Origin of the sequence: Bradyrhizobium huanghuaihaiense, from assembly GCF_007830635.1 — a bacterium.
In the GTDB taxonomy this organism is placed as follows: domain Bacteria; phylum Pseudomonadota; class Alphaproteobacteria; order Rhizobiales; family Xanthobacteraceae; genus Bradyrhizobium; species Bradyrhizobium huanghuaihaiense.
This window is the reverse complement of the sequence record NZ_VLLA01000006.1, coordinates 275072-331068: the sequence shown is the minus strand read 5'-3', so window position 1 is coordinate 331068 and position 55997 is coordinate 275072. Positions and strand designations below refer to the sequence as shown.

Annotated in this window: 56 protein-coding genes (2 of these 56 running past the window's edge); 41 read left to right on the top strand and 15 right to left on the bottom strand. The window is 64.9% G+C overall.

Annotation, left to right across the window (positions count from 1 at the left end; genetic code table 11):
- The 12 genes from flgK to IQ16_RS16065 all read left to right on the top strand — a co-directional run.
- Positions 1–468: the 3' portion of a flagellar hook-associated protein FlgK gene (gene flgK, locus IQ16_RS16120; protein ID WP_018641243.1), read on the top strand. 1008 nt of this gene lie to the left of the window's left edge; 468 of the gene's 1476 nt are visible here — the last part of the coding sequence; its start codon lies beyond the left edge, outside the window; it ends in the stop codon at positions 466–468.
- Between the two features lie 3 nt (positions 469–471).
- Entirely contained in the window at positions 472–1518 is a 1047-nt protein-coding gene (locus IQ16_RS16115) for a flagellar hook-associated family protein (protein ID WP_145831593.1), read from the top strand.
- A 69-nt stretch (positions 1519–1587) separates the two neighbouring features.
- Positions 1588–1932, top strand: a complete 345-nt coding sequence (gene flaF / locus IQ16_RS16110) for a flagellar biosynthesis regulator FlaF (protein WP_018641241.1) — start codon at positions 1588–1590, stop codon at positions 1930–1932.
- Positions 1932–2342, top strand: coding sequence for a flagellar biosynthesis repressor FlbT (gene flbT, locus IQ16_RS16105; RefSeq protein ID WP_018641240.1), 411 nt, complete (start codon positions 1932–1934; stop codon positions 2340–2342). The genes flaF and flbT overlap by 1 nt, the downstream gene beginning before the upstream one ends.
- Positions 2343–2356: 14 nt before the next feature.
- Positions 2357–2770 (top strand): flagellar hook assembly protein FlgD, encoded by a 414-nt coding sequence (gene flgD / locus IQ16_RS16100; protein ID WP_018641239.1) that lies wholly within the window; start codon positions 2357–2359, stop codon positions 2768–2770.
- Positions 2767–3033: a flagellar biosynthesis protein FliQ gene (gene fliQ, locus IQ16_RS16095; protein WP_018641238.1), complete on the top strand. Its 267-nt coding sequence runs from the start codon at positions 2767–2769 to the stop codon at positions 3031–3033. Before flgD ends, fliQ begins: the two co-directional genes overlap by 4 nt.
- A 73-nt stretch (positions 3034–3106) precedes the next feature.
- Positions 3107–5188 (top strand): flagellar biosynthesis protein FlhA, encoded by a 2082-nt coding sequence (gene flhA / locus IQ16_RS16090; protein WP_018641237.1) that lies wholly within the window; start codon positions 3107–3109, stop codon positions 5186–5188.
- Complete coding sequence (gene fliR / locus IQ16_RS16085; protein ID WP_018641236.1) at positions 5185–5937, top strand: flagellar biosynthesis protein FliR; 753 nt, start codon at positions 5185–5187, stop codon at positions 5935–5937. The genes flhA and fliR overlap by 4 nt, the downstream gene beginning before the upstream one ends.
- Before the next feature lie 4 nt (positions 5938–5941).
- Entirely contained in the window at positions 5942–6361 is a 420-nt protein-coding gene (locus IQ16_RS16080; RefSeq protein WP_018641235.1) for a hypothetical protein, read from the top strand.
- On the top strand, positions 6358–6843 hold the full coding sequence (locus IQ16_RS16075; RefSeq protein ID WP_026311730.1) for a rod-binding protein: 486 nt from the start codon (positions 6358–6360) through the stop codon (positions 6841–6843). Before IQ16_RS16080 ends, IQ16_RS16075 begins: the two co-directional genes overlap by 4 nt.
- Before the next feature lie 38 nt (positions 6844–6881).
- Entirely contained in the window at positions 6882–7394 is a 513-nt protein-coding gene (locus IQ16_RS16070) for a hypothetical protein (RefSeq protein WP_018641233.1), read from the top strand.
- A complete protein-coding gene (locus IQ16_RS16065; RefSeq protein WP_018641232.1) occupies positions 7391–7849 on the top strand; it encodes a hypothetical protein in 459 nt (152 codons plus the stop codon). The genes IQ16_RS16070 and IQ16_RS16065 overlap by 4 nt, the downstream gene beginning before the upstream one ends.
- A gap of 210 nt (positions 7850–8059) precedes the next feature.
- On the opposite strand, the gene IQ16_RS16060 is transcribed toward IQ16_RS16065, so the two are convergent.
- Positions 8060–8830: a response regulator transcription factor gene (locus tag IQ16_RS16060; RefSeq protein WP_026311729.1), complete on the bottom strand. Its 771-nt coding sequence runs from the start codon at positions 8828–8830 to the stop codon at positions 8060–8062.
- 823 nt (positions 8831–9653) lie between these two features.
- On the opposite strand from IQ16_RS16060, the gene IQ16_RS16050 reads away from it, so the two are divergent.
- Complete coding sequence (locus tag IQ16_RS16050) at positions 9654–10592, top strand: hypothetical protein (RefSeq protein WP_018641227.1); 939 nt, start codon at positions 9654–9656, stop codon at positions 10590–10592.
- A 14-nt stretch (positions 10593–10606) separates the two neighbouring features.
- Here the strand turns inward: IQ16_RS16050 and IQ16_RS16045 are convergent, their stop codons facing one another.
- Positions 10607–11185, bottom strand: a complete 579-nt coding sequence (locus tag IQ16_RS16045) for a MarR family winged helix-turn-helix transcriptional regulator (protein ID WP_018641224.1) — start codon at positions 11183–11185, stop codon at positions 10607–10609.
- A 659-nt stretch (positions 11186–11844) separates the two neighbouring features.
- Here IQ16_RS16045 and IQ16_RS16040 point away from each other — a divergent pair.
- Positions 11845–12732 carry a dienelactone hydrolase family protein gene (locus IQ16_RS16040; RefSeq protein ID WP_018641222.1) on the top strand — a complete coding sequence of 296 codons (888 nt, stop codon included), beginning with the start codon at positions 11845–11847 and terminating at the stop codon, positions 12730–12732.
- A 53-nt stretch (positions 12733–12785) separates the two neighbouring features.
- Here the strand turns inward: IQ16_RS16040 and IQ16_RS16035 are convergent, their stop codons facing one another.
- Both IQ16_RS16035 and IQ16_RS16030 read right to left on the bottom strand, forming a co-directional pair.
- A complete protein-coding gene (locus IQ16_RS16035; RefSeq protein WP_018641220.1) occupies positions 12786–14054 on the bottom strand; it encodes a serine hydrolase domain-containing protein in 1269 nt (422 codons plus the stop codon).
- Between the two features lie 119 nt (positions 14055–14173).
- Entirely contained in the window at positions 14174–15022 is an 849-nt protein-coding gene (locus tag IQ16_RS16030; RefSeq protein WP_018641218.1) for an SDR family oxidoreductase, read from the bottom strand.
- A 145-nt stretch (positions 15023–15167) separates the two neighbouring features.
- Between IQ16_RS16030 and IQ16_RS16025 the strand changes: the two genes are divergently transcribed.
- Positions 15168–15884 carry an HAD family hydrolase gene (locus IQ16_RS16025; RefSeq protein WP_026311728.1) on the top strand — a complete coding sequence of 239 codons (717 nt, stop codon included), beginning with the start codon at positions 15168–15170 and terminating at the stop codon, positions 15882–15884.
- A 67-nt stretch (positions 15885–15951) separates the two neighbouring features.
- Here IQ16_RS16025 and IQ16_RS16020 read toward each other — a convergent pair whose 3' ends face one another.
- Positions 15952–16359: a nuclear transport factor 2 family protein gene (locus IQ16_RS16020; protein ID WP_018641213.1), complete on the bottom strand. Its 408-nt coding sequence runs from the start codon at positions 16357–16359 to the stop codon at positions 15952–15954.
- 110 nt (positions 16360–16469) lie between these two features.
- On the bottom strand, positions 16470–17939 hold the full coding sequence (locus IQ16_RS16015; RefSeq protein WP_035665830.1) for a mannitol dehydrogenase family protein: 1470 nt from the start codon (positions 17937–17939) through the stop codon (positions 16470–16472).
- A gap of 144 nt (positions 17940–18083) precedes the next feature.
- Here IQ16_RS16015 and IQ16_RS16010 point away from each other — a divergent pair, with 144 nt between their 5' ends.
- The 6 genes from IQ16_RS16010 (at position 18084) to uxuA (ending at position 24300) form a co-directional block, all read left to right on the top strand.
- Positions 18084–18899, top strand: a complete 816-nt coding sequence (locus IQ16_RS16010) for a FadR/GntR family transcriptional regulator (protein WP_018641210.1) — start codon at positions 18084–18086, stop codon at positions 18897–18899.
- 89 nt (positions 18900–18988) lie between these two features.
- Positions 18989–19948, top strand: coding sequence for a sialic acid TRAP transporter substrate-binding protein SiaP (locus IQ16_RS16005; protein ID WP_430648212.1), 960 nt, complete (start codon positions 18989–18991; stop codon positions 19946–19948).
- A 112-nt stretch (positions 19949–20060) separates the two neighbouring features.
- Positions 20061–20639, top strand: a complete 579-nt coding sequence (locus IQ16_RS16000; protein WP_018641208.1) for a TRAP transporter small permease — start codon at positions 20061–20063, stop codon at positions 20637–20639.
- Positions 20640–20643: 4 nt separating this feature from the next.
- The gene (locus IQ16_RS15995) at positions 20644–22050 is read left to right on the top strand and encodes a TRAP transporter large permease (protein WP_018641207.1); all 1407 of its coding nucleotides are present in this window, start codon (positions 20644–20646) and stop codon (positions 22048–22050) included.
- Positions 22047–23096, top strand: coding sequence for an L-idonate 5-dehydrogenase (locus IQ16_RS15990; RefSeq protein ID WP_018641206.1), 1050 nt, complete (start codon positions 22047–22049; stop codon positions 23094–23096). The genes IQ16_RS15995 and IQ16_RS15990 overlap by 4 nt, the downstream gene beginning before the upstream one ends.
- A 13-nt stretch (positions 23097–23109) precedes the next feature.
- Positions 23110–24300 (top strand): mannonate dehydratase, encoded by a 1191-nt coding sequence (gene uxuA / locus IQ16_RS15985; RefSeq protein WP_018641205.1) that lies wholly within the window; start codon positions 23110–23112, stop codon positions 24298–24300.
- Positions 24301–24405: 105 nt separating this feature from the next.
- On the opposite strand, the gene IQ16_RS15980 is transcribed toward uxuA, so the two are convergent.
- Positions 24406–25344, bottom strand: a complete 939-nt coding sequence (locus IQ16_RS15980) for a LysR family transcriptional regulator (protein ID WP_018641204.1) — start codon at positions 25342–25344, stop codon at positions 24406–24408.
- Between the two features lie 211 nt (positions 25345–25555).
- Between IQ16_RS15980 and IQ16_RS15975 the strand changes: the two genes are divergently transcribed.
- From IQ16_RS15975 to IQ16_RS15950, 6 genes are all read left to right on the top strand, one after another.
- Positions 25556–26638 carry an ABC transporter ATP-binding protein gene (locus IQ16_RS15975; protein ID WP_018641203.1) on the top strand — a complete coding sequence of 361 codons (1083 nt, stop codon included), beginning with the start codon at positions 25556–25558 and terminating at the stop codon, positions 26636–26638.
- Positions 26639–26673: 35 nt separating this feature from the next.
- Entirely contained in the window at positions 26674–27390 is a 717-nt protein-coding gene (locus IQ16_RS15970; RefSeq protein WP_018641202.1) for an HAD family hydrolase, read from the top strand.
- A 14-nt stretch (positions 27391–27404) separates the two neighbouring features.
- The gene (locus IQ16_RS15965; RefSeq protein WP_018641197.1) at positions 27405–28712 is read left to right on the top strand and encodes an NAD(P)/FAD-dependent oxidoreductase; all 1308 of its coding nucleotides are present in this window, start codon (positions 27405–27407) and stop codon (positions 28710–28712) included.
- A 21-nt stretch (positions 28713–28733) separates the two neighbouring features.
- Complete coding sequence (locus IQ16_RS15960; protein ID WP_145831591.1) at positions 28734–29780, top strand: ABC transporter substrate-binding protein; 1047 nt, start codon at positions 28734–28736, stop codon at positions 29778–29780.
- A 110-nt stretch (positions 29781–29890) separates the two neighbouring features.
- Positions 29891–30703 carry an ABC transporter permease gene (locus IQ16_RS15955; RefSeq protein WP_018641193.1) on the top strand — a complete coding sequence of 271 codons (813 nt, stop codon included), beginning with the start codon at positions 29891–29893 and terminating at the stop codon, positions 30701–30703.
- On the top strand, positions 30700–31485 hold the full coding sequence (locus IQ16_RS15950) for an ABC transporter permease (RefSeq protein WP_018641191.1): 786 nt from the start codon (positions 30700–30702) through the stop codon (positions 31483–31485). The genes IQ16_RS15955 and IQ16_RS15950 overlap by 4 nt, the downstream gene beginning before the upstream one ends.
- An 83-nt stretch (positions 31486–31568) precedes the next feature.
- Here IQ16_RS15950 and IQ16_RS15945 read toward each other — a convergent pair whose 3' ends face one another.
- Complete coding sequence (locus tag IQ16_RS15945; protein ID WP_018641189.1) at positions 31569–32216, bottom strand: TetR/AcrR family transcriptional regulator; 648 nt, start codon at positions 32214–32216, stop codon at positions 31569–31571.
- A 206-nt stretch (positions 32217–32422) separates the two neighbouring features.
- Here IQ16_RS15945 and IQ16_RS15940 point away from each other — a divergent pair, with 206 nt between their 5' ends.
- Together IQ16_RS15940 and IQ16_RS15935 are read left to right on the top strand one after the other, a co-directional pair.
- Positions 32423–33763 carry an MFS transporter gene (locus IQ16_RS15940; protein WP_018641188.1) on the top strand — a complete coding sequence of 447 codons (1341 nt, stop codon included), beginning with the start codon at positions 32423–32425 and terminating at the stop codon, positions 33761–33763.
- A 19-nt stretch (positions 33764–33782) separates the two neighbouring features.
- Positions 33783–35279, top strand: coding sequence for a carboxylesterase family protein (locus tag IQ16_RS15935; protein WP_018641187.1), 1497 nt, complete (start codon positions 33783–33785; stop codon positions 35277–35279).
- 85 nt (positions 35280–35364) lie between these two features.
- On the opposite strand, the gene IQ16_RS15930 is transcribed toward IQ16_RS15935, so the two are convergent.
- The 3 genes from IQ16_RS15930 to IQ16_RS15920 all read right to left on the bottom strand — a co-directional run bounded on the left by IQ16_RS15930 (position 35365) and on the right by IQ16_RS15920 (position 37487).
- Positions 35365–35817: a universal stress protein gene (locus IQ16_RS15930; protein ID WP_018641186.1), complete on the bottom strand. Its 453-nt coding sequence runs from the start codon at positions 35815–35817 to the stop codon at positions 35365–35367.
- A 14-nt stretch (positions 35818–35831) separates the two neighbouring features.
- On the bottom strand, positions 35832–36260 hold the full coding sequence (locus IQ16_RS15925; RefSeq protein WP_018641185.1) for a universal stress protein: 429 nt from the start codon (positions 36258–36260) through the stop codon (positions 35832–35834).
- Positions 36261–36650: 390 nt separating this feature from the next.
- Positions 36651–37487, bottom strand: coding sequence for a transporter substrate-binding domain-containing protein (locus tag IQ16_RS15920; RefSeq protein WP_018641184.1), 837 nt, complete (start codon positions 37485–37487; stop codon positions 36651–36653).
- A 211-nt stretch (positions 37488–37698) separates the two neighbouring features.
- Between IQ16_RS15920 and IQ16_RS15915 the strand changes: the two genes are divergently transcribed.
- The 7 genes from IQ16_RS15915 (at position 37699) to IQ16_RS15885 (ending at position 44424) form a co-directional block, all read left to right on the top strand.
- Positions 37699–38616, top strand: a complete 918-nt coding sequence (locus IQ16_RS15915; RefSeq protein ID WP_018641183.1) for a D-2-hydroxyacid dehydrogenase family protein — start codon at positions 37699–37701, stop codon at positions 38614–38616.
- Positions 38617–38627: 11 nt separating this feature from the next.
- Positions 38628–38981 (top strand): RidA family protein, encoded by a 354-nt coding sequence (locus IQ16_RS15910; protein WP_018641182.1) that lies wholly within the window; start codon positions 38628–38630, stop codon positions 38979–38981.
- A 129-nt stretch (positions 38982–39110) separates the two neighbouring features.
- Complete coding sequence (locus tag IQ16_RS15905; RefSeq protein WP_018641181.1) at positions 39111–40772, top strand: thiamine pyrophosphate-binding protein; 1662 nt, start codon at positions 39111–39113, stop codon at positions 40770–40772.
- A gap of 3 nt (positions 40773–40775) precedes the next feature.
- Positions 40776–42041: an NAD(P)/FAD-dependent oxidoreductase gene (locus IQ16_RS15900; RefSeq protein WP_018641180.1), complete on the top strand. Its 1266-nt coding sequence runs from the start codon at positions 40776–40778 to the stop codon at positions 42039–42041.
- 9 nt (positions 42042–42050) lie between these two features.
- Positions 42051–42794: an aspartate/glutamate racemase family protein gene (locus IQ16_RS15895; RefSeq protein ID WP_018641179.1), complete on the top strand. Its 744-nt coding sequence runs from the start codon at positions 42051–42053 to the stop codon at positions 42792–42794.
- Between the two features lie 108 nt (positions 42795–42902).
- Entirely contained in the window at positions 42903–43607 is a 705-nt protein-coding gene (locus IQ16_RS15890) for a GntR family transcriptional regulator (protein WP_244635725.1), read from the top strand.
- A gap of 37 nt (positions 43608–43644) precedes the next feature.
- Complete coding sequence (locus IQ16_RS15885) at positions 43645–44424, top strand: SDR family NAD(P)-dependent oxidoreductase (protein ID WP_018641177.1); 780 nt, start codon at positions 43645–43647, stop codon at positions 44422–44424.
- Positions 44425–44579: 155 nt separating this feature from the next.
- On the opposite strand, the gene IQ16_RS15880 is transcribed toward IQ16_RS15885, so the two are convergent.
- From IQ16_RS15880 to IQ16_RS15870, 3 genes are read right to left on the bottom strand one after another with little or no spacing between them, the layout of a single operon-like run.
- Positions 44580–45374, bottom strand: coding sequence for an IclR family transcriptional regulator (locus tag IQ16_RS15880; RefSeq protein WP_018641176.1), 795 nt, complete (start codon positions 45372–45374; stop codon positions 44580–44582).
- Positions 45375–45392: 18 nt separating this feature from the next.
- Positions 45393–47126: an FAD-dependent oxidoreductase gene (locus IQ16_RS15875; protein WP_018641175.1), complete on the bottom strand. Its 1734-nt coding sequence runs from the start codon at positions 47124–47126 to the stop codon at positions 45393–45395.
- An 8-nt stretch (positions 47127–47134) separates the two neighbouring features.
- A complete protein-coding gene (locus tag IQ16_RS15870; RefSeq protein WP_018641174.1) occupies positions 47135–48349 on the bottom strand; it encodes an ABC transporter substrate-binding protein in 1215 nt (404 codons plus the stop codon).
- A gap of 681 nt (positions 48350–49030) precedes the next feature.
- Here IQ16_RS15870 and IQ16_RS15865 point away from each other — a divergent pair.
- Positions 49031–50329 carry an MFS transporter gene (locus IQ16_RS15865; RefSeq protein WP_018641173.1) on the top strand — a complete coding sequence of 433 codons (1299 nt, stop codon included), beginning with the start codon at positions 49031–49033 and terminating at the stop codon, positions 50327–50329.
- 9 nt (positions 50330–50338) lie between these two features.
- On the opposite strand, the gene IQ16_RS15860 is transcribed toward IQ16_RS15865, so the two are convergent.
- The gene (locus IQ16_RS15860) at positions 50339–51865 is read right to left on the bottom strand and encodes a hypothetical protein (RefSeq protein WP_244635722.1); all 1527 of its coding nucleotides are present in this window, start codon (positions 51863–51865) and stop codon (positions 50339–50341) included.
- Between the two features lie 195 nt (positions 51866–52060).
- Here IQ16_RS15860 and IQ16_RS15855 point away from each other — a divergent pair, with 195 nt between their 5' ends.
- The 4 genes from IQ16_RS15855 to IQ16_RS15840 all read left to right on the top strand — a co-directional run.
- Complete coding sequence (locus tag IQ16_RS15855) at positions 52061–53410, top strand: ABC transporter substrate-binding protein (protein ID WP_018641171.1); 1350 nt, start codon at positions 52061–52063, stop codon at positions 53408–53410.
- A 77-nt stretch (positions 53411–53487) separates the two neighbouring features.
- Positions 53488–54378, top strand: coding sequence for an ABC transporter permease (locus IQ16_RS15850; protein ID WP_018641170.1), 891 nt, complete (start codon positions 53488–53490; stop codon positions 54376–54378).
- Positions 54375–55271, top strand: a complete 897-nt coding sequence (locus IQ16_RS15845) for an ABC transporter permease (protein WP_145831588.1) — start codon at positions 54375–54377, stop codon at positions 55269–55271. Before IQ16_RS15850 ends, IQ16_RS15845 begins: the two co-directional genes overlap by 4 nt.
- Positions 55268–55997, top strand: the 5' portion of a protein-coding gene (locus IQ16_RS15840) for an ABC transporter ATP-binding protein (RefSeq protein WP_018641169.1). It continues 377 nt past the right edge of the window; 730 of the gene's 1107 nt are visible here — the first part of the coding sequence; it begins with the start codon at positions 55268–55270; its stop codon lies beyond the right edge, outside the window. Before IQ16_RS15845 ends, IQ16_RS15840 begins: the two co-directional genes overlap by 4 nt.

Below are 55997 nucleotides of genomic sequence, written 5' to 3'. Positions count from 1 at the left end.
GTCGGACTTGCCGGCCTGATCAGCGTCGCGGCGTCAGTCGATCCGGCGCTCGGCGGCAATCCCAATCTGCTGCGCGACGGCGCGATCAGCGGCAACCCTGCATACAGATACAACACCGCTGGCAATGGCGGCTACTCGACCCGGCTGCAGCAGCTCATCGGCGGCATGGATGCGGCACAGCCGTTCGATGCGACCACGCAAGGCAAGCCGAGCGGCAGCCTGATCGACTACGCGTCGTCGTCGACGAGCTGGATCGAAAACCAACGGAAGACCGCGGACTCCAACGTCACCTACCAGAAAACGCTGCTCGACCGCAGCACCGCGGCGCTGTCGAACGTCAGCGGCGTCAACATGGACGACGAGATGTCCTTGATGCTTCAGGTCGAGCGCACCTATTCGGCCTCGTCGAAGATCATCTCGACCGTCGACGAAATGTTGCAGAGCCTGCTGGCTGCCGTGGGGAATTAAGCCATGATGAGCGCGAACTACATCTCGACCTTGATGCTGTCTTCGTCGTTGAGGACGTCAATCACGAACAACCAGGCCGCGCTCAGCAAGGCGTCGACGGAAGCGACCACCGGCCGTTTCTACGATGTGGGCCTCGAGCTTGGGGCCACGACGGGAAGCGACCTCACCCTGCGGGCGGACTGGAGCTTCGCCGATCAGCTCGTCGATACCAACGAGCTCGTCTCGGGGCGCCTCGACGTGACGCAAGCCCGGATCACCCAGCTCGGCACGACCGCAACGGACTTCCTCAAGGACCTGATCGCGGCTCGCAGCACCGACAACGGCGGCCGGATCGTTCTGCCGCCTGCGTCCGCCAACCTGCAGGATCTGATCGGCGCGCTGAACGTCTCCTATAACGGCTCGTATCTCTTCTCGGGCGTCAACACCCAGAACCAGCCGGTCACGCCCTATGCCACGGGCTCGGCCAGCAAGAACCGGGTCGACGCCGATTTCCTTGCGACCTTCGGCTTCTCGCAATCCTCGGCCAGCGTGAGCGGCATAACCCCCGCACAGATGCAGACGTTCCTCAACACCACCTTCGATGCCGAGTTCGCGAGCCCGGCCTGGAACACCAACTGGTCATCGGCTACCGACCAGGTCATGCAAAGCCGCATCTCCACGACCGAGATCGCCGATACGTCCGTCAGCGCCAACCAGCCCGGCTTCCGCAAGCTCGCCGAGGCCTACACCATGATGGCGGATCTCGGTAACGCGAAACTGAGCCAGGAGACGTTCCAGGTCGTCGTGGACAAGGCCATCAGCCTCGTCGGCAGCGCAATTTCTGATCTCGCGACCCTCGGCGGCAGCGTCGGCACGGTCCAGCAGCGGATCACCTCCGCAACCGACAAGCTCAAGACGCAGCAGGACATTCTGAACAATCAGATCGTCGGTATGGAGAAAGTCGATCCGACGGAAGCCTCGGTCCGGGTCAACACCCTGCAGACCCAGATCCAGACGGCGCTGGCGCTGACCTCACAGCTCCAGAAGATCAGCCTCATCAACTATCTCTGAGCCAAGCTCGCTTTTTCGAGGTTCACGACCCTTGTCTTGTTATTCCGTTTCCTGCGCAGAGTGGTCCTGATGACGTTTGAAGCCTATGCATCGGTCGTCGACGAGAGCGGCTATGAGGCGAGAGGCCGCGAGCGCCAGGCGCTCAGTCTCGGCATCGATCGCCTCGAGCGGCTTCAGACGGGACACTACAGTTTCGAGGATCACGTCCAGAGCATGCTCTATGTGCGGCGGTTGTGGACGATCTTCATCGAGGATCTCTCGCATCCGGAAAACGGGCTTCCCGAGAAGCTGCGCGCGGAAATCATCTCGATCGGCTTGTGGGTCATCAAGGAGGCCGATCGCCTTCGCGAAGAGAGGTCGGATGACGTCGCGCAGCTCATCGAAATCAACCGCCTGATCCGAGACGCGCTCTAATGAAGATATCCTTGCGGGCGGGCGAACGGATCTACATCAACGGCGCGGTGCTGCGCGTGGACCGCAAGGTCTCCGTCGAGCTCGTCAACGACGTCATGTTCCTGCTCGAAGGGCAGATCATGCAAGCGTCCGACGCCACTACTGCGATGCGGCAGCTCTATTTCATCGTTCAGCTCATGCTGATGAACCCGACCGATGTCCGCGACGCTTCGGCGCTCTACGCGCAGCACCACGCGGCCCTGGTCGCGGTGTGCGAAAGCCGCGAGATGCTGGAGGGGCTCGCCGCGGTCGACGAGCTGGTCGAGGCGACACGTTATTTCGAGGCCCTCAAGCGGATCCGGGCGCTGTTCCCGGTGGAGCAGGCCATCCTGGCCGGCGCCACGATCGTTTCCCCATTCCAGGCTGCCTGACAGCGGAGAGGCACATGAACGTCACCAGCGCGACCGACAGCACCAGCAAGTCGACCAGCACCACGACGACCACGTCGAGCAACAGCGTCGACTACAATACCTTTCTTCAGCTTCTCGTCGCCGAGATGAAGAACCAGGATCCGACCAATCCGATGGACACCTCGCAATATATGAGCCAGTTCGCCCAGCTTTCGACGGTCGAGCAGGCCATGCAGACCAATACGAAGCTGGACGCGCTGTTGTCCTCGCAGTCGTTGTCGCAGGCCGACGCACTGATCGGAAAGACCGTCAGCTTCACCGACTCGACCGGCGCGACCTTTTCCGGCAAGGTCAAGTCCATCTCCATCAACAGCGACGGCTCCATCGCGACCCTCGAGAACGGCACGAAGGTCGCCGTCGGGCCCGGCCTCACGATCAGCCAGTCATGAACGAGCGCGACGCCCTCGACATCGTCCAGGCGGCGATCTGGACCATCATCGTCGCCTCCGGGCCTGCGGTCGGCGCGGCAATGCTGGTCGGCACCATCATTGCACTGATGCAGGCCTTGACCCAGATCCAGGAGGTGACGCTGACCTTCGTTCCGAAGATCATCGTCATTCTCGTGGTCGTCGCCGTCTCCGGCTCGTTCATCGGCGCCCATCTCTCCACCTTCACCGAGATGGTCTATTCGCATATCGAGCGGGGCTTCTGAGCCGCGAGGCGGCCACCACCCTCGCGTAAGCTTTGCGCGGCAGATTACGGGGCGGACCCTCTGCCGGTGACCCATGGCCGATACGTTAGCTGCTAGCCTGCCCAGCCCCCGCCGATTCGGGGCGGACGCCTTCTTTGCGGCCGGCATCGTGACCATGCTCACGATCCTGTTCCTGCCGATACCGCCGATCCTGATCGATCTAGGCCTCGCCTTCTCGATCGCGCTGTCGGCGCTGATCCTGATGGTCGCGCTGTGGATCCAGCGGCCGCTGGATTTCTCGGCCTTCCCGACCGTGCTGCTGATCGCGACCATCCTGCGCCTCGCGCTCAACATCGCGACCACGCGCCTCATCCTGTCGCGAGGCGGGGAGGGCGAGCACGCCGCCGGCTACGTCGTCGCCGGCTTCTCCAAATTCGTCATGGGCGGCGACTTCGTCATCGGCCTCATCATCTTCGCGATCCTGGTCACGGTGAATTTCGTCGTGATCACCAAGGGCGCAACCCGTATCGCCGAGGTCGGCGCCCGTTTCACCCTGGACGCCATCCCCGGCAAGCAGATGGCGATCGACGCGGATCTGTCCGCGGGTCTGATCGACGACAAGGAAGCCCAGCGCCGCCGCCGCGAGCTCGAAGAGGAAAGCGCGTTCTTCGGCGCCATGGACGGTGCTTCGAAATTCGTTCGCGGCGACGCCATCGCCGGTCTGCTCATCACCGCGATCAACATCTTCGGCGGCATCGTGATCGGCGTCACCCATCACGGCCTCACGCTGTCGCGCGCCGCCGACGTCTACACCAAGCTCTCCGTCGGCGACGGTCTGGTGTCGCAGATGCCGGCGCTGATCGTGTCGCTGTCCGCGGGCCTGCTGGTCTCCAAGGGTGGCACCAGGGGTTCGGCGGAACAGGCCGTGCTCCGGCAGCTCGGCGGCTATCCTCGCGCGGTGTCGGCCGCCGCGCTGATGATGTTCGTGCTCGCGCTGATGCCGGGACTGCCGATGCCGCCTTTCGTGCTGCTCGGCGGCGTCATGGCCTTCGTCGGCTACACCTTGCCCAAGCGGCAGGCGGCCGAGAAGCAGAAGGAAGATGCGCGCAAGGCCGACGAGCGCGCCCAGGCCCAGGCCAAGGAATCGGTCAAGGAATCGCTGAAGACGGCGGAGATCGAGCTGGCGCTCGGCGGCCATCTTTCGGTCCACCTCCTGGGCTCGCGCACCGAGCTTGGCCACCGCGTCGCCAAGATCCGCAAGAAGTTCGCCAAGCAATACGGCTTCGTGATTCCCGAGATCAAGCTCACCGACAATCTGTCGATCGATCCCAAGAGCTACCAGATCCGCATCCACGACACCCGCGTCGCCAACGGCGAGCTCAGGCTCGGCGAGGTGCTGGTGCTCGTCGACAAGGACGGCAAGCCCGACGTGCCGGGCGAGGAGGTGATCGAGCCCGCCTTCGGCATGAAGGCACTGTGGGTGACGGAAGCCTTCGCCGACGAGGTCAGGCGGCAGGGCTGCAAGCCGGTCGACAATCTGTCGGTGCTGCTCACGCATTTGAGCGAAGTCATCCGGGCGAACCTCGCCCAGCTCCTGTCCTACAAGGACATGCGCGGGCTGCTCGACCGGCTCGATCCCGAATACAAGCGCCTGGTCGAGGATCTCTGCCCCTCGCAGATCTCCTACTCCGGCCTGCTGGCGATCCTGAAGATCCTGCTGGCCGAGCGCGTGTCGATCCGCAACCTGCATCTGATCCTCGAGGCGATTGCCGAGATCGCGCCCCATGTGCGGCGCTCCGAGCAGGTCGCAGAGCATGTGCGCACGCGCCTTGCCCAGCAGATCTGCGGCGATCTCTCCGACAATGGCGTGCTCAACGTGGTCCGCCTCGGCAACCGCTGGGATCTCGCCTTCCACCAGAGCCTGAAGCGCGATGCCAAGGGCGACGTCGTTGAATTCGACGCCGATCCGCGGCTCATCGAGCAGTTTGCGACGGAAGCCAGCGCCGCCATCCGCAAGTTCACCGAGAACGGCACGAGCGTGGTGCTGGCGGTGACCCCCGAAGCACGCCCCTATGTCCGGATGATCCTGGAGCGGGTGTTCCCGACGCTGCCGATCCTGTCGCATGTCGAAGTGGCGCGCAGCTCCGAGATCCGTGCGCTCGGAGCCATATCGTGATCAGCGGCCTCGCCGACAGCGTGCTGGTGACGTTCATCGTGTTCTGCCGCATCGGCGCCTGCCTGATGTTCGTACCGGGCTATTCCAGCGTCAACGTCCCGGCCCAGGTCCGGCTGTTCATCGCGCTGGTCACGACGTTCGCGCTGACGCCGATCCTGATCGCGGTACTGAAACCTCTGACCGACAACGCGGCACCGCTGTCGCTCGCGCTGCTGATCGGCACGGAGATCCTGGTCGGTAGCGTCATCGGCCTCGGCGGACGCGTGTTCTTCCTCGCGCTCCAGACCATGGCAACCGTGATGGCGAGCGCGATCGGACTGAGCAACATCCCGGGAACGCCGGTCGGCGACACCGATCCGGCGCCGGCGCTGGTGCCGCTGATCATGGCATCGGTCACCACGCTGTTCTTCATGACCGACCAGCACTGGCAGGTGCTGCGCGGGCTGATGAACTCCTACGACGTCTGGCATCCCGGCAGCAGGATCGGCGGCAGCATGGCGCTCGACCAGCTCGTGGGCCGCCTGTCGGAGGCGTTCGTGCTGACGCTGCGGATCGCCAGCCCCTTCATCGTCTATTCCGTCATCGTCAACTTCGCGGTCGGACTGATCAACAAGCTGACGCCGGCGATCCCGGTCTATTTCATCTCGGTGCCCTTCGTGCTGTTCGGCGGCTTCCTGCTGCTCTACCTCACCAGCGACGAGCTCCTGACGCAGTTCATCCTCGGCGTCTCCTCCTGGCTGGCGGAGTGACGACATGAAGTCGCGCGCGGACAAGCTTGGTCGGATGGTCTCGCTGGTAAAGCTCCAGCTGCGGCTGTCCGAATGGCAGCTCGCGTACCTGCGGCAGCAGGAGCAAAGCTTGCAGGACGAGCAGGAATGGCTGGTCGGCGCGCTGAACGAGGGCAAGCCGCCGGCTGGATCGTCGAGCGAGTCGATCGCACGGCGACTCAACAGGACAAGCGTCGGCGCGCGCGCCGCGCAGGAGCAGGCCTCGCGGCAGCTCGATCAGGTTCGCCGCGAGACCCGCCGCGTGAAACAGCTCGAGGAAGTCGCCAAGGCGGCGCTCGCGGAGAAGCTTCGCGACGCCGAAAAGCGTTCGCTCGAGGAGATGACGGGAACAAGCCTCACCGTGCGCGCATGGACGCCGCGGCCAGCCAGCCGGACCAAGACATGATCGTGACAGCGACACCCGACCTCGTCCTTGACGTCCTCGAAGCCGCCGATCCCGTGACGCAGCGCGCGGCGACCGCGAAGCTCGATGCGCTGAAATCGTCGGGCGCCGATTTCGCTGCCACGATGGACGCCGAGGTCGGCAAAGCGGCCGCGGCTGCGGCTGCGGATCAATCCGCGGCGAAGGTCGCCGAAGCGCAGTCAGGCGCGGTGAACGGACCTCCGGTGCAGGTGATCAAGGCGCCGGCGTCCGGCGAGGTCTACCGGAAGTTCGAAGCCTTCATCCTCCAGAGCTTCGTCGAAACGATGCTGCCGAAGGAGTCCGAGGAGCTGTTCGGCAAGGGGACCGCGGGCAGCGTCTGGAAATCGATGCTGGCGGAGCAACTCGGCAACCAGCTCGCGAAGGGCAAGGGCATTGGCATTGCGAAGCAACTCGCCGCAGCAAATCCGGCGGGTCCGGACGTGACGGGAAAGGCCGGATCATGATCCGGAATGGGTGACAGAAGTTGAGGGGTGAATTTCCTATGCAGGCACAAGAAGGCGCGACAGCCCTGGTGATGGAGCAGCCGGTCGTGGACACCGAGGCGATGACGATTGCTGCAGCATCTCCCGATGCGCTGTTGCCGGTATTGCTACCCAATGTCAGCGGCGAGGCGGTGATCGAGGGCGCAGATGCGGTGAGATCGGACGAGGTGCGCGGCCTGTTGGCGGCGATCCGCCGGCTCGAAAACATCGTCGAGGAGGAGACGGTCGCGCTCACGACGGGCAAGAAGATCGACTTTGACGACTTCAGCGCCCGCAAGAGCCGCAGCATGCTGGAGTTCGTCCGCCTGATGCGGGCGCGGATGCATCTTGGCAGCGAGGTCGAGGTCACCGAGGAGATCCAGCGCCTGCGCGAGAAGCTCGAGCGCAACCGGTCCGTCCTCGAGATGCATTACGACGCGGTGCGCGAGGTTGCGTCGATCATCGTCAAGGCGATCAAGGAAGCCGAGTCGGACGGGACCTATACCGGTCGCACAGCACAGGACGGAAAATGATCAGACTCGTGCTGGCCGGGCTCTGGGTCTGCATCCTCACGGCGGGCACGAGCTACGCCGTGGCCTATTGGAAGGAAAACGGCAGCCTTTTGCCGGCAAAGGACGCCTATCTGGACGGGCTCCAGTACCAGAAGACGCGGGCGTTGAGCGTGCCCATGGTCGAGAACGGCAATGTGCAGGGCTATATCGTAGCGCGCTTCGTCTACACCGTGGAGGCGCGGACCATGCACCAGCTGAATGTTCCGCCGGAGCCGTTCGTGGTCGACGAGGCATTCCGCCGGATCTATGCCGACGACCGCCTCGATTTCAGGAAGCTCGCCCGCTACGACCTCTCGATCCTCACGACGGCCATCAAGCAGCGTGTCAACGAGCGGATGCAGGCCGACGTCGTCCAGGACGTCCTGGTCGAGGACTTCAACTACGTCTCCAAGGAAGAATTCCAGTCGAAGCCGTAGGCTTCACCGGACAGGCGTGAGGCGGCTTTTGCGGAAGCATCACGTCCGCATGAGATCCTGAGGCGCCATTCTCATCTCGTCGCGCCTTGCTGCGGCCGCGGCCGCGGTGTAAGGCCCGCGTTCTGCGCGCGCGGCTCCCGAAAGTGCAACGGCCTCCGCGAAGATGCTCCGCGGAGGCCGTTGTCGGTTTCGTGACGGCGCTCTGCCGCGTCAGTTTCCGGCCGGATATGCCGCCGGGGCGGCATGCGCCCTGTTGAGGAGAATGCCGACCTCGTCGAGCTCCTGCATCGGCACGTCGATGGTTTCGCCGGCCGGGATGTTGAGACGGTATCCGACGTAGCGGCGGGCCACGATCGCATCGAAGCCGAGGCGGTCGCGGAGCTTCTTGCGCAGCTTGCTGACGTGGCTCTCGATCACGCTCTCGTCGAACGTGGACTCGAAGATGCCGTAGACCGCGTTGAAGATCTGCGTCTTGGTGATCCACTTGCCGTGGTTGCTGACCATATATTCGAGAATGCGCAGTTCGCGGCGGGGCAGGGTGAGAGCGTGGCCCGCAATCTCGGGGTCACGCCCGTTGAAGAAGACCTGGATCCTGGTCTCGCAGGGCCTCGGCAGTTCGCCCACCCGGCGGCGCGCGATTGCGGCCGTCCGGGCGAGGATTTCGCGCAGGTGAATCGGTACGTGCACGACGTCGTCGACACCCGATTCGAACAGCTCCAGCGTGTTCTTGAGCATCTTCTGGCCGCTCATGGCGATGATGGGAGCCGCGGAGCGCTTGCGCATCGCCCGCGGCAGACTTCCGCGGGCATCGCAATCCCCGAGGAGGAACGCGTCGACCGCTGCCAGGTCCGATTCACTCGCAGATTGCAGCCAGTCCCAGAATTCTCCGGAGGAGAAGCCGATCGACGATACGCCTTCGCGAACGAGCCCTCCAACGTAGCTGTTCGTGACGCTCTCGCGATCATCAACGATAATATACATTAGTCTTTCGCCCCTGTTTCGCACTTGTCGCGGCCGGCTGGTTGTTGTGATGCACCGGCTCGGCGACCATGCTGTTTGACGATATTTCCATCCCGCGAACCGTTGTTATGGTTTCGATATTCGCGGGCAGCCCTACGCATTCAGTGCCTGCGTTTTCCGCGGGCCTGTTACTTCGACTCGATACTGAACGCTTACTGCGTGAGGCCCGGCGGGTGTCTTACGGATCACCTCGCGGGGCGGATTGAGACAGCGACCTAGAACAGTTGCGCCAAGTTGCCTATTGCGTCCGAACGCTACTGAACTTTGCCGATCTCCTCGCCAACTGGCGAGAATCACTTGAGTAGGACCGTAACAATTGCCGATTCCCGATCAAGCGCGCGTAACAAAGCGGTTGCTATGCGTGTTTGATGCTGTTGGTTTGTTGCGAGTTGTTTCTTGATATATCTACTCACACCAGTTGGTTTTGATGCTGAACTACTTTTGCACCGCGCTGGGTCTATAGTTCCGCATCCCTGTATAATCACTGCTATTTTGGGTGGTGATGCAGGTCACGCATATGGAGGGGTTTTCAACCCGGGATTGACTCTATCCACCGGGTTTCCACATGCGACAATTCGACTCATGTGTGGCGCGCCGACTCCAGCTTGGCGAAATCTTGGCGAGTGTGTGTCTTTCGAGTCGCACTCTCGCCGCGAGCGTGACGCTTTCGACTCATTCGGCGTCGCATTGCGCGTGCTGAAAAGTTTTCGATGCGCACGTTTCAGGCAAGCTTCGCCAAATAAATTCGTCGCTCGAAAGATCGAAGCGAACGGAGCATTTTCACATGTCGTCCGATGGACAAGCTCGTCCCGGCGCAACAGCCGATGTTGCCGCGGCGGCGAAGTCGGCTCCGGAAGCGCCCAAGACGAACCCGACGCAAGCGGCCAAGCCCGCAGCAAGTGCAAAGCGGATGTCGGCAGTGGCGAACGACGAAACGCTGGCAAAGGAGGCGCTCGAGGGCTTGAAGCGCATTCGTGCCAAGGCGCGCCTCGACAAGATGGCGATACCCAAGCCCGCGCCAACAGTGATCAAGCCGGCGGTGATCGTGGCCAAGCCGCCGCCGCCTCGTCCGACCTGGGTGGTGCCTCTCGCGACTTTGGCGGTCGCCGCCGTCCTGGTGGTGTGCGCCTGCACCGGCGTGATCGCCTATCTCACCACGCAGCCCGCCCAGAACAATGTCGCGGCCAATACCGAGATCAGGATTCTGCGCGAGACGGTCGCCCAGTTGCGCAAGCAGGTGTCGGGCGTGTCGGAAAATCTCGACGGCCTGCGGACCGCGGTCGATCAATCCAGCAAGGCAACCAATGACCGCTTCGGCCGGTTCGCCGAGAACCTCGACCGCATCGAACGGGTGAGCTCGTCCTCCACGGTGAAGCTCGACAAGCTCGCGCAAGCCCAGGCTCCGGCGCCGGCGACCGTTGCTTCGCAGCCACCCTCGCCGACGATGCCGATGATGGCCTCGGTCGCTGTGCCGGAATACACGGGGTCGGTGCCTGCCTCGGAACGTACGGCGGCACCGCGAAAGGTGGTCAAGGGCTGGTCGGTGCGCCAGGCCTATGAGGGGATCGCGATCCTGCAAAGTCCGAACGGCGTCATCGAGGCCGTGTTGGGACAGCAGGTGCCCGGCCTCGGCCGTATCGAGGAGATCCGGAGCGAGAACGGACGCCTGGTGGTGGAAACCAGCGGCGGCGTCATCTATTCGTCGCGCAAGGCTACGCCCTGATCGAAGCCCGCCGTCTACGGGCGGTGATGCTCGAACCCGGTGCAGAGCAGCTCGACCTCCGGCTCCGCGATCGGCGCGCGGAACAGGCGGCAGGAGAACTCGACCGTCGTCTTGCCGTCCGCGCTGGTGCGATCTTCCCGGAGGAAGATGCAGCGCTTGCAGACGTCGGTATGGTGCCGCTGCTCGGCGGCGTCGGACTGATCCAGCACGTGGCGGAGCGCGTCGCGGAAGCGGATCTTGGCCTCCTCGTCGAGCACGGCAATCGCGTCGACCAGAACGTTGACGGGATCGCGCGCCAGGAACTTCTTGCCCTGCTGCGTGACGCTCAGCAACACCGACCGCTTGTCCTTGGCCGAGCGCTTTCGTTCGATATAGCCGAGCCGTTCGAGCTCGCCGATGATGAACGAGGCGGTGCCGCGCGTGGTACCGACGTAACTCGCGAGCGCCGAGGGCGTGCGGGAAAACCGGTTGGCACGGGAGAGGAAACGCAGCGCCATCCACTCGCGATCGCGCAAGCCGTGCTTGGTGCCTTCGAACCACAGGATGCGTGCGACCTGCTCCACCAGTTCGATCGATTCGCGAGCCAAATTCATTTCAATTCCGGATCGGATAAAGCTTTATTCAATTGAGCCTTGGGTAGCGCAATCTGGTGGACGACAATGAAGCTCTCGGGCGATCCTTCGTCCTTGGCCGGACGGCGGAGCGTGCCTCGGAGGACCGCTCTCCGTTGCCGGAGATGGAACTTCCGGCCGTGGAACTAGAGCGTCACAAAGAAAGTTCGAGTAAACCGGACGGCTCAACTCTTCCGAAAATTTCAGTCAAATGACTGCGCATCACGTGCCGGAATCCGATGGCGCGCAGCATCCGGGCAACATGATGTGTCGTTGCGGCCACTGCACAGCCCATTTGTTGCGGCGGAGCGTTTCGAAATGGGCGGAGCGGCGGCGGATCTGCAACTTCTGACGGCGTGGAGTGGGGCGGGAGAACCACAATCTTGGGTTAATGGATGTTGCGCCGCAGTGCGGCCACGCGGTTAAAGCCTGCACACGATCAGTCCCCGGCGGACGGCTGATCTGGTCGGGTGGCGCGCGTGGTCCTTCGGCGGCCGGAGGCTGCCGAGGTGATCGCGCCAACGAAGGGATGAGACGGAGGGCCGCGTCCTCGCAGGCTGGTGACTTGCGTTTGTCCGACAACTATTGGCGAATGCGGCGCCCCAGGGGCATCAGCATGGGAAGCAGGAAGGGAAAGACCGATGAGCTTTGAGACCACCATGACATCCGACGTCGTCGGGCTGACGAAAGTCGCCCCGCTCTCTCGCCGCGGATTCATGAGCGCCACCGCGGCCGTCGCCGCTGGCTACACGCTCGCGGCCGGTCCGGTCCGTGCCGACATCATTACGACGGACACCAACGGCCTCCAGGCCGGCGATGCCAAGATCAAGGTCGGCTCCGAGGAGATGCCCGCCTATTTCGCCCGCCCCGCCGGCAACGCCAAGGCGCCGGTGATCATCGTGGCGATGGAGATTTTCGGCCTGCACGAATACATCAAGGACGTGACGCGCCGCCTCGCCAAGCTCGGCGCCTTTGCCATCGCACCCGACTATTACTTCCGCAAGGGCGTCGACCTGACCAGGGTCACCGAGGTCAAGGATCTCTTGCCGATCGTCAACGCCAAGCCGGACGCCGAACTGCTGTCCGATCTCGACGCGGTGGTGGCCTGGGCGGGATCGCAGGGCGGTGACACCGCGAAGCTCGGCATCATCGGCTTCTGCCGCGGCGGGCGCACGGTCTGGGAATATGCCGCCCATAGCGGCACGCTCAAGGCCGGCGTGGCCTTCTACGGCACGGTGGTCGACCCCGCCAATCCGCTGTGGCCGAAGAGCCCGATGCAGCTCGCCCCGGAGATGAAGGCGCCGGTGCTCGGCCTCTATGGCGGTGCCGATACCGGCATCCCCGTTGCTCAGGTCGAGCAGCTCAAGGCAGCGCTCGAGCAGAACAAGAAGACGGCCGAGTTCAAGATCTATCCTGAAGCGCCGCACGGCTTCCACGCGGATTATCGCGGCAGCTACCGCAGGGACGCGGCGGATGATGCCTGGAAGCAGGCCGAGGCCTGGTTCAAGAAGTACGGCGTGTTGAGCTGACGCCAAATTTCTAGGGCGGCCCGAGTGGCCGCCCTTTCCTTATCGAGGCACGGTCACTTCACCATCGCGCCATAGACAATGTCCTGGACCTGCTCGCGATAATATTTGCGGAGCTCGCCTGGCGCCGCCGTGCCCACGACGACGACGAGACGCTCCTTCGGATCGCAGAAGAACTGCGTCCCGTAGGCGCCGTTCCAGGTGAACTCGCCGGGATTGCCGGGCACCGACGACAGGCCCTCGCTGGTGCGGACCGCAACCGACAGGCCAAAGCCGAAGCCGCCGCGATGTGGCTCGACATTCGCCACGTTGTTCTTGATCTCGGGGCCGAGATGATTGGTCGTCATGTGGTGCACGGTCTTCGGGCCGAGGATGCGCTGACCGTCGAGCTCCCCGCCGTTGAGCAGCATCTGCCCGAAGCGGATGTAGTCGCCGACGGTCGCGAACGAGCAGGCGCCGCCGCAGTCGAATTGTGTTGGGGTATCGAGCAGCTTGATCGCCTGCGGCTTGCCGGTCAGCGGATCGTTCGCGAACGGGCGGGCAAGGCGAGGACGCTGCGCGTCGGTCGGGTGGAAGGTCGCGTCCTTCATGCCGAGCGGCTGCCAGACATTGGCGGCGAGATAATCGCCGAGCTTCTGCTCGCTCACCTTCTCGACCACGGCGCCGAGCACGTCGATCGAAAAACCGTACTCGAACTCGGTCGAGGGCTGATGCGCCAGCGGCAGTTTTGTCATGCGGTCGATGAAGGCCTGGGTGTCGCCCTCGATCGCGGGCGCGACGCCATCGGGATATTGCCGCGCCACCGGGCTCGATGAGTCCGGCCGGCCGCCATACATCAATCCGGACGTGTGTCGGTAGAGATCGTGGATGAAGATCGGCGAGGCCTGCGACTCGAGCTTGAGCGAGCCGTCGCTCTGGGGCACGCCGACCTTCATGTCCGCAAAGCCCGGATAGTAATCGGACAGCTTGGCCTGGAGCGGCAGCTGGCCCCTTTCCATCAGCGTCAGGCCGGCGACCGCCGCCATCGGCTTGGTCATCGAGGCCAGCGCGAAGATCGCATCGACCGGCATCGGCGTGCCCTTGTCCGGATCGAGCATGCCATAGGCCTTGTAGTGCACGAGCTTGCCGTCCCGCGCCACCGCGACGACTGCCCCGGGCACGCGCTTGGCCGCGATCTCGCGCGCGAAGAAGCTGTCGAGCCGCGCAAGACCCTGCTTCGAGAAACCGGCGTCATCGGGATTGGCTTCGGGCAGTGGCGCGGCACGTGCTGCGTTGAGCGTGATGGCGGCAGCCGCCGCCGCGATCATGGCGATCGTCTTGTTCATTCAATCCTCCCAGGCGAGCTCGTTATGCGGATGGCTCGCTCATGCCTAGATCACGGCCGCGCCGGAGCGAAGTCAAGCGCGGGCAGGGCATGTCTGGGAGGCGCCGGATGTAGCGGAACCTATCGTCCTTCGCCTGCGCGCCACAACGCATCCAGCGCCTGGCGATAGGTCGGATAAGCCAATTTGACGCCGAGCTCGCGCTTCAATTTCGCATTGGAGACGCGGGCGCTGCTGGCATAGAAGCTGCGCGCCATCGGCGACATCTCGGCCGTCTCGAACGCCTCTTCCGGCGGCGGCGCAACGCCCATGAGCTGCGCGGCGTAGGCGATCACGTCCTGCGGCGGCGTGGGCTCGTCGTCGCAGACGTTGAAGGTGTCGCCGCGCCCGTGCTCAATGGCGGCCATGATCGCGCTCGCGATGTCGTCGACGTGGATGCGGTTGAAGACCTGCCCCGGCTTGATGATGCGCCGGGCCGTGCCGGTTCGCAGCGTCACCAGCGCGTTGCGGCCGGGACCATAGATGCCGGCGAGCCGCAGGATCGCGACATTGCCGTACCCGCTATCGGTCCAGGCCTGCTCGGCCGCGAGCCGCAGGCGCGTGCGCTCGAAGGCGGCCTGCGGTGGCGTGCCTTCGTCCACCCACGCGCCGCCATGATCGCCATACACGCCGATGGTCGAGAGATAGATGATCTTGCGGTGACGCCCCGCCAGCACGCCGCCAAACGCCGCGATGGCGGGATCGCCATTGCTGCCGGGCGGGATCGACACCAGAACAACATCGGCCTCGCTGATACGTTCGAGCGTCGCGTCCGCGGGGCGGCTGCCGGAAAAGGCATGCACCTCGATATCCTGCAGGTCGGTTCGCTCGCCGGGATCGCGCACGGTGCCGGCGACATGCGGGAAGCTGCCGCCAAATTTGCGGGCGAAATGCCGGGCACTGTAGCCGAGGCCGAGGATGAAGAGCCGCATGCGTCTCCCGTGCAGGTCCGAGTTCCCGTCGCGCCAGCTGCGCGCCAGTCGCTCATAAGAGATTTTTGGGTCCGGCAAAAGATATTGCGATTTGTCTCGCCCGGCAGCCGGGGCGATGCTCGCCTGGCACAGGGAGGCATCGACCATGCAGGCAGAAGCGTTCGCTCTGGCGCCGGTGGATGCGGCCGAGCTGATCCGGCACGCGGCCGCGCTGATCTTCGATGTCGACGGCACGCTGGCCGAGACCGAGGAACTGCATCGGCTGGCCTTCAACCACGCCTTTGCCCGCGCCGGTCTCGACTGGCAATGGGACCGCTCCGTCTACAAGGATCTGTTGCGGGTGACGGGCGGCAAGGAGCGCATGCGCGCCTACCACGCGAGGCTGGGCATTGCCCCGGCATTGTCGGATGCAGACATTGCGGAGCTTCACCGCATCAAGACCGCGCACTACGCCGAGCTGATCGAGACCGGCTGCTGCCCGTTGCGGCCGGGTGTGGCGGAACTGCTTGCTGCAGCGAAGGCGCGCGGCCAGCGGCTCGCGATCGCGACGACCACGTCGCATGGCAACATCGATGCGCTGCTGTCGCAGGCGCTGGGCACGCGCTGGGCCGCGGACTTCGATGCCATCGTCGCCGGCGATGATGTCAGGCACAAGAAACCGGCGCCGGACGTCTATCTCGAGATCCTGGCGCGGCTGAAGCTCGATGCCTCCGATTGTGTTGCGATCGAGGATTCAGCCAACGGCCTGATTGCGGCCTCACGGGCCGGAATTCCCGTTCTCATCACCCGCAGCATGTTCTTCGGGGATGACGACTTCACCGCGGCGCGGGTGGTGCTGGACGATCTGGCGGGGCTTGGATGAGGCCGCCAACAAAAAAGTCGGAAAACAACCCCATGCACAGTACATTACGCCCGCGTGTCCGCCCCGGTCAGTGGACGCGGCGGCTCGTTCTATCGTCCTCAGCCTGCTCGACAATCTGGGCGATCGGGCTCGACTGGTGATGCACCAGACGCCAGCCGTCGCCGACGCGCCGAAAATGGTTGGCAGCCGCCAAAGCGGTGCCGTCGACGATCTCGATGCAGAGCACGCGGGCGCTGTCGCCGTCGACGATGGCCTGCGGCTCGGCGCAGACGATCTGCGGCCGCTGCGGGTTCTGCAGGATGTCACGCCAGCTTCCGATCACCGTGGCGCGCCCGATGATGGCCGGCCAGCCGGGATGGATGCAGGAAATTCCGTCGTCGTCCGCCCACATCCGCTCCATGCCGGCGACGTCTCCGGTGGAGAAGGCGGCATAGAAGGCCGCATTCGCGGCGATGACCTTGCTGTCCTTTGCCATGCCTCTCGGGTGCGGCAATGACAGGCAAAAATCAAGCGCGACTTGCGTTTGATTTTACGTTCGATTTTGACCGCAGTGCAGCATTGGGGAGGCCGCTGCCTGCTTTGTGATCAGGCCGAAACCAGCGTCTCCACCGCCCGTCGCGCGCCATCCCGATAGAGACGGCCGAGCGCCGCGGTGACGGCCTCGCGCAGGCGCGGCTCGGTGCCCAGCGGTCCGAACACCTTCTCGACCCCGAGCAGGGCCGGGGCGAGCCGTTCGGCTACGGGACCAGCCTCGCGCGCGATGCCTGCGAACTCGGCGGCAAGGGGGTCGCGCACGTCGATGGCGCGGCCTTGCTCGTCCAGCGCAGTGACGTAGCGCATCCAGCCGGCGACCGCGAGCGCGTGCGTCGCGATCGGCAGGCCCCTCGCGAGACGATCCTGCATCGCGCCGAGCAGGCGCTGCGGCAGCTTTTGCGAGCCGTCCATCGCGATCTGCCAGGTGCGATGATGCAAAGCAGGGTTGGCGAAGCGCTTGAGCAGCGAGGCGCGGTAGGCGCCGAGGTCAGTGCCTGCTGGCATCGTCAGCGTCACCGCGGCCTCTTCCATCACCCGCGCGGCGAGGCGCGCGAAGTGCGGATCCCGCATGGTGTCGGCGATGGTCTCGTAAGCAGCGAGATAGCCGAGATAGGCGAGCGCGGAATGACTGGCGTTGAGCAGCCGCAGCTTCATCAGCTCGAACGGCTTGACGTCGGTCACGAGCTCGACGCCGGCGGCGGCAAGGTCGGGCCGGCCCGCGGTGAAGCGGTCCTCGACCACCCATTGCGTGAACGGCTCGGTCATGACCGGCCAGGCGTCGCGAAAACCCAGCGCGTTCGAGACCGCGTCGCGGTCGGCATCCGTCGTCTCCGGCACGATGCGGTCGACCATGGTGCAGGGAAAGGCGGCCGCATCCGCGATCCACTTACCGAGATCCTTCGAGCGGAGCGCGGCAAACTGCGTCACGATCCGCTGTACGGTGTGGCCGTTGGCGGCGAGGTTGTCGCAGCACAGCACGGTGAAGGGTGCCAGTCCCTGTGCGCGCCGGCGCGCCAGCGCAGCAACGATGAAGCCGGGCGCCGAGCGGGGCGCGTCAAAATTGTTGAGATCGTGCACGACGTCAGGATGCCGCTCGTCGAGATCGCCGGTCTGCGGCGTGTGGCAATAGCCCTTCTCGGTGACCGTGAGCGAGACGATGCGGATGGCGGGATCGGCCATCCGTTCGACCAGCGCTGCAGGCTTCTCGCGCGCGACGACGCTGTCGAGCAGGGCGCCGATGACGCGGTGCTCGGTGCCTTCGGCGGCGCGGATGGCAACAGTATAGAGATGATCCTGCGGGGCGAGGGCGTCGCGCGTATCTGGGCTGCGCAGGCTCGCACCGACGATGCCCCAGGACAAGGCGCCGCTGGCGAGGCAATCGTCGACGACGACGGCCTGATGCGCGCGATGAAAGGCCCCGAGGCCGAGATGCACGATGCCGGGCGTGACGCGCGAGCGGTCGTAGGCCGGGCGGCGGATGGCCGGCGGCAAGCGGTCGAGATTGGCGCTGCCAAGGCGCATGGACGTCTCCCCCATTGCTTTGCCGCTGCTTGACATGGCGCCCGTCCTCGGTCAATGCTCCGGTCAATTGGTAAGACCAATTTTCCAAAAATTGGCGGGCCGCGGGTTTCAACGACCCTGCGCGCCCCTTCCGGGAGGACCAGCGTGCCGCTGGAAGCTGTGGAGGCGAGACGGCTTTATCGCCAGGTCGCCGATCAATTGCGAAGCCTGATCGACAGCGGCGAGTACGCGGTCGGCAGCCGCTTGCCGACCGAGCGCGAGCTCGCCGAGCAGCTCAAGGTGTCGCGGCCGACGGTGCGCGAAGCCCTGATCGCGCTTGAGGTCGAAGGCCGCCTCCGTATCCGCGTCGGGTCCGGCATCTATGTGATCGAGCCTGCCGCGTTTGCCGCGCCCGCAGCCGCTGCTGTCATCGAGGGGCCGTTCGAGCTGTTGCGCGCCCGCGAATTCCTGGAAAGCGCGATCGCCGAGCAGGCCGCGCGCGTTGCGACCAAAGACGATCTTGCCCGCATCGACGCCTCGCTTGTCGCGATGGAGAATGTCGAGCATCCCGGCGAGGCCTCGATGGTGCACGATCGCGCGTTCCATGTCGCGATCGCCGGAAGTCTCGGCAATGCCGTTCTGGTGCGCGTGGTCGGCGAGCTGTTCGACCAGCGTCTCAATCCCTATTTCGCGAAGCTTGCGCATTATTTCGAGAGCCCGGGCACGTGGCGCACCGCGCTCGACGAGCATCGCGCCGTGCGCGACGCGATCGCGGCGCATGATCCGGACACCGCGCGCGAGGCGATGCGAAAGCATCTGGCGCGCTCGCAGGAGCGCTTTGCGCAGAACTTTGGCGCCGAGAGCGCGGGAGGACCGGTTTCGGGCCACGGCCGTGCGGTGCGAGCGCCGGTAAAGCCATCGAAGCCGAAACCGGCATCGAAGAAGAAGCAGGCCGCGAGCAGCAGAGCGCGGCGGCGATGAGATTGGGCGGCCTGCATCCGCTTAAGGTGCGGGCGAACAAGAAGCAGACTTGAACGATGGAGGAAAAGTCAATGTTGAAGAAGATGACGATGATGCTCGCGGTCTCCGCCGCGGCAATGTTTGCCACGACCCATGCCGGCATGGCGCAGACCAAGCTCAAATGGGCCCATGTCTACGAGACCTCGGAGCCGTTCCACACCGCTTCGGTCTGGGCCGCGCAGGAGATCGGCAAGCGCACCAACGGGCGCTACACCGTCGACGTCTATCCGGCCTCGCAGCTCGGCAAGGAAGCCGACATCAACCAGGGCCTCTCGCTCGGCTCGGTCGACATCATCATCTCCGGCTCGAGCTTCGCGGCCAAGAGCTTCGCGCCGATCGGCGTGACCTATTATCCCTACACCTTCCGCGACTCGGACCATCTCCTCGCCTACACCAAGAGCGACATCTTCAAGGAGCTCGCCAAGGGCTATGAGGACAAGAGCGGCCACCACATCGTCGCCGTGACCTATTACGGCGTGCGCCAGACCTCGTCGAACAAGCCGATCAAGAGCTGCGCCGACCTCAAGGGCCTGAAGATGCGCGTGCCCGACGTGCCGGCCTACCTCGCAATGCCGCGCGCCTGCGGCGCCAACACCGCACCGATCGCGTTCGCCGAAGTCTATCTCGCGCTCCAGAACGGCACCGTCGAGGCGCAGGAGAACCCGCTGACCACGATCGAGGCCAAGAAGTTCTACGAGGTGCAGAAGCACATCGTGCTGACCGGCCATATCGTCGACCACCTCAACACGGTGGTGGCGGGCGCGCTCTGGAAGAAGCTCTCCGACGAGGACAAGAAGATCTTCACCGACGTCGCGCAGGAGGCCGCTGCGAAAGCGACCGCGGAGATCAAGCAGAACGAGGCCAAGCTGGTCGCCTTCTTCAAGGAGAAGGGCCTGACCGTGACCGAGGTCGACAAGAACGAGTTCCGCGACACCGTGCTGAAGAACGTTGCGTTCGAGACGTTCGGCTACCGCAAGGCCGACTGGGAGAAGATCCAGGACGTGAAATAAGCAACGCCGTCGTTCCGGGGCTCGCGAAGCGAGAACCCGGAACCTCGAGATTCCGGGTTCGGCTCTTCGAGCCGCCCCGGAATGACGTTCAAGTCGTTTGAGGAGTAACCCCATGTCGACCGCCGAAATACACCGGCAGATCACCGCGGACGAGATCGCCCACACCTTCGAGGAGGAGGCGACGCCCAAGGTCGATCTCGGCGTCTACGCTTTCGAGGACTGGGTGGCGCTGGCGATCTTCTGGGTGATGGCGCTGGCCGTCTTCCTCCAGTTCTTCACCCGCTACGTGCTCAACGACAGCTATGCCTGGACCGAGGAGATCGCGACCTATTGCCTGATCGGCGTGGTCTTCATCGGTTCCTCGATGTGCGTGCGGCTGTCGCGGCATATCCAGGTCGACCTGATCTACCGCTATCTGCCGCACGTCGTGGCGCGCGTGCTGTCGACCATCATCGACCTGATCCGGATCGCCTTCTGCGGCTACGCCATCAAGCTGGTCTGGGTCTACATCCAGATCATCGGCGATGAATCGATGACCACGATCAATCTGCCCAAGGACTACGTCTATTACGCCGTGCTGGCCGGCTTCGTGCTGATGTTCGCGCGCTCGGTGCAGGTGGCCATTCAACATTTGCGACAGGGTTATTCGATCCTCGAACGTCCCGGCGCCTACGACGGTTTTGAAGGGTAATCCCATGTTGCTGTTGCTTGGAGGCTTTCTCGTCCTGATGCTGCTCGGCGTTCCCGTGGCGATTGCCATGGCCGTGTCGTCGCTGCTCTACATCCTGGTCAGCGGCGTGACGCCCGACGTCACGCTGGCCCAGCGCATGATCGCCGGCGTCGAGAGTTTTCCGCTGCTCGCCGTGCCGTTCTTCATCCTGGCCGGCAATCTCATGAACATCGCCGGCGTCACCGGACGCATCTACAAATTCGCCGTCGCGCTGGTGGGGTGGATGCGCGGCGGCCTCGGCCACGTCAACATCATCGGCTCGGTGATCTTCTCGGGCATGTCCGGTACCGCGATCGCGGACGCCGCCGGCCTCGGCACCATCGAGATCAAGGCGATGAAGGACCACGGCTACTCCACCGAATTCTCGGTCGGCGTCACCGCGGCGTCCGCAACGCTCGGGCCGATCATCCCGCCGTCGCTGCCCTTCGTGATCTACGGCATGATGGCCAACGTCTCGATCGGCGCGCTGTTCCTGGGCGGCGTCATCCCCGGCATCGTCATGACCCTGCTGATGATGGCGACCGTCACCTATTTCGCGCACAAGAACAAATGGGGCAGCGATACGCCATTCTCCTGGCCGCAGCTCGGCTCGGCCGGCCTCGAGATCGCCATCGTGCTGGCTTTCCCGATGGCGATCTGGCTGATGGTGCTCGCCGGCCTCTCGGTCAACATGGCCGTCGTCATTGGTCTCGGTACGCTGCTCATTATCGACTGGTACTTCGACTTCTCCGCGGTGATGGCGCTGATGGCGCCGGTGATCCTGATCGGCGGCATGACGCTCGGCTGGTTCACGCCGACGGAAGCCGCGGTCGCCGCGGTGATCTGGTCGCTGTTCCTGGGCCTCATCCGTTACCGCACCATGACGCTGAAGACCGTGGCGAAGGCGACCTTCGACACCATCGAGACCACGGCCTCGGTGCTGTTCATCGTCACCGCAGCCTCGATCTTCGCCTGGCTGCTGACGGTGTCCCAGGCCGCCCAGATGCTCTCGGACTGGATGCTCAGCATCACCCACAACAAATGGGTGTTTTTGGCGCTCGCCAACGTGCTGATCCTGTTCGTCGGCTGCTTCATCGACACCACGGCCGCGATCACCATCCTGGCGCCGATCCTGCTGCCGATCGTGCTCAAGCTCGGCATCGATCCGATCCATTTCGGCCTGATCATGACGCTGAACCTGATGATCGGCCTGCTGCATCCGCCGCTCGGCATGGTGCTGTTCGTGCTCGCCCGCGTCGCAAAGCTCTCGGTCGAACGCACGACGGTCGCCATCCTGCCCTGGCTGGTGCCGCTGATGCTCGCGCTGATCGCGATCACCTACATTCCCGAACTGACCCTCTGGCTGCCTAAATACATGGGACTCTCCAAATGACCTCGACCGCTCTCGCCGCAACCCTGTTCGGCCCCGAAGACCTGCGCATGATCGAGCATCCGCTCGAGAAGCTTAGCCAGGGCATGGTGCGTATCCGCTTCGGTGCCGGCGGCATCTGCGGCTCGGACATGCACTACTTCCGCCATGCCCGGACCGGCGATTTCGTGGTGAAGTCGCCGCTGGTGCTCGGCCATGAGATCTCGGGCGAGGTTGTGGAGATCTCCGGAGCCGCTGCCAATCTGAAGGTCGGCGACCGCGTCGCCGTCAACCCGTCGCGCTGGTGCGGCCATTGCGTCGCCTGCCGCGAGGGCCGGCCGAACCTGTGCGAGAACATCTACTTCATGGGCTCGGCCTCGAAGACGCCGCACATGCAGGGCGGCTTCGCCAACTACTTCGATGCAGTCCCGGCGCAGTGCGAGAAGATTCCGGACCACGTCTCCTACCAGGCTGCGGCGCTCGCCGAGCCGCTTGCGGTCTGCCTGCACGCGGTCGCGCGCGCCGGCAATATCGAGGGCAAGCGCGGCATCATCTTCGGGGCCGGCCCGATTGGGCTTCTGACCATGCTCGCCGCGCACCGCGCCGGCATGGCCGACGTCACGGTCGCCGACATCGCGCCGGCGCCGCTGGCTTTTGCGACCAAGCTCGGCGCTTCGCATGTCGAGAATGTCTCCGCCGGCGAGGAAGGCTTGAAAGCACAAGCCGCGGCGCGTCCCTATGACGTCGCCTTCGAGGTCTCGGGTACGGCCGCGGGCCTTGCCAGCGCGATCGGCATCGTCAGGCGCGGCGGCGTCGTGGTGCAGATCGGCAATCTGCCGGGCGGGCAGATCCCGACGCCGTCGAACGCGGTGATGGCCAAGGAGATCGACCTGCGCGGCTCGTTCCGCTTCGGCTTCGAGTTCATGACCGCGGTGGAACTGATCGGCAACGGCAGCGTCGACGTGCTGTCGCTGGTCACCGCCGAGCGGCCGCTGTCGACCGCGCCGGATGCGCTGCGGCTGGCGCTCGACCGCTCGCAGAGCGTCAAGGTCGTGCTGACCGCGAACTGATCGGAGACGAAGCATGATGCTGGAGGGATGGCGCTGGTACGGGCCCGATGATCCGGTCTCGCTCGATGACGTCAGGCAGGCCGGGGCGAGCGATATCGTCTCGGCGCTGCATCAGGTTCCGATCGGGGAGGCCTGGACGCGCAAGGCGGTCGAGGAGCGCAAGAATTTTATCGAGAACGGCCAGCCTGGCCGCTCAAAGCTGACCTGGTCGGTGGTGGAGTCGATCCCGATCCCCGACGACGTCAAGCGTCTCGGCGGAAAGGCGACGAAGTCGATCGAGGCGTGGATCGCAAGCCTGGAGGCGGTCGCCGCCTCCGGCATCAAGATCATCTGCTACAATTTCATGCCTGTCGTCGACTGGTGCCGCACCGACCTCGAATGGGAGCTTCCCAACGGCGCCCGCGCCATGCGCTTCGACCAGGATCGCTTTGCCGCCTTCGAGCTGCATATCCTGAAACGCCCGGCGGCCGTGCAGGAATATTCGCCCGAGCAGCAGGCGCGCGCGAAAAAACTGTTCGAGCAGATGAGCCAGGCCGACATCGACTATCTCGTCATGGTCATCGCCAGCGCGCTGCCGGGCTCGACCACGGAGCCGATGACGATCCCGCAATTCCGCGACCGGCTCGAGACCTATCGCGACATCACGCCGAAAATCCTGCGGCAGCACCTCGCGGAATTCCTCGCGCGTGTCACGCCGGTCGCCGAGCAGCTCGGCGTCTCCCTGACGCTGCACCCGGACGATCCGCCGCGGCCGCTGTTCGGCCTGCCGCGCATCGCCTCCAGTGCCGACGACTATCAGGCACTGTTCGATGCCGTGCCGTCAAAGGCGAACGGCATCTGCCTGTGCACGGGCTCGCTCGGCGTGCGCGCGGAGAACAATCTGCCCGAGATGGCCGAACGCTTCGGCCCGCGCATTGCGTTCGCCCACCTGCGCGCGACCAAGCGCGAGGCGGATGGCCTGTCGTTCTACGAGTCCGATCATCTCGACGGCGACGTCGACATGGTCGCGGTGCTCAAGGCGCTCTTGAAGGAGAACGCGCGACGTTCGCCGGACAAGAGGATCGTGTTCCGCCCCGACCACGGCCACCGCATGCTCGACGATCTCGCCGCCACCAAGCGCACCAATCCCGGCTACACCGCGATCGGCCGCCTGCGCGGCCTCGCGGAGTTGCGTGGCGCCATCAGGGCGATTGAGCATCGGTAGTATCCACATCGTCATTGCGAGCGGAGCGAAGCAATCCAGACTGTCTCCTCGGAGGGATTCTGGATTGCTTCGCTTCGCTCGCAATGACGTGGAGAGAGAGGAAGCTTAATAGCACGCCTCCATCGCGCCGAGCTTCGGATAGAGCCGGTCGATCGCGGCGATCTCGCTTTTCATCTGGGCGATGATCCAGTCGCGGATCTCGGCGGCGATCGGGCGCATCAAGCGGTTGCGCGGCGGCAGGAATTCGCAGATGCGGCGCGTGGTGGTGAGCGTGTCGGAGGCTGGCACCAGCGCGCCGGTGAGCAGCCAGTGCGAGGCGACCGTCAGCCAGCCCAGCGCGATGCCCTGGCCGAGCAGCGCGGCCTGCACCACGACGGCATAATCGGTGAAGCTGAGCGCCTTGGCCGCGCCGCGGCGCCCGGTGAGAAGCGATGCGTAATCCGCAGCCCAGTCGCCCGGCGTCTCGGCGAGGCGGATGATGGTGTTGCCTTCAGTCGGATCGGTCTCGCCAAGATAGCCGGGGCTGCACATCGGCAGCATCACTTCCTTCATGATCAGCGTGCCGCCGGAGGAGGGCTCCTCGCGATCGCGAAAGCGCATGCCGAGATCGACATTCTCCACCGGCCCGCGCAGCGCGCCGGAGATGAGCTGGAAGCGCAGATCGACTTGCGGAAACTGCTTCTGCAGCTTGTCGATGCGCGGCATCAGCCAATGCGTGGTGAAGGCGGAGGAGACCGACAGCGTCACCGTCTCGGTGCCCTTGCGGCGCCGCTCGATCTCGACGAGCCCGCTCTCGATGCTGCGGAAGCCCTCGAGCACGCGGCGATAGAGCATCTCGCCTTCCTCGGTGAGCACCGCGCGGCCCGCCTTGCGATCGAACAGGCGGACGCCGAGATGCTCCTCGAACTGGCCAAGCATCCGGCTCACCGCCGGCTGCGTCACGTTCAATTCGGCGGCCGCCGCGGTGAAGCTGCCGTTGCGCGCCGCTGCGTCGAAGACGAACAGGGCGTTGCTGGACGGCAGCATGCGGCGGAGCTCTGGCATAACGTCATGTTATGAGCGCGGTGAGAATTTGGCAATTGCCGAGTTTTGGCAAGTCTGGTGTCATTGGGATGACAGCCTAAAGACAGGGCCTTCGAGAGAAGATTTGGTGCAGCGCACGCTTCGGCCGTGGCTGCCCAGAATCCCTGTCTATAAAGCAGGCTTATGGCGTGCAGTGAGGCACGCCAGCGCAGGGACATGGCGAGGTCGATCGTTGGACAAGCGAGCGGAAAGCGTCGAGATCAGGTCCGCCAGCAAGGCCTATGGCGCCGTTCGCGCCCTCGACGACGTTTCGCTCAATGTCGGCGCCGGTGAATTCGTCTCGCTGCTCGGCCCCTCCGGTTCCGGCAAGACCACGCTGCTCGGCATTTTGGGCGGCTTCATCCTGCCGACGTCGGGAACCATCCTGTTCGGCGGCCGCGACGTCACTTACATGCCGCCGCACAAGCGCGACATCGGCGTCGTGTTCCAGAACTACGCGCTGTTTCCGCATATGAGCGTCGGCGAGAACGTCGCCTTTCCGCTGCGTGCGCGGCGCCTGCCGAAATCCTCCTGGCCGGACAAGGTGCGCGCGGCACTCAGCATGGTCGGCCTCGCCGGCTATGAGGAGCGCGGCATCGCGCAGCTCTCCGGCGGCCAGCGCCAGCGCGTGGCGCTGGCGCGTGCCATGATCTTCGAGCCGCGCCTGATCCTGATGGACGAGCCGCTTTCCGCGCTCGACAAGCAGCTGCGCGAATCCATGCAGATCGAGCTGCGCGCGCTGCACAGGCGTATCGGCGCCACCATCATCTACGTCACCCACGACCAGCGCGAGGCGCTGACCATGAGCGACCGCGTCGCCGTCATGAAGGACGGCCGCCTGGTCCAGATCGACGAGCCGGCGCGGCTGCACGATCATCCCGCCGATTCCTTCGTCGCCAGCTTCATCGGCGAGGCGACGATGCTGCCGGTCCGCCGCGTCGATGCCTCCAGCGTCGCGCTCGGCAATGCCTTGCTGCGCAGCGCGCGTGCGATCCCTGATGGCGACGCGCTGATGCTGGCCGTGCACAGCGAGAAGCTGCTGATCGACGACGGGGCGCAGGATGCCGCCTGCAACCGGCTGACCGGGACCGTCACCGACATCGTCTACCAGGGCGAGAGCCTGCGCATTTTCCTCGCGCTCGCCGACGGCATCGCGCTCAGCCTGCGCCAGCCGAGCTACCACCAGGCCTATCACCGCATTCCGCCGCTCGGCGGCAGCCTCACCGTCACGCTCCATCCCGAGGACACCATCGTGGTGCCCCGGGTGGGGGACTGAATTCAAGCCGCGTCCAACCGGAGAGAAGAAACCACATGTCGACCCAAGCCGCGTTCAGCAATTTCAAGGTCCTCACCTTCGACGTCGTCGGCACCTTGATCGACTTCGAGACCGGCGTGCTCTCCGCGGTGCGCAGGATCTCGGGCAAGACGCCGGCCGAGCTCAGCGACGACAAGATCTTCGAATCCTACAAGCGCGGCCGCGACAAGCATTACGAGCGCTCGAGCGAGGTCATGTTCCACGTCTACCGTTATCTCGCCAAGGAGCTCGGGCTGCCGGCGGATGACGCCTCCTGCGACGTGTTCCAGCTTGCTGTGCTGCGCTGGGGGCCGTTCCCCGATTCCGTTGAGGCGCTCAAGCGGCTGCGCACGAAGTTCCGCCTGGTCGCGATGACCAATGCCGATCGCGTCGCGCTCTCGTGCTACGCGCATGCGCTGGGCAATCCCTTCGACGACACCGTCTGCGCCGACGACACCGGGGTGGCAAAACCGAACCCGGAATTCTTCGCCTACAACAAGGGTCGGCAGTCCGCCTTCGGCTACAAGCAGTCCGACATCCTGCACGTCGCGCAGAGCCAGTATCACGACATCGGGATCGCGCGGAAGCTCGGCTACAAGGTGTGCTGGATCGAGCGCCGCCAGGGCATCGCCGGCTTCGGCGGCACGCCTGCGGTTGAAACGCTGACCAAGCCGGACTTCCATTTCCCGACGCTGAAGGCGCTCGCGGATGCGGCGATCGGTCCGGCGGCGTAACGGAGAGCTGTGGCATGACACGGGACTGGCGCGCGCTGCCATCGGTCAATTCGCTGTGGGAAGCCACGGCGGAGCCGGCGCGCGACTATCCCGTGCTGTCGGGCGAGCAACAGGCCGATGTGGTGATCATCGGCGCCGGCTACACCGGCCTCTCCGCCGCGCATCACATTGCGAGGAGCGGGCTGAGCCCTGTCGTGCTCGAGGCCAACCGTCCCGGCTGGGGCGCGAGCGGGCGCAATGGCGGGGTGATCACCGCAAAGTTCCGCCTGTCGTTCCGCGAGATCGACGCCGCGCATGGGCGCGCCATGGCGCGGCGCATGTACGAGATCGCGCATGAATCGACCGACATGGTCGAGGAGCTCGTCTCCGAATTCGGTATCACCAGCGCGAACCTCACCCGCACCGGCCAGGTCAAGGCCGCGCATAACGAGACGACGCTGAAGGCCGCGATCGACGAAGCCAACTGGATGACGCGCGAGATGGGCTCGGCCGAGGTGCGCGTTCTCGACAAGAACGGCGTGCGCGAGGAGACCGGCTCCGACATTTTTGTGGGCGGTGTGCTCAATCCCGGCTCGGGCGGGATCCATCCGCTGAACTATCTGCGCGGTCTCGCCGACGGCGTGGCGCGCCGCGGCGTGCCCATCTTCCAGGAGTCGCCGGTCGTGCGGTTGCGGCGCGAGAAGGACGGCATCGTTGCCGAAACGCCGCGCGGCGCGGTGCGCGCAAAACAGGCGATCATCGCCACCAACAGCTATTCCGACCTGACCGGCGCGACCGCGCATCTGCAGCGCACGCTGATCCCGTTCCGCAGCGCCATGGTCGCAACCGAGCGGCTCCCCGGCAATCTCGCCGGAAAGCTGATGCCGACGGGGCGCACCTACACCGAGACCAAGCGCATGATGCGCTGGTTCCGCATGGTCGACAACCGCGTGATCTTCGGCGGCCGCGGCGCCTTCGGCAAGCAGGATTCGCAAGCCGCATTCGATGCCTTGCGCAAGGCGATGGTCGGCATCTTCCCCGATCTCGCTGACGTCCCACTCGCATACAAATGGTCGGGCCTCGTCGCGATGACGCTGGATTCGGTTCCGCATATCGGCCGGCTCGACGACCGCACGCTGTTCTCGGTCGGCTACAACGGCGCCGGCGTTGCGATGTCGAGCCTGATGGGCCGATATCTGGCCGCCTTCGTACGCGGCGAGACGCCCGACATGGGCCTGCTCGATGCACGGCGCATGAAGGCTATACCGTTCTATCCGCTGCGCGAGCCCGCCGTGCGCATGGTCGCCGGCTGGTACCAGTTTCTCGATGCGATCGGTCGGTGAGATCATTTGGAGGAGGTGAGGATGAATATGAAGCGCAATTTCGGACTGGGCTGCGCGCTGCTGGGCGCAATCGGATTGACCAGCGCGGCTGATGCCGCCGAGCAGATCACCTTCGTCTCGCAGGGCGGCGCCTATCAGCAGGCGCAGACGGTGGCGATCCTCGATCCCTCCGCCAAGAAGCTCGGCATCACCATCAACCAGGACTCCATTCCCGACGCCTGGCCCGCGATCAAGACGCAGGTCGGCAGCGGCAAGCCGATCTGGGATGTCGTCGATACCCCGACCGGCAACTGCCTGCGCGGCGGCGAGCAGGGGCTGATCGAGAAGCTCGACTTCTCGAAGATTCCGAACGGCGCGGCGATGCCGGAGGCCTATCGCAGTCCCTATTCGGTCTCCTACGAGTTCTATTCCAGCGTGCTGTCCTACAGCCAGAAGACCTTCCCGAAGGACGCGCCGAACAGCTGGGCCGATTTCTGGGACGTCAAGAAATTCCCTGGTCGCCGCGCGCTGCGCAACCACCCGTTCGCGACGCTCGAGGCGGCGCTGATGGCCGACGGCGTCGCGCCGGACAAGCTCCACCCGCTCGACGTCGACCGCGCCTTCAAGAAGCTGGAAGAGATCAAGCCGCACATCACGGTGTGGTGGACCTCGGGCGCGCAATCGGCGCAGCTGCTCAATGACGGCGAAGTCGACATGGAGATGGCCTGGAACGGCCGCGTCAGCGCCGTCGCCAAGGAGGGCGCCAAGGTCGCCTTCACCTACAACCAGGGCATCCTGCAGAGCACCTCGCTCTGCATTCTCAAGGGCGCGCCGAATCTGGAAACGGCCGTGAAGTTCCTCAACGAGGCCGTCGATCCCGTGCACCAGGCCAATCTGCCGCTGCACATCGACTACGGTCCGGGCAACCCCAAGGCGTTCGAGACCAATGTGATCAAGCCCGAGCGCGCCGCGCAATTGCCGAGCGAGCCGGCCAATGCGGCCAAGCAGGCGCTGATGTCCTACGCCTGGTGGTCCTCGCCGGCCGGCGAGGCCGCCGAGAAGCGCTGGGCGTCGTTCATGCAGAAGTAAGCCAGCCGGTTCGGCGGCCGCCGAACCGGACCACTCAACGAGCCGAGGCAGCGTTGACGACATCCGTGCCAGATCCCTCCCAAAAACATCAGCGCCGCGAGCACGGCCTGATGCTGGCATTGGTGTCGCCGGCGCTGCTGGTGATCCTGGCCCTGATCGTGCTGCCGGTCGGCTGGCTCGCCTGGCAGTCGATCTATCATGACGGCTTCACGCTGGAGAATTATCGCCGCGTCTTCACCGAAGACGTCTACTGGCGCAGCTTTGCGCTGACCTTCGAGATCAGCCTTGCGGTGACGGTGATCGCGCTGCTGCTCGGCTATCCCGTGGCCTATCTCGCCAATTCGGTGCCGAAAGGGTGGAGCATCCTGATCCTGTCGCTGGTCGTGCTGCCGTTCTGGACCAGCGTGCTGGTGCGTGCCTATGCCTGGCTCGCGCTGCTGCAGCGCACCGGCGTGATCAACCAGTTTTTGCGCTATCTCGACGCCATCTCCGAGCCGCTCGCTCTGGTCCACAATACCTTCGGTACGGTGGTCGCCACCGTGCATATCCTGCTGCCGTTCATGGTGCTGCCGCTCTATGCCACGATGCAGAAGATTCCGAACGATCTCATGCAGGCCGGCGCCAGCCTGGGCGCGAGCCCGTCGCTGACCTTCATGCGCGTGTTCCTGCCGTTGTCGCTGCCGGGCGTGCTCGCCGGCTGCACCATGGTGTTCGTGCTCTGCCTCGGCTTCTACATCACGCCGGAATTGCTCGGCGGCGGCCGCACCGTGATGGTGTCGATGCTGGTGAGCCGCAATGTCGAGCTCTACAACCAGTTTGGAGCTGCGAGCGCGGTTGCCGTGGTGCTGCTCCTCAGCGTGCTCGCGATCTTCTTCGTCGTCAGCCGCTTCATCTCGCTCGATCGCGTGCTGGGGCAGAAATGATGCGCGCCTCGCCCGCCCGAATGGCCCTCTACGTGATCAGCGCGCTGGTGCTGGTCTACCTGATCCTGCCCGTGCTGATCATCGCGCCGATCTCGTTCTCCAGCGCGCGCTTCCTGACCTTCCCGCCGCCGTCCTTCTCGCTGCGCTGGTACGAGCAGTATTTCTCGAACGCCGCCTGGATGCAGGCGACGCGGGTGACGCTGACGGTCGCGCTGCTCACCGTGGTGATCGCGACCCCGTTCGGCGTGGCCGCTGCCTACGCCATCAGCCAGTCGAAGCTGCGGATCATGCGGCTGATCCACATGGCGCTGCTGCTGCCGCTGGTGGTGCCGATCATCATCACTGCCGTCGGCATCTTCTTCGTCTATGCCAAGGTCGGCCTGGTCGCGACCATGCCCGGCCTCGTGCTGGCGAACGTGATGCTGGGATTGCCCTATGTCGTCATCTCCGTGCTGGCCGGCCTGCAGAGCTTCGATCCCGCCCAGGAGATGGTGGCGCGCAGCCTCGGCATGAACCGCCTGCGCAGCTTCTTCGCGGTGACGCTGCCGCAGATCAAGTCCAGCGTGGTCGCCGGCGGCATCTTCGCCTTCATCTCGGCGATGGACGAGACCATCGTCGCGCTGTTCATCTCCGGCGGCCAGTATCAGCCGCTGACCAAGCGCATGTTCACCGCACTCCGCGACGAGATCGACCCCACCATCGCCGCGATCTCGACGCTGATGACGGCGGCGTCCTTCATGCTGGTGCTGCTGGCGAGCACGCGGCAGAAGAGGAGTGGGTGAGGTTGCCGTAGCCCGCATGAGCGAAGCGACATGCGGGGCCATTTGTCCCGGATATCGCTTCGCTCATCCGGGCTGCGGGTCTCTCACTTCGCCCCCAACCACGCCAAGATCATCTCCACGATCTGCGCCCGGCTCTTCGCCAGTACCTTCGGCTCGCTGAGGTCGCGGTCGAACAGGGCGCCGAAGGTGTGGCGGTTGGCGACGCGGAAGAAGCAGTAGGACGAGATGGCGAGGTGCAGGTCGATGGCGTCGACGTCGTTGCGGAAGACGCCCTCGCTGCGACCGCGCTTGAGGATGCCGTCAAGGGTCGCGATCACGCTGGCGTTGAGCTGACGCAGCTGCATGTTCTGCTTCAGGTGCTTGCCGTGGTGGATGTTCTCGATTGAGACGAGGCGGATGAAGTTGGGGTTGCGCTCGTCATGGTCGAAGGTCGCCTCGATCAGCCGGCGCAGGCCCTCGCGGGCGTCGCAGCTTTCGATGTCGAGCTGGTCCTCCAGCGCGCGGATGCTGCGATAGGCCTCCTCCAGCACCGCGAGGTAGAGCTGCTCCTTGCCGCCGAAATAGTAATAGATCATGCGCTTGGACGTACGCGTGCGCGCCGCGATCGCATCGACGCGGGCGCCGGAATAGCCCTCCGAGGCGAATTCGGCCATCGCCACTTCGAGGATGTCGCGCTTGGTGCGCTCGGGGTCGTTGGTGCGCTTCGATGGGGGCGGCATGCGCTCGAGCATTGCTGTTTCTCCCACCAGTTTCCATGGATCGCCTTGAAGGTGAAGGCAAATTTCGTCCGCCTTGGCCGTGATCCAACGCGTATTGCATAAACGTACTAGTTCGTACATTATGAATTGAAACCAAGGTTGCGGCAACCAGAACCACAAAATGCGCGCGGGGCGGACGCCCTGACGAGCACCGCACCTCGCACATGGGGAGGAATTTGATGACGTTGACGTCAACCGCATCGCTGCACGCATCATCCGGCGCGGAGGCCGCGCAAAACAAGCTGCCCAAGCGCGCCGCGCTCGTCAGCTTCGTCGGCAGCATGCTCGAATACTACGACTTCTTCATCTACGGTACCGCGGCGGCGCTGATCTTCCCAAAGGTGTTCTTCGCCAACGTCGATCCCTCGACCGCGACGCTGCTTGCGCTCCTCTCCTTCGGCATCGGCTACATTGCGCGGCCCGTCGGCGCCGTCATCCTCGGTCATTACGGTGATCGCATCGGCCGCAAGGCGGTGCTGCTGTTCACGCTGGTGCTGATGGGCGGCTCGACGCTCGCGATCGGGCTGTTGCCTGACGCGAAATCGATCGGCAATGCCGCGCCTGTTATCCTGACGCTGCTTCGCCTGTTGCAGGGCCTCTCGGCCGCCGGCGAGCAGAGCGGGGCGAACTCGCTGACGCTGGAGCACTCCGCCAACTCCAACCGCGCCTTCTTCACGAGCTGGACGCTGAGCGGCACCCAGGCCGGCGCGATCCTGGCGACGCTGGTGTTCATCCCGGTGTCGAGCCTGCCCGAAGACCAGCTGCTGAGCTGGGGCTGGCGCATTCCGTTCCTGCTCTCCGCGCTCGTGCTGCTCGTCGCCTATCTGGTGCGGCGGACCATGCCGGAAACGCCTGTCTTCGAGGACATCAAGGACAAGGCGCAAGTGGCCCGCTTCCCCGTCGTCGCGCTGCTGCGCGACTACTGGCCCGATGTGCTTCGCGTCATCGTCTGCGCGCTGATCGCCACCGTCAGCACCATGACCGCCGTGTTCGCCCTCGGCTATGCCACCACCAAGTTCGGCGTGGCGCGTCCGACCATGCTCTGGGCCGGCGTGCTCGGCAACGTCACCGCGCTGATCACCCAGCCGCTGTGGGCCCTGCTCGCGGACAAGATCGGCCGCAAGCCGGTGTTCATCGGCGGCGTGCTCGGCTGCGCCGTGCTGCTGTTCCCCTATTTCATGCTGGTGACGTCGGGCAACACGATCGCGATCTTCGCCGCTGCAATGATCCTGTCCGGCGTGGTCTATGCCGCGCCGAACGCGATCTGGCCGTCGTTCTACGCCGAGATGTTCGAGGCGCGTGTGCGCTATTCCGGCACCGCGATCGGCACCCAGCTCGGCTTCCTCGCCGCCGGCTTCACGCCGCTGGTGAGCGCGAGCCTGGTCGGAGAAGGGCCTCAGGGGTGGATTCCCGTCGCGATCTTCGTCGCCTGCTGCTGCGTGATCTCGGCCGCGGCGGCTGCGACCGCGCGCGAAACCCACACCGTCGACATCGCCGATCTCGGCAAGCGCCGCGCTTGAGCGAAGGGCAGGGCATCGCATGCTGACCAATGCAGTTCCGACCACGAATGGTCCCGTTGTCGGGGCCGAGCAGGGGGCTGTGCGTGCCTTCAAGGGCGTGCCGTTCGCGACCGCGCGACGTTTTGCCAAGGCAACGCGGCCGCCTGCGTGGACGGAGCCGCGCCGCTGCACGGACTACGGCGCATTCGCGCCGCAGCCCGGACATCTCGATCAGGCGGAGGAGTCCTGTCTCAGCCTGAACGTCTGGACGCCGGCAGGGGTGGATCGCCCGCTGCCGGTGATGGTCTTCATCCATGGCGGTGCCTTCGTCACCGGCGGCGGCGCCGATTATGACGGCGGCTTCCTCGCCAAGCACGGCCCGGCGGTGATCGTCACCATCAATTACCGGCTCGGCCCGCTCGGCTTCCTGCAACTGCATCGTCACGGCCTGGGCGAGGCGAACAACCTCGCGCTCCAGGACGCGCTCGCCGCGCTCGACTGGGTGCACGCCAACATCGCGAATTTCGGCGGCGATCCGGACGCCGTTACTCTGTCCGGCCAGTCGGCCGGCGCCTCCATGGTGATTGCGCTCGCAACCCTGCCGCAGGCCAAAGGCAAGTTCATCCGCGCGCTCGCGCTCAGCGCGCCCGGGCGAACCATCATGAGCGCCGATCATGCCGACGAGGTCGCACGCCGCGCGCTCGACGAACTCGAGTTGGCGCGCGATCCGGCGGCGATCAGGTCTGTGCCGCTGCCAAAACTCTTTACCGCAGTGGAGCGGGTCGGCCGTAGGCTCGCTGATGAGACGGAGTCAGGCACCGTGTTCGGCCCGGTGCTCGACGGCACCGTGATCGCGCGCGAGCCGCGCGACGTCTTCGCCGACGGAAGCTTGCGCGACATTCCGCTTTGGCTCGGCTCCTGCCGCGACGAGATGGTGATGTTCCTGAAGAGCACGCCGCCCGCCGCGATGATCCGCACCACCGAGCGGCAGGTGCGTGCCGCCTTCGGTGATGCCGGCTGGGGACGCCTGCTGTCCTACTACCGCGCCACCGCACGTCCCGACGAGGATCCGTACGAGGCGCTGCTGTCGGATGCATTCTGGCACCGCCCGATGGCCGATCTCGCGCGGCTGCATGCAGCCGTCGGCGGCGCGGTGTGGCTGAGCCGGTTCGACCATCGGCCGGCGCTGGAGCCGTTCCTGTCGCAAGGGCCGACCCACGGCGCGGACAACGCCTGCCTCTGGGCGCATCTGCCTGACTTCATCGATCGCCCGATCCTGAAGCGCAAGGGCGGACCGATGACGCCTGCCGACATCGACGTCGCGGCGCGGTTTCAGGCGAGCCTGCTGCGCTTCGTCACGATGGGTGTGCCTGACGTTGCGGAAGCCTGGCCGCGGTTCGAGCTACCTCACGAGCCGCTCGCCGTCTTCGGCCAGCCGTTCCATGTTGTGCCGCTCAATGAAGGCGTGCGCTCTCGCCTGTGGGCGGAGCTGAGCGCGGGCGACAACGACAAGAAGAAAATCAGGGAGGCAGGATGAGCCTATCGAACAAGAAGGCCGGGCGGCGTGACCTGGCTCCGCGAGCTGGGAGCCGGCCTTCACCGAGGCTGCGCATTTCCGCTCGTTAGTGTACGACCAAAACCGGCACGCTTCCGTCGGCCAAGACCTCCGATGTTTGACTCCCCAAAAATAATTTCTTGAGACCGCGGCGCCCGTGAGAGCCCATGACGATCAAGTCGCAGCCTCCCGACTTTGCTGTTTCGATAATCGCGGTGGCCGGGTGCGCATTCGGAACGTGCAAGAGTTCTGCGGATAACCCGGCTTGCTCTGCCATGGCGCGCGCTTCGTCGAGGAGTTTGCCCGCACGCTCCTTGCAGGCCGCGTCGAAGCTATCGATTTCCTGCTGCGACGGTATCCATCCCGAGGCGTGTCCGCTCCCGTAGTCGATTGGCAGTGATTCCGTCACGGCGATGACCGTCACCTTGGCCTTCAAGGCCTTTGCCAAAGCAATCCCATGCTTGATGCCGTTTCTCGCGACGTCCGATCCGTCCGTGCTCAGGAGAATCCGGGTGTACATTTTGGGGCTCACATTCATGGACAGACCAGGACGGGTGTCTTTGCGTGCGTCAGCACCTTGTTCGTCACGCTCCCGATGAGAAGCGCGGCAAGTCCGCTGCGCCCATGCGACGACATGACGATGAGATCGCAGCCTTTGTCCGTGGCTGCTGCGATGATGGCCTGATGGGGTTGCCCGCTCTCCGCTTGAATCGTCTCGCAGGAGACACCGGCCGTCCTGGCCGCTTTTGCCGCGCCATCCAATACGCTCGCGGCCTGTTCCTTGCGCAGCTCGGCATATGTTGCGACTGCTTCGAGGAACCGGCCTGACACTTCGGAAAATGGTTCCACAACGAAGATGAAGGATACGGTGGCGCCAAGGGATTTCGCCAGCGCCAATCCATGCGCCACCCCGCGCTCCGCTAGCTGAGACCCATCTGTCGGAATGAGAATGTGCCGGTACATGCTCTACCTCCCGATTGTCCGGACGTATCGCTGCCTTGCGAGATAGGCTAGCTCGCGTTCCGAATGCAGTCTTGAGATAAATCAACCTGTTGGATCACCATGCCGCGATCCGGATGTTCGCAACTGCACAACCTCGGTAGGGCGATCGCATATGAAGAAAAACGTGGCGGGCAGCTTGCCTGCGGCCCACCCTTCGAGATGCCCGCCGATGGCGGGCCCTCAGGATGAAGGCGGAGTGCGCGGCGGCAATTTCAACGGGACCAATGCTGCTTAGCTTCAGAGGAGACCGCTGGAAGCGGTCGTCTCGAAGGACGAGGCGCTTGCTCCGCCCGTCCCCAAGAAGCCATCCGCGATAGCGTCCCCCACAAGGGGTTCCGCTTTAGACCGCCGTCAGAACTGCACCTCGCCCGGAATGTCGTCGGCGCTCAGGCCGACGGTTTCATAGGCCTTCAGCAGCCATTCGCGGGTCTGGCCCAGCGAACGGTTGTAATCGGCCCAGGCGCTGAGGAAATCCTTGTAGCGGCGATCGGCTTCGGCGCGGATGCCGAGATTGGTCGGCAACGTCAGGAGCGGCCGCGGGATCGCGAGCTCGCCGAGCGTCGGATTCTTCTTCAGCGTGAAGATCGAGAGCACCGCCAGCGAGACATTGCAGTCGGCGCGGCCCGTCGAGACCGCGAGGATCGCCTCGTCGCGCGTCTTGAAGCCGAGGATGTTCGCCTTCGGGCAGTAGCGGCGCGCGATCGTCTCGTGCGTCGAGCCGATGTCGACCGCAATCTTGACCTCGGGCTTGTTGAGCTCGGCCCAGGTCGCAGGCTTGGCAAAGCCCTTCTTGGTGATGACGGTGAAGGAGTGCACCAGGATCGGGGTGGAGAAGTCGATGACGAGAGAACGCTCGGGCGTCGGGTTCACGGCAAAGGCGAGGTCGATCTTGTCGGCCTGCAGATCCAGGATCTGGTTGCCCCAGGTCGATTCCAGCGGCTCGACCTTGGCGCCGAGCTTGCCCGCGATGTCGTTCGCCATGTCGATGCAGGCGCCCGACCATTGATTGGTCGCGAGGTCCTTGTGGAAATAGGGGTCCTGGCCGGCGATGACCGCGATCCGCAGCACGCCGGTCTTCTTGATGCGATCGAGCGTGGAGGTCGGCGCGGTATCGGCCTTGGCCGAGGCGGTCGCGGCCATTGCGGCGCCCGCCAGCGCGACGGTGGTGAGTGCGTCCCTGCGGTTCATGGTCAGTGCTCCCCTGGGGAATGATCAACAGCTCCGGCTCGTGGACTATTTCTGTATTCAGATCGTAATGCAATATGGTATTGCGACTTTGCCGGTGATTTGAGCGATGAGGCAGTTCGGAGCCTAGTCCGTTGGCAAAGCAAGAGAAAATTGCGTGAGACCCGGCCGGCTCGCGGTCCGGTCTGCGATCCGGGATGAGAGGAGAAAGTCTGTGCGTGCTGTTTTCGTCGATGCCAACGACACGCTGGCCGCGGTCACCGAGAAGCTGCTGGGTGCGGTCAATCTGCCTGTCAGCATCAACCGCAATCCCTCCATCAAGCCCGACGACCTGCCCGGCCTGATCGGCGATGCCGAGATCATGATCGTGGATCACACCGCGGTGCCGACGGAGATTGCCGGGAAGTGCAAGGCGCTGAAGCATGTCGTCTTCCTCGGCACCGGCGCGCGCAGCTACATGAACCCGGAAGAGCTTAGCCAGCGCGGCATCTCCGTGCACACCATCAAGGGCTATGGCGACACCGCGGTTGCCGAATGCGCGATCGCGCTGATGTGGGCCTCCGCGCGAAATTTCGGCGAGATGGACCGCGGCATGCGCGAGGGCAACTGGCTGCGCCGTGACGCGATGCAGCTCACCGGCAAGACGCTCGGCCTGATCGGTTTCGGCGGCATCGCGGCGGAAACGGCACGCATGGCGGCCGGCTGCGGCATGAAAGTGATCGCCTGGAACAGGACGCCAAAGACGCATCCGGGCGTCGCGTTCGTTTCACTGGAGAAGCTGCTCGCCGAAAGCCATGTCGTCTCGCTGCATCTTCTGCTCAACGACGAGACCAAGGGCTTTCTGTCGCGCGAGCGCATCGCGCAGATGCGCAAGGGCAGCATTTTGATCAATACCGCGCGCGGTGCCATCGTGGACGAAGACGCGATGCTGGAGGCGCTGCGTTCAGGCCACATCGCGCATGCCGGTCTCGACGTCTTCACCGTCGAGCCGCTGCCGGCCGGGCATCCCGTGACAAACCTGCCGAACGTGACGTTGTCGGCGCATTCGGCGTTCCGCACGCCGGAGGCGAGCGACAACCTCATCGGCGCCGCACTCGATCATTGCCGCCGCATCATCGCCACCGGCAAGTAAAGGGACATCCCATGTCAGATATCACCCGCATCGACCAGAACGCCCGCCGCAGCCGCGCCTCCGTGTTCGGCGATCTCGTCTTCCTCGCAGGCCAGGTGGCCGACACCAAGACCGCCGACATCACCCAGCAGACAAAGGAAGCGCTGGCCAAGGTCGACGACATGCTGGCGCGCGCCGGCACCGACAAGTCGCGCCTGCTCAGCGTGCAGGTCTGGCTCAGGACCATGGACGATTTCGACGCCATGAACGCGGTCTATGACGCCTGGGTCGTGCCGGGCAACGCGCCGACCCGCGCCTGCGGCAAGGTCGAGCTCGCCGATCCCGCCTACCGCATCGAGGTGATCGCAATCGCTGCGCGCGGCTGACATGCGTGCCGATGCCGTCTGCACTGTTTGCATCGGCCTTGCACCTGATGTCCGCCTGTCCTACGCCACCTCGGAACAAAACTTGCGCGAAGCCTTGAAGCGCATCGCCAAAGCCTGCAGGGAGCTGTCATGACCATTCGCAACACCCGCACCGGGGGCCAGATCCTGATCGATCAGCTCGTCGCCCAAGGCGTCGAGCGCGTCACCTGCGTGCCGGGCGAGAGCTATCTGGCGGCACTCGATGCGCTGCATGACAGCCCGATCGACGTCGTGATCTGCCGCGCCGAGGGCGGCGCCGCGATGATGGCGGAGGCTTATGGCAAACTGACGGGCCGGCCCGGCGTCTGCTTCGTCACCCGCGGCCCCGGCGCCACCAATGCCAGCCACGGCGTCCACATCGCGATGCAGGATTCGACCCCGATGATCCTGTTCGTCGGCCAGGTCGATACCGGCATGCGCGAGCGCGAAGCATTCCAGGAGCTCGACTACAAGGCGGTGTTCGGTCCCATGGCGAAATGGGCCGTCGAGATCGATCGCCCCGACCGCATTCCGGAGCTGGTCGCGCGCGCCTTCCGCGTCGCCATGCAGGGCCGTCCCGGTCCCGTCGTGATCGCGCTGCCGGAGAACATGCTGACCGAGACCGCCGCCGTTGCCGACGCGATGCGCATCGAGCCTGCCGTGAGCTGGCCGGCGCCTGCCGATATCGAGCAGGTCGGCGCGATGCTCGCGAGCGCCAAGGCGCCGCTCGTCATCCTCGGCGGCTCGCGCTGGAGCGAGGAGGCCACCAAGAGCATCGCGCGCTTTGCCGAGCGGTTCGACCTTCCGGTCGCGACCTCGTTCCGGCGGGCCTCGCTGATCGATGCCGATCATTCGCACTATGCCGGCGATCTCGGCATCGGGCCGAGCCCGAGCCTGAAGGCGCGCATCGACAATGCCGACGTCGTCCTGCTGATCGGCGGCCGCATGTCGGAGATGCCGTCCTCGTCCTACACGCTGCTCGACATCCCGACGCCGAAGCAGAAGCTGATCCATGTGCATCCGGGCTCGGAGGAGCTCGGCCGGGTCTATCAGCCTGAACTCGCGATCCAGGCGACGCCCGCCGCCTTCGCCGCCGCCGTCGAGACGCTGAAGCCTTCAGGTGCCGTTGCCTGGAAGGGCGAGGCGGCCAGGGCGCATGCCGATTATCTCGCCTGGACCGACAAGGCGCGCGAACTGCCGGGCTCGTTCCAGTACGGTCAGGTCATGACCTGGCTGCGCGACCGCCTGCCCAAGGACGCAATCGTCTGCAACGGCGCGGGCAATTATGCCGGCTGGATCCACCGCCATCACCGCTTCCACAGCTTTGCCGCCCAGCTCGCGCCGACCTCGGGGTCGATGGGCTATGGCGTACCGGCGGCGGTGCTCGCCAAGCGGCAGTTCCCGGATCGCGTCGTCGTCGCCTTTGCTGGCGACGGCTGCTTCCTGATGAACGGCCAGGAATTCGCGACCGCCGTGCAGTACGACGCGCCGCTGGTTGTCATCGTCGTCGACAATTCGCAATACGGCACCATCCGCATGCATCAGGAGCGCGATTATCCCGGCCGCGTCGTCGGCACTCAGCTCAAGAACCCCGACTTCGCGATGTATGCGAAAGCGTTCGGCGGCCATGGTGAGCGCGTCGAGCGCACCGAAGAGTTTGCGCCGGCGTTCGAGCGCGCGCTGGCCTCCGGCAAGCCGTCGATCCTCCACTGCATCATCGATTCCAGGGCGATTTCGGTCGGCAAGGACTTTGTGCCGCAGGTAAAGGCGTAAGCGATGCCTGAAGGCCGCCACGTCGCCATCATCGGAGCCGGCGCGGTCGGCGTGATCAGCGCCATCGAGGCGCTGCGCGAGGGTCATCGCGTCACCCTGATCGATCCGGGCGAGCCCGGCGGCGAACAGGCGGCGAGCTACGGCAATGCCGGCTGGCTGTCCTCGCATTCGGTGATCCCGCCGGCAGAGCCCGGCGTCTGGAAGAAGGTGCCGGGCTATCTGATGGATCCGCTCGGGCCGCTCGCGATCCGCTGGTCCTATTTGCCGAAGGCCTTGCCCTGGCTGATCAAGTACCTGCTCTCGGGCTGGACCGCGGCGCGGGTCGAGAAGACGGCGTTCGCGCTGCGCGATCTCCTGAAGGACGCGCCGCTGCTGCACCGGAAGCTCGCGGAAGAAGCGGGCGTGCCTGACCTGGTCGAGCGCAACGGCGTGATGCATGTCTTCCCGTCGCGCGGCAATTTCGACAACGATCTCGGCTGGCGCCTGCGCAAGAAGGTCGGCGTCGAGTGGCTGGAGCTCAACGCCGACGAGATGCGCCAGCGCGAGCCGGAGCTGCATCCGCGCTACACCTTTGGCGTCGTGGTGGAGGAGGCGGGCCGCTGCCGCGATCCCGGGGCTTACGTTGCGGCTCTCGCCAATCACGCGATAGCCAGTGGCGCCAAGCATGTGCGGGCCAGGGCGACCGGGCTGAAGCTCTCCGGCAACAAGCTCGTGGCCGTTCTCACCGAGACCGGCGAGATTCCTTGCGATGCCGCGGTGGTCGCCGCCGGTGCCCGCTCAAAACAGCTCACCGCATCGGTCGGCGATCCCCTGCCGCTCGAGACCGAGCGCGGCTATCACGTCATGATCGAGAATCCCGAGTCCGGTCCGCGCAGCTCGATGATGGCGTCCGACGCCAAGATGGTGGTGAACTGGACCAACAAGGGCCTGCGTGCCGCCGGCACGGTCGAGATCGCCGGCCTCGAGGCCGCGCCGAACTGGAAGCGCGCCGAGATCCTGCGCAACCACCTCCTCGGCATGTTCCCGAAACTGCCGAAGGATATCCCGGCCTCGCGCATCAAAACCTGGTTCGGGCATCGGCCGAGCATGCCGGACGGACTTCCCTGCATCGGCCACGCGCGCGCCTCGCGCGACATTGTCTATGCCTTCGGCCACGGCCATGTCGGCCTGGTCGGCTCCGCGCGCACCGGCCGTCTCGTCGCCCAGCTTCTGAGCGGCAAGCCGCCCGAAATTCCGCTCACGCCGTTCTCTCCCGATCGCTTCCTCTGAGATCGCACCATGACCTATCCTGCCAACTCGCCTTCTCGCATTGCCCGCGGCGGCAAGGCCGTCTACGGCGCGCCGCTCGGCATTTTGATGCTGGAAGCGCGCTTCCCCCGCATCCCTGGCGACATGGGCAACGGCACGACCTGGCCGTTCCCCGTGCTCTATCGCGTGGTGAGCGGCGCTTCGCCGGAGAAGGTGGTGCTGAAGGGCGCGGCCGGCCTGCTGCCTGACTTCATCGATGCTGCGAAGGACCTCGTGCGGCTCGGGGCCGAAGCCATCACCACCAATTGCGGTTTCCTCTCGCTGTTCCAGAAGGAGATCGCGGCGGCCGTCGGCGTTCCCGTCGCGACCTCGTCGCTGATGCAGGTGCCGTGGGTGCAGGCGACCTTGCCCCCCGGCAAGCGCGTCGGCCTCGTCACGGTGTCGGGCTCGACCTTGACGCCGGCCCATCTCGAAGGCGCCGGCGTGCCGCTCGATACGCCGCTGGTCGGCACCGAGCACGGCAAGGAGTTTTTTCGAGTCCTGATCAAGGCCGAGAAGGACGACATGGACATCGCGCAGGCCGAGCGCGACGTGGTCGAGGCCGGCAAGGAGCTTGTCGCGAAAAACCCTGATGTCGGCGCCATCGTGCTCGAATGCACCAACATGCCGCCTTATGCGGCAGCCTTGCAGGCCGAGGTCGGCTTGCCCGTCTACGACATCTATTCCATGATCACCTGGTTTCATGCTGGACTGCGCCCGCGCGCCTTTGCCTGATTCCGGTTGTCGCAAAGCTCTGAACAAGCTCTGCTAAGCAGCTGTTTGGATTGCAATCATCCACACAGCCCCAGTATATTGGGCTGTGTTCGGGCATGAATGCAGCTGATGATGAGCAACGTGGAACTGGCTTCCGACAGTATCGTCGATCGCGTCTATGAGCAGCTCAAGGCGATGGCCGTGAGCTACGAGTTCAAGCCGGGCGAACGGCTCAACGAGGGTGAGCTGGCCAAGCGCCTTGGCGTCAGCCGCACGCCGCTGCGCGAGGCGCTCAACCGCCTCAACACCGAAGGCTTCCTGCGCTTCACGCCGGGCAAGGGCTTCTTCTGCCGCGAGCTTGACGCGCACGAGATCTTCGATCTCTACGAGCTGCGCAAGTCGATCGAGGTCGCCGCGATCCGCCTTGCCATCAAGCGCGCCAGGGACGAGGACATCGACGCGCTGCTGAAATTCCTCGAAGCCACCGGCCCCGATCCCGGCGAGCGCTCCTCGGTGGAACTGGTCGAGCTGGACGAGACTTTCCACGAGCGGCTGATGGGGATGTCGAACAATGCCGAGATGCTGCGCGTCTTGCGCAACGTCAACGCTCGCATCCGCTTCGTGCGCTGGATCGACATGGACCGCATCAACCGCTCGAATACGCAAGCCGAGCACCGTGCCGTGGTCGAAGGCCTGAAGGCGCGCGACGAAGAGACCTGCGTGTCCGTGCTGGAAAAGCACATCGACCGCCGCCTCGATCGCATCACCGCCGCGATCAAGGAAGGTTACGCGCAGATCTACATGCCGGCCGCGGCAAGGTCAGCGGCGAATTGACGCCCGACAGGGCGTCCTGTTTTCGGGAGGCGCACACATGAAGCTCAACGGCAAGGTCGCCGCCATCACCGGCGCGGCGCGCGGCATCGGCAAGGCCTGTGCGAAGAGGTTTTTGGATGACGGCGTCAAGGTCGTCATCTCGGATGTCGATGCGGATGGACTTGCCGCGACGGCCGCCGAGCTCGGGCGGCCGGATGCGCTGCGTACCGTCGTCGGCAATGTCGCCAAGCGCGCGGACGTTGATAAGCTCGTTGCAACCGCCGTGCAGGAGTTCGGCCGGTTCGACATCATGGTCAACAACGCCGGCGTCGCCCGCAACCGGGACATCCTCGAGATCTCCGAAGAGGAATTCGACGAGATCATCGGCATCAATCTGAAAGGCGCGTTCTTCGGCGTACAGGCGGCGGCGAAGCAGATGATCGCGCAGGGCGGCGGCGGGGTCATCATCAACATGTCCTCGGTGAACGCGCTGCTGGCGATCCCGGCGCTTGCGACCTACGCGATGTCGAAGGGGGGCATGAAGCAGCTGACGTCGGTCGCGGCCGTCGCGCTTGCCCCGCACAACATCCGCGTCGTCGCGGTCGGGCCGGGCACGATTCTGACCGACATGGTGGCATCGTCGATCTACACGTCCGAGGATGCCCGCAAGACCGTGATGTCACGCACGCCGGCCGGCCGCGGCGGCGAGCCGAGCGAGGTGGCCTCGGTCGTGGCGTTCCTTGCCAGCGACGATGCGTCCTACATCACGGGACAGACGATCTATCCGGATGGCGGCCGGCTGATCCTGAACTACACGGTGCCGGTGAAGGACAAGTAGGGGAAGGTCGCTCCACGCCTTCGATGTCGTCCTGGCGAAAGCCAGGCCCCATTACCACAAGACGTGGTTTGGCGAAGGCTCGTGGTCGCCAGCTTGGGCGACGACTGCTCCCTGGCGTAATGGGTCCTGGCTTTCGCCAGGACGACTCATAGAGCTCACTCCGCTGCAACGGTCATCCCGTAGCCAAGCCGTTTCGAGATACCACCGGCGCAATCGCGTAGCGCATGGGCGATCGGACTGTCCCAGCGCGCATCAAAAGTGCCTTCCGGGCCCATCGCGGTGATGACGAGCGCGACATGGCCGGAATGGTCGAACACCGGCGCCGAGAACGCGTTGACGCCGGGCAGGGGGTCCCCGAGCGCACGGGCGAGGCCGTGCTTGCGCACCTCGGTGAGCATGTCGGCGACCTTCGCGCCTTTTACCGCTCGCTTCGGATTGTAACCCACGCCAAGGCGGTCGAGGCCGCTTTCGAGCGCGGCATTGATCGTCTTCTCCGGCAGGAAAGCGGCAAAGGCGCGGCCTGTTGCGGTCTCCAGTAGCGCCATCACTGAACCTGCGCGCATCACGATGTGCACGGGCTGGCCGGGCTCCTCTAACTGCACCACGGTCGGGCCATGCGTGCCCCAGACCGCCAGCGAGACCGCATGTCCGATCTGGCTCGCAAGTGCCGCGATCTTCGGCCCTGCGATGCGCACGCCGGAGAGGCGGCGCAGGCTGATCAGACCGAGCTCCAGCGCCAGCGCGCCGATCTCGTAGCGGCCGGTGGTCTCGTCCTGCTCGATCAGCCCGATGCGGGAGAAACTGGCGAGATAAGGATGCGCCTTGGCCGGCGTCATGCCCGCCTCGCGCGCGAGATCGCGCAGCATCATCGGCTCGCCGCTTCTGGCGAGGGCGCGGAGCAATTCTCCGCCGACCTCGATCGACTGGATGCCGCGGCTTTCTCTCTTCATGCGCCTCCAGACGTTGGCTTACGCCGCGTTGCGCCTCGCGGCGCTCTCGGCGAGATGACGGCCGGCAATGTAGCCGAAGGTCAGCGCCGGCCCAAGCGTGATGCCGGCGCCGGGATAATTGCCGCCCATGATGCTCGCCATGTCGTTGCCGGCGGCATAGAGGCCGGGAATCACCCGGCCTTCGCCATCGAGCGCCCGCGCGTTCTCGTCGGTGACGATGCCGGCATAGGTGCCGAGATCGCCGATCACCATCTTGATCGCGTAGAACGGGCCGTTCTCGATCGGCGCGACGCAGGGGTTCGGACCATGCAGCGCGTCGCCCTGATAGCGGTTATAGGCTTTTGAACCCTTGCCGAAGGCGGCATCATGTCCCAACGGCGCGGTTGCATTGAATTGCTTGACCGTCTCGGTGAACGCCTTCGCATCGATGCCGGCCTTTGCCGCCAGCCCTTCCAGCGTATCGCCGCGCATGAGATAGCCGGTATTGAGGTGATGACCCAGCGGCATCGGGAAGGGTGGCACGCAGCCGAGGCCGTATTTGCGCAGCGTCTGGTGATCGCAGACGAGGTACGCCGCGATCTCGTCGCCAGGCTTGGCGGCCTTGATCATGGCCTGGACGAAGTCGTGATAGGAATTGCCCTCATTGGCAAAGCGCCTGCCGTCGCGCATCACCGCGATCACGCCGGGCTTGGCGCGGTCGATGAAGTGCGGCATCACGCCCTTCGATCCGTCCTTGCGCGTGGTCAGCGATACCGGCACCCAGGCTGCCGCGTTCGGCAGGCGGTCCTCGATGCGTCCCCCGGCGCTTTCCGCAAGGCGCAGGCCATCGCCGGTATTGCCGGTCGGGCCGGGCGAGAAATGCTCATTGCCGGTCGGTGCGTGCGGGAACATTTTCTTGCGCCGTTCGACATCATGCGGGAAGCCGCCGCAGGCGAGCACGACGCCCTGCCGTGCGCGAACGCGCACGTCGCGTCCCTCGTGCGAGACGATGGCGCCGGTGACAGTGCCGTTCTCCACGGTCAGCTCGCGAACGGGCGAAGACAGCCACATCGGAATCTTGAGATCGAGCGCGGACTTCGCAAGGCGTCCCGCGAGCGCATTGCCATTGGTCAGCGTCATGCCGCGCCCGTAGCGCAGTACGTCCATCAGATGGCGCGACAGGCGCTTGGCGACATAGACCGCCGAAGTCAGCGATTTCGTCACGCGCATGAAATGGATGATCTCCTTGCCGCTTCCAAGCATCATGCCGAACACGGTGAGTTCCGGCAGCGGCATGCCGAGCGTCTTGATCTGGTCGCCAAGCTCGCGGCCGTCGAACGGGCGCGTCACCATGGAGCGGCCGCCCTGGGCGCCGCCGGGTGCTTCGGCATGATAGTCCGGGAACACCAGCGGCATGTCGAAGCGCAGTGCCGTCCTGGTGGTGAAGAAATCGACGGCTTCGGGGCCGGCGCTGAGGAAGGCGTCGACGCGCGCGGCGTCGTAATTGTTGCCGGCTTCGTGCCGCAAGTAAGTGCGCGCCTGCTCGGGTGTTTCCTCGATGCCGTATGCCTTCGCCAGCGAGGTGCCGGGAATCCACAGCCAGCCGCCGGAGCGAGCGGTGGTACCGCCGAAGCGCGGCTCCTTCTCGACGATCAGCACGTCGAGGCCGCGGTGGCGCGCGGTGATCGCGGCAGACATGCCGGAGCAACCCGATCCGGCCACGAGCACGTCGCACTCGTAAGTCTCAGCTGCGTTGTGCTCGTTGCCGGTCATCGCTCACCTCACTTCTTCAGCAGCGGACATTTGGACTCGGAGACCGGACGGAAGGCGTCCTCGCCCTTCACGGTCTTGACGATATCCAGATAATCCCAGGGCTCCTTGGACTGCTCGGGCGTTTTCACCTTGGCGAGATACATGTCGCGGATGACGCGGCCGTCCTCGCGCAACTTGCCACCGTGGACGAAGATATCCTCAATCGGCAGCTCGCGCATCTTCGCCATCACCTTGGCGGGATCGTCGGTGCCTGCAGCCTTGATGCCTTTCAGATAATGCAGCACCGAGCCGTACACGCCGGTATGGATCATGGTCGGCATCACCTTGGTGCGCTCGTAGAACTTCTTGGACCAGGCACGGGTTGCCTCGTCCATATTCCAGTACGCGGCCGTGGTCATGTAGGTGCCCTGCGCGGCCTTCAGCCCGATCGCATGCACGTCGGTGTCGAACATCAGGAGGCCGACCAGCTTCTGGCCGCCCTGGACGAGGCCGAACTCGCCGGATTGCTTGATCGCGTTGTCGGTGTCCTGGCCGGCATTGGCGAAGGCGACCACGTCGGATTTCGAGCTCTGGGCCTGCAGCGCGAAGGAGGAAAAGTCGGCGGTGTTGGTCGGATGCTTCACGCCGCCGAGCACCTTGCCGCCCATCTCGTTGATGAAGCGCGTCGCGTCCTTCTCGAGCTGCTGGCCGAAGGCGTAATCCGCGGTGATGAAGTACCAGGATTTTCCGCCTTCCTTGATCACGGCGGAGGCCGTCACCTTCGACAGCGCGTAGGTGTCGTAGGTGAAGTGCACGGTGTTGGGGCTGCACAGCTCGTCCGTCAGCGAGCTCGCGCCGGGGCCGGAGAGCAGGGCGATCTTGTTGCGCTCGCGCACCATGTTGTGCACGGCGATGGCGATGCCGGAATTGGGGATGTCGACGACCGCATCGACCTTGCCGTTGTCGAACCAGCCGCGCACGATCTGCACGCCGACGTCGGTCTTCATCTGATGGTCGGCGCTGATGATCTCGATCGGCTTGCCGAGCACGGTCGGCCCGAATTCCTCCACGGCCATCTTGGCGGCCTCGACAGAGCCCGGCCCGCTGTTGTCGCGGCCCCAGCTCGACAGGTCCGTCAGCACGCCGATCCGCACCGCGTCGTCGGAGACTTGCGCGGTAGCTGCGGTGGTCATGGCAGCCGAAGTCATGGCCGCGAGCATGGCGCCGGCCAGAAACACTCTCATCGTCGTTCCCTCGCTTTTTATGGGCCGCTTGGGGCGGCGGGTTGTTCTGGCGACAAATTAGATAATGGCGAATTAGTTTGTCAATGGCGAATAAGAGGGTGGGGATGGGTTCCACGGGGCAGGGCTGAGAGCGGTGAGTTGGAATGTCGGTGCCCTCTACGCGGTGTCGTCCTGGCGAAAGCCCAGGACCCATAACCACAAGAGGCTTTGTTTCGGACGCTGTAGCCACAGTGCGTGTTTGATAATGCTGACCGGGGTAATGGGTCCTGGCTTTCGCCAGGACGACGATGGTGAGGCAGGATGCACATCTGCCTCACCACCGTCATTGCGAGCCAACGGGTCCGCGCGAAGCGCGGCCCGATGACAGGCTCCGCGAAGCAATCCAGAGTCTTTCCGTTGAGGGATTCTGGATTGCTTCGTCGCAAGGGCTCCTCGCAATGACGGATGTGGCGGCACCCGGCACTCTCGTGTCCCGGACGCGCTGCAGCGATCTTTGCGCTGCTGCGCAGAGCCGGGACCCATGCCGCAGGGAGTGCTCGAGGAAATATGGGCCCCGGCTCTGCAGCGCATCACTTCGTGCTGCGCAGCGTCCGGGGCACGAGAGCGATCAAATGCCTCCGCAGGTTGCAACCCTACCCGCGATTGGCCATGATGCCATCCGGAAATCTTTTGGGGCATGGCATGACGGCAGCAACGGGGGTCGCCGCGGCGACGGAGAGATCGACGACGGCGCATGTGGTGTGGGCGAGCGCGCTCGGCACCGCGATCGAGTGGTACGATTTCCTGATCTACGGCACGGCCGCGGCACTCGTCTTCAACAAGCTGTTCTTTCCGAGCTTCGACCCGTTCGTCGGCACGCTGGTCGCGTTCTCGACCTATGCGGTCGGCTTCGTGGCGCGGCCGATCGGCGGCGCTATCATCGGGCATTACGGCGACCGGCTCGGCCGCAAGACCATGCTGGTCGCGACCATGATCGCGATGGGGCTCGGCACCTTCCTGATCGGCTGCCTGCCGACTTACAGCCAGATCGGCGTCTGGGCGCCGATCCTGCTGATCGCCTTGCGCTTCGTCCAGGGCATCGGGCTCGGGGGCGAGTGGAGCGGAGCGGTCGTGATGGTGATCGAGCATGCCGGCAACCGCCGCGGCTTCTACGGCAGCCTGGTGCAGATCGGCTTTCCCGTCGGCGTCGCCGCATCCACCGGCATCTTTGCGCTGATGACGCAGCTGCCCGAGGCCGACTTCTTGAGCTGGGGCTGGCGCGTGCCGTTCTGGATCAGCATTGTGCTGGTCGGCGTCGGCTTCATCGTGCGGCTCAGGCTGGCCGAGACGCCGCACTTCAAGGAAGTCGTCGAGCGCAAGGAGGTGCTGGCGCAGCCGGTGCTGGAGGTGCTGCGCCGCGACTGGCGCAGCTTTTTGCTCGCGGTCGGCATTACCGTGTCGGAGGTCGGACTCGCTTATCTCCTCACCGTCTTCACCGTGGTCTACGCCACGACGAAGCTCGGCCTTCCGCGCCAGGTGATCCTGAACGCGGTGGTCTATGCCGCGATCGTCGAGTTCGCGACGTTGCCGCTCGCCGGCTGGCTCTCCGACATCTTCGGCCGCAGGGCGCTGTATCTCGCCGGCGGCGTGTTCTCGGTGGCGCTGGCGTTTCCGCTGTTCTGGTTCCTCGACACCAAAGAGCCGGCGCTGATCACGCTCGCGCTCGTCGTCACGATGACGCTGACCCATGCGCTGCTGTTCGGGCCGAAGGCGGCGTTCATGCCGGAGCTGTTCCGCACCCAGGTGCGCTACAGCGGCGCCTCGCTCGGTGCCAACGTCGCGGCTGCGCTCAGCGGCGGCTTCTCGCCGTTGATCGCAACCGCGCTGCTGGCGTGGGCCGGATCGTACTGGGCTGTGTCGGTGTACATCATCGGGCTCTCGATCATCACGATCATCGCGACCCTGCTGGCGCCGGAGACGGCGCGCGACGATCTGAAATAGCAGCTAGCGTCAGCGACAGGCCGCGGTGTCCGGCATCACCAGGAAGGTGATGCTGGCCGGCGGCAGCCGGAGCCGACCCGCAGGCGCGGTGCGCGCCGCAAGGCGCGGAAGGTCGTCGTTGGCGGCCAATCTCAGGGGCTCGCCATTCAATCGGACGGTCGCGCTTTGCAGGCGATCAGCTTGCAGCGTGTAGCGCTCGGCAGGGCCTGCCAGCGTCACGACGTGCGGTGCGTTCCGCGAGGTGTTGATGAGGAGCACGGAGACGCCGCCCTTCGTCGCGGGATGACAATGCGCGTAGATGTGAAAACCGGGCATCGAGGCGGTTTCCGTTTCGAGCACGGTCGCGCCCATCAGCCGCCGCCAGAGCAGAGCGGCCCAATAGTTCGGCCGCGGACGAAACGACCACTCGTCGAGCAAGCCGTAGTCGCTGGCCGCGAGCGTGTTGTGCATCACCACCTGCACGCCGGCCTTTGCCAGACGGCCGAGCTGGTCGAGATAGCGGAATGTGTCGAGGAAGGTGGCATCCCATGGATTGCCGCCGCAGGCGGCGTCCGCCGTCTCCGTCAACCAGATCGGCTTGCCCGGCTCGAACGCGTCGCGCAGCGCGCGGTAGATGGCGAGTGTCGCGTCCGTGCGGGCCAGCCAGTCGTCCGACAGGGTCTGCATCGGATCGTCATGGACGCCGCAGCGGGGCGAGAGCGTGCCGTAGTGATGGTAGGAGAAGCGATCGAGGCCCAGTCCCATTGCTGCGAGCAGATCGCGCGTGCGGATGCCGCCGGCTGACGGAGATGGGGAGTCGCCGACGGAGCCCGGGCCGAGGAGCAACGTCTCCGGCGACGACCGCCGGATCCACGTGCGAAAGATCCTGAAGTCGCGGCCATACGCCTCCGCGTCATATCCCGGCGGCGCGCCGTTGTTCGCCGCCAGCGTCGGCTCGTTCATGAACTCGGCGGCGGCGATGCGGCCGCCGAGTGAGCGCGTGGCATCGATGAGGCGCTGCGCCTGGTCCGGCATCCACACGCCATTTGCGTCGCGGCTGCCGGGGCTGATGGCAAAGGACGTCACGATCTCCGCATCGGCCGCGCGGGCGAAGTCGATGACGCCGCGCCACTGCGCGCGGCTGAGCACGGTATTGAAGCCGGCAGGCGGAGCGGACGGCGCGCTCTCGGTGTCCGCGACATAGGTCGCGTTCGCCCAGGTGCCGCTGATGCGGATATAGGCCGGCGACAGCGCCGCCGCGAGCTTGCGAAGTCGTGGGTTGGCGAGATCAATCGGAGGCCTGTCGCTATAGCGATCGTGCTGCATCCTGTCTTGCGCGTAAGGCTTCCAGAAACGCCCGCCCGTCACCTCCACCATCTCGATATTGTAGGATTGGAAGCGCGCATCGACCGTGCCGATCGCCTTCATGCGCGACGGTGCGATCACGACTTCGCTCGCGCACGCTGCGCGACCTGTCGCCGCGACGAGCAATGCGGCACCGATCATGCTGACGATGCGGAGGTTGCCGCATCGTCCGATCGCCGTCCCAGTATGCACGTCCTGATGCCTTCTTATGCGCGCTGCCAAAAGCAGATGCAGCGGTCCGATCCATTAGCCGCGTTTATATCGCGAATTTTTACTTCCAATTTTACTTCGCAAAAACTCAGCCATAGCCTCACGCGCAACTGATCACATCCGCGGCCGATCAGTGGCGATCGGGGCGAGCGTTCATCGTAACCAATGAGGGTTGCCATGTCTGACAGGATTAAGGGGACATCCACTTCCGATCCGGCGGGAACGGAAGCGGCACTTACGAAAAACCTGAGCCGGCGCACGCTGTTGAAGGGGGCGGCCGCAGTTGCGGGCGCAGCCGCCGGGTCGGACGCGATCCGCGGATTCCCGACCATCTGGGCGCAGGAGATCAAGGACATCGAGCTGCGCCATGTCGGTGTGTCCTATTCGGTGGTCAAGGCGATCGGCGACCAGGCGGCCAAGGATCTCGGCTTCAAGGTGACGATGCAGAACCTCGACACCTCCGCCGCCATCAACCGCTTCATAAGCCAGCCTAATACGGTCGATATCGCCGATCTCGAGGGCTGGCAGGCCAAGCTGGCGGCCAAGCGCGGCGTGATCCAGGGCATCGAGGTCAAGAAGATCAAGGAGTTCGACAACATCCTGCCGATCTTCACCAAGGGCGAGATCGACGGCCACAAGATCCCGCGCCAGGGCATCTCGCCCTATGAAGCCATGTACATCGCCAAGCCCGATGCGACCGATCTCAATGACGGCGTCACCGAATGGGCGACCTTCCTGCCGCAGGTCTACAACGCCGACTCCATCGGCTACCGCCCCGACCTCGTCGGCCATGAAGTGACCGAGTGGAAGGACCTGATCGATCCGAAATTCAAGGGCAAGGCCGCGATCCTCGACGTCCCCGCGATCGGCATCATGGACGCCGCGCTCTGCTTCGAAAGCGCCGGGCTGATCAAGTACGGCAATAAGGGCAACATGACCAAGGAGGAGATCGACTTCACCTGCAACAAGCTGATCGAGCTCAAGAAGCAGGGCCAGTTCCGCGCGACCTGGACCACCTTCGACCAGTCGGTGCAGCTGATGGCGGCGGGCGAGGTGGTGATCCAGTCGATGTGGTCGCCGGCAGTTGCCGCGGTGCGCGTCAAGGAAATTCCCTGCGTCTACGCGCCGGTCAACGTCAAGAACGGCAAGGAAGGCTATCGCGGCTGGTGCAACGGCATGGGCCTGATGAAGCATCTCTCCGGCAAGAAGCTCGATGCGGCCTACGAATATCTCAACTGGTACCTCTCGGGCTGGCAGGGCGGCTTCGTCGCGCGCTACGGCTATTACAGCCCGGTGCCCTCGACCGCGAAGAAATTCCTCACTCCCGCCGAATGGGCGTTCTGGTACGAGGGCCAGCCCGCGCCGGAGGTCGTCAACGATCCCTACGGAGTCGCGATGGAGAAGGCCGGCACCAAGCGTGACGGCGGCTCGTTCCTCGACCGCGTCAAGAACATCTCGTGCTGGAACACGCTGATGGACGAGGCCGCCTACATGAACAAGCGCTGGAACGACTTCAAGGTGGCCTGAAACCTGCTTTCCCTGACGAAAGGCGCCGGCGCGGCGACGCGCCGGCGGGTGAGATCGACGTCGAGGCGTTCGCTGACATGCAGCCGAGTCCAACTCCAAGTCCAACTCCATCGCGATCCAATCTGGCCGGCTGGCTCTACGTCTCGCCGCTGGTCCTGGTGCTGGTGCCGTTCTTCGTGGCGCCGATCCTGGTCGTGTTGGCGGCAAGCTTCTTCGCCACCGATGGCTTTGGCGGGCTCACACCCGGCTTCACGCTGGCGAGCTATGTCGAGGTGCTGCACTCGGCGCTGACGCTGAAACTGTATCTGGCGACGATCAAGTTCACGGTGCTGACCTGGATCTTCACGCTGATCATCGGCTTCCTCGTCGCCTATTTCCTGGTGTTCCACGTCCGCAACCAGTTGCTTGCGATCGGGCTGTTCCTCCTGTGCACGGTGCCGTTCTGGACCTCGAACATCATCCGGATGATTTCCTGGATTCCACTGCTCGGCAAGGAAGGCCTGATCAACCAGGCGCTGCTCGCGCTTGGTGTGATCCGCCAACCGCTGGAAGTATTGCTGTTCTCCGACCTCGCGGTTGTGATCGCCTATGTCCACCAGCTCACGATCTTCATGATCGTGCCGATCTTCAATTCCATGGCGCGGATCGACAAGAAGCTGATCGAGGCCGCGATCGACGCCGGCGCCAGCCGCTTCGACATCATGCGCCTGATCGTGGTGCCGATGTCCAAGAGTGGCATCGCGCTCGGCACCATCTTCGTGGTCTCGATCGTGATGGGCGACTTCTTCGTGGTCAAGGTGATGTCGGGCGGCGGCTCGGCCTCGGTGGTCAGCGCCTTCTACGAGGACGTCGGTGTGCTGCAATATCCGACGGCGGCGGCCAGCGCCGTGCTGCTGACGCTGGTGCTGGTCGCGATCGTCTCGCTGATCCTGCGCACCGTCGACATCCGGCAGGAGATCACGCGATGAGCGCGGTTCTCGCCGACATGCCGGAGACGATTGCGCCTGCAACCAGCAAGGCGATCGCGCCGAGCAAGGGCGGCCGGCCCTGGACGTTCTACGTTCTTGCGACGCTGTTTGCGGCTTACGTGCTCGCGCTCTATGGCCCGATGTTCTGCATCTACATCCTGTCCTTCCAGGACATTCGCGGCGGCCTCGTGTTCCCGATGAAGGGCCAGTCGCTGCACTGGTTCGTCGATCTCTTCACCCAGGTGCGCACCGGCGACGTCAAGGGCTCGTTCGATCGTTCGATCAAGCTCGCCGCGATCGTCACCGTCATCACGGTGGTGGTGTCGTTCCTCGCCGGCCTCGGCTTCCGCAGGCGTTTCCGCGGCGACACCGTCGTCTTCTACGTGATGATCGGCAGCCTGGTTGCGCCCGGCCTCGTGCTCGGCCTCGGCACGGGGCTCCTGTTCCAGGCGCTCGGGCTGAATGCGAGCTGGTACACTTCGGCGCTGGGCGCGCAGCTGTCCTGGACGCTGCCGTTCGGCGTGCTGGTGATGTTCGCGGTGATGTCGCGCTTCAACCATGTCTGGGAAGAGGCGGCCTACGATCTGGGCGCCAGCCGCTGGCAGTCGATCCGGCTGGTGATGATCCCGGTGCTGGCGCCCGGCCTCGTCGCGGTCGCGCTGTTCGGCTTCACGCTGTCCTATGACGAGTTCGCGCGCAGTTTGCAGACGGCGGGCTCGCTGAACACGCTGCCGCTGGAAATCTGGAGCATGACGCTGAACGTCACCTCGCCCTCGCTCTATGCGCTGGGCACGGTGACCACCATCGTCTCCTTCCTCGTCATCGGTGCCAGCCTCGGCACCATCGTGCTGATCCAGAAGAAGCGCGGCAGCCGCACAAAGGGTCAGGAATGAAGAACGATCGCGGCGATATCGAACTGGCTGGCGTCTGCAAAAGCTTTGACGGCGTCACCAATGTGGTTGACGGCGTCAACCTCAAGATCGCGGACGGCGCCTATTGCTGCTTCATCGGTCCCTCCGGCTGCGGCAAGACCACGATTTTGCGCATGATCGCGGGCCATGAGGACCCGACCGCGGGCGAGATCGTCATCGGCGGTCAGAACGTTGTCGGGCTCGCGCCGGTGCAGCGCCGCACCGCGATGATGTTCCAGTCCTATGCGCTGTTTCCGCATCTGACCGTGCGCGAGAACATCGCCTTTGCCTTGCGGGTGCGCGGCATGTCCAAGGCCGATCGGCTGCGGTCTGCCGACGCCATGATCGAGAAGGTGCGGCTGACGCAATTCGCCGACCGCCTGCCGGCCCAGCTCTCCGGCGGCCAGCAGCAGCGCGTGGCGCTGGCGCGGGCGGCAATCACCGAGCCGCGGGTGCTGCTGCTCGACGAGCCGCTGTCGGCGCTCGACGAGCAGCTCCGCGTCCAGATGCGCCAGGAGCTCCGGCGGATGCAGCAGGAGCTCGGCATCACCTTCATCCACGTCACCCACACCCAGCTCGAGGCAATCGCGCTTGCCGACCTCGTCGTGGTGATGGAGCAGGGCAGGATCAAGCAGGCCGGGCCGGCCCGCGACGTCTACGCCCATCCGCACGACCGCTATGTCGCCGAGTTCATGGGTGGCCAGAACG

Coding starts and splice junctions, on each gene's coding strand:
- IQ16_RS16115 (WP_145831593.1), top strand. CDS start 472: ATGATGAGCGCGAACTACATCTCGACCTTGATGCTGTCTTCGTCGTTG.
- flaF (WP_018641241.1), top strand. CDS start 1,588: ATGACGTTTGAAGCCTATGCATCGGTCGTCGACGAGAGCGGCTATGAG.
- flbT (WP_018641240.1), top strand. CDS start 1,932: ATGAAGATATCCTTGCGGGCGGGCGAACGGATCTACATCAACGGCGCG.
- flgD (WP_018641239.1), top strand. CDS start 2,357: ATGAACGTCACCAGCGCGACCGACAGCACCAGCAAGTCGACCAGCACC.
- fliQ (WP_018641238.1), top strand. CDS start 2,767: ATGAACGAGCGCGACGCCCTCGACATCGTCCAGGCGGCGATCTGGACC.
- flhA (WP_018641237.1), top strand. CDS start 3,107: ATGGCCGATACGTTAGCTGCTAGCCTGCCCAGCCCCCGCCGATTCGGG.
- IQ16_RS16080 (WP_018641235.1), top strand. CDS start 5,942: ATGAAGTCGCGCGCGGACAAGCTTGGTCGGATGGTCTCGCTGGTAAAG.
- IQ16_RS16075 (WP_026311730.1), top strand. CDS start 6,358: ATGATCGTGACAGCGACACCCGACCTCGTCCTTGACGTCCTCGAAGCC.
- IQ16_RS16070 (WP_018641233.1), top strand. CDS start 6,882: ATGCAGGCACAAGAAGGCGCGACAGCCCTGGTGATGGAGCAGCCGGTC.
- IQ16_RS16065 (WP_018641232.1), top strand. CDS start 7,391: ATGATCAGACTCGTGCTGGCCGGGCTCTGGGTCTGCATCCTCACGGCG.
- IQ16_RS16060 (WP_026311729.1), bottom strand. CDS start 8,830: ATGTATATTATCGTTGATGATCGCGAGAGCGTCACGAACAGCTACGTT.
- IQ16_RS16050 (WP_018641227.1), top strand. CDS start 9,654: ATGTCGTCCGATGGACAAGCTCGTCCCGGCGCAACAGCCGATGTTGCC.
- IQ16_RS16045 (WP_018641224.1), bottom strand. CDS start 11,185: ATGAATTTGGCTCGCGAATCGATCGAACTGGTGGAGCAGGTCGCACGC.
- IQ16_RS16040 (WP_018641222.1), top strand. CDS start 11,845: ATGAGCTTTGAGACCACCATGACATCCGACGTCGTCGGGCTGACGAAA.
- IQ16_RS16035 (WP_018641220.1), bottom strand. CDS start 14,054: ATGAACAAGACGATCGCCATGATCGCGGCGGCGGCTGCCGCCATCACG.
- IQ16_RS16030 (WP_018641218.1), bottom strand. CDS start 15,022: ATGCGGCTCTTCATCCTCGGCCTCGGCTACAGTGCCCGGCATTTCGCC.
- IQ16_RS16025 (WP_026311728.1), top strand. CDS start 15,168: ATGCAGGCAGAAGCGTTCGCTCTGGCGCCGGTGGATGCGGCCGAGCTG.
- IQ16_RS16020 (WP_018641213.1), bottom strand. CDS start 16,359: ATGGCAAAGGACAGCAAGGTCATCGCCGCGAATGCGGCCTTCTATGCC.
- IQ16_RS16015 (WP_035665830.1), bottom strand. CDS start 17,939: ATGCGCCTTGGCAGCGCCAATCTCGACCGCTTGCCGCCGGCCATCCGC.
- IQ16_RS16005 (WP_430648212.1), top strand. CDS start 18,989: ATGATGCTCGCGGTCTCCGCCGCGGCAATGTTTGCCACGACCCATGCC.
- IQ16_RS16000 (WP_018641208.1), top strand. CDS start 20,061: ATGTCGACCGCCGAAATACACCGGCAGATCACCGCGGACGAGATCGCC.
- IQ16_RS15995 (WP_018641207.1), top strand. CDS start 20,644: ATGTTGCTGTTGCTTGGAGGCTTTCTCGTCCTGATGCTGCTCGGCGTT.
- IQ16_RS15990 (WP_018641206.1), top strand. CDS start 22,047: ATGACCTCGACCGCTCTCGCCGCAACCCTGTTCGGCCCCGAAGACCTG.
- uxuA (WP_018641205.1), top strand. CDS start 23,110: ATGATGCTGGAGGGATGGCGCTGGTACGGGCCCGATGATCCGGTCTCG.
- IQ16_RS15980 (WP_018641204.1), bottom strand. CDS start 25,344: ATGCCAGAGCTCCGCCGCATGCTGCCGTCCAGCAACGCCCTGTTCGTC.
- IQ16_RS15970 (WP_018641202.1), top strand. CDS start 26,674: ATGTCGACCCAAGCCGCGTTCAGCAATTTCAAGGTCCTCACCTTCGAC.
- IQ16_RS15965 (WP_018641197.1), top strand. CDS start 27,405: ATGACACGGGACTGGCGCGCGCTGCCATCGGTCAATTCGCTGTGGGAA.
- IQ16_RS15960 (WP_145831591.1), top strand. CDS start 28,734: ATGAATATGAAGCGCAATTTCGGACTGGGCTGCGCGCTGCTGGGCGCA.
- IQ16_RS15955 (WP_018641193.1), top strand. CDS start 29,891: ATGCTGGCATTGGTGTCGCCGGCGCTGCTGGTGATCCTGGCCCTGATC.
- IQ16_RS15950 (WP_018641191.1), top strand. CDS start 30,700: ATGATGCGCGCCTCGCCCGCCCGAATGGCCCTCTACGTGATCAGCGCG.
- IQ16_RS15945 (WP_018641189.1), bottom strand. CDS start 32,216: ATGCTCGAGCGCATGCCGCCCCCATCGAAGCGCACCAACGACCCCGAG.
- IQ16_RS15940 (WP_018641188.1), top strand. CDS start 32,423: ATGACGTTGACGTCAACCGCATCGCTGCACGCATCATCCGGCGCGGAG.
- IQ16_RS15935 (WP_018641187.1), top strand. CDS start 33,783: ATGCTGACCAATGCAGTTCCGACCACGAATGGTCCCGTTGTCGGGGCC.
- IQ16_RS15930 (WP_018641186.1), bottom strand. CDS start 35,817: ATGTACACCCGGATTCTCCTGAGCACGGACGGATCGGACGTCGCGAGA.
- IQ16_RS15925 (WP_018641185.1), bottom strand. CDS start 36,260: ATGTACCGGCACATTCTCATTCCGACAGATGGGTCTCAGCTAGCGGAG.
- IQ16_RS15920 (WP_018641184.1), bottom strand. CDS start 37,487: ATGAACCGCAGGGACGCACTCACCACCGTCGCGCTGGCGGGCGCCGCA.
- IQ16_RS15910 (WP_018641182.1), top strand. CDS start 38,628: ATGTCAGATATCACCCGCATCGACCAGAACGCCCGCCGCAGCCGCGCC.
- IQ16_RS15905 (WP_018641181.1), top strand. CDS start 39,111: ATGACCATTCGCAACACCCGCACCGGGGGCCAGATCCTGATCGATCAG.
- IQ16_RS15900 (WP_018641180.1), top strand. CDS start 40,776: ATGCCTGAAGGCCGCCACGTCGCCATCATCGGAGCCGGCGCGGTCGGC.
- IQ16_RS15895 (WP_018641179.1), top strand. CDS start 42,051: ATGACCTATCCTGCCAACTCGCCTTCTCGCATTGCCCGCGGCGGCAAG.
- IQ16_RS15890 (WP_244635725.1), top strand. CDS start 42,903: ATGATGAGCAACGTGGAACTGGCTTCCGACAGTATCGTCGATCGCGTC.
- IQ16_RS15885 (WP_018641177.1), top strand. CDS start 43,645: ATGAAGCTCAACGGCAAGGTCGCCGCCATCACCGGCGCGGCGCGCGGC.
- IQ16_RS15880 (WP_018641176.1), bottom strand. CDS start 45,374: ATGAAGAGAGAAAGCCGCGGCATCCAGTCGATCGAGGTCGGCGGAGAA.
- IQ16_RS15875 (WP_018641175.1), bottom strand. CDS start 47,126: ATGACCGGCAACGAGCACAACGCAGCTGAGACTTACGAGTGCGACGTG.
- IQ16_RS15870 (WP_018641174.1), bottom strand. CDS start 48,349: ATGAGAGTGTTTCTGGCCGGCGCCATGCTCGCGGCCATGACTTCGGCT.
- IQ16_RS15865 (WP_018641173.1), top strand. CDS start 49,031: ATGACGGCAGCAACGGGGGTCGCCGCGGCGACGGAGAGATCGACGACG.
- IQ16_RS15855 (WP_018641171.1), top strand. CDS start 52,061: ATGTCTGACAGGATTAAGGGGACATCCACTTCCGATCCGGCGGGAACG.
- IQ16_RS15850 (WP_018641170.1), top strand. CDS start 53,488: ATGCAGCCGAGTCCAACTCCAAGTCCAACTCCATCGCGATCCAATCTG.
- IQ16_RS15845 (WP_145831588.1), top strand. CDS start 54,375: ATGAGCGCGGTTCTCGCCGACATGCCGGAGACGATTGCGCCTGCAACC.